Source organism: Rhizobium sp. NPDC092011 (genome assembly GCF_044756305.1).
Classification (GTDB): domain Bacteria; phylum Pseudomonadota; class Alphaproteobacteria; order Rhizobiales; family Rhizobiaceae; genus Rhizobium.
Window position 1 is genome coordinate 57,672 of the sequence record NZ_JBIVSO010000010.1, and the last position, 56,387, is coordinate 114,058.

52 protein-coding genes and 1 pseudogene (2 of these 53 cut by a window edge) are annotated in these 56,387 nt (G+C 58.5%); 39 read left to right on the forward strand and 14 right to left on the reverse strand.

Features of this window, described 5'->3' with window-relative positions; genetic code table 11:
- The 6 genes from yjfF to ACIQJ2_RS28705 all read left to right on the forward strand — a co-directional run.
- Positions 1-616, forward strand: partial view of a galactofuranose ABC transporter, permease protein YjfF gene (gene yjfF, locus ACIQJ2_RS28680; RefSeq protein ID WP_400672302.1) — the 3' portion only. Its footprint begins 353 nt before the window's first position; the window shows 616 of its 969 coding nt (coding positions 354-969); the start codon falls outside the window, past its left edge; its stop codon occupies positions 614-616.
- Between the two features lie 16 nt (positions 617-632).
- Positions 633-1,373, forward strand: coding sequence for a FadR/GntR family transcriptional regulator (locus ACIQJ2_RS28685; protein WP_400672304.1), 741 nt, complete (start codon positions 633-635; stop codon positions 1,371-1,373).
- A gap of 503 nt (positions 1,374-1,876) precedes the next feature.
- Positions 1,877-2,731: an ABC transporter substrate-binding protein gene (locus ACIQJ2_RS28690; protein ID WP_400672306.1), complete on the forward strand. Its 855-nt coding sequence runs from the start codon at positions 1,877-1,879 to the stop codon at positions 2,729-2,731.
- 190 nt (positions 2,732-2,921) lie between these two features.
- On the forward strand, positions 2,922-4,055 hold the full coding sequence (locus ACIQJ2_RS28695) for an amino acid ABC transporter permease (RefSeq protein ID WP_199143376.1): 1,134 nt from the start codon (positions 2,922-2,924) through the stop codon (positions 4,053-4,055).
- 22 nt (positions 4,056-4,077) lie between these two features.
- Positions 4,078-4,821, forward strand: coding sequence for an amino acid ABC transporter ATP-binding protein (locus tag ACIQJ2_RS28700; protein ID WP_400672309.1), 744 nt, complete (start codon positions 4,078-4,080; stop codon positions 4,819-4,821).
- Positions 4,822-5,176: 355 nt separating this feature from the next.
- Positions 5,177-6,481 (forward strand): amidase, encoded by a 1,305-nt coding sequence (locus tag ACIQJ2_RS28705; RefSeq protein WP_400672662.1) that lies wholly within the window; start codon positions 5,177-5,179, stop codon positions 6,479-6,481.
- Positions 6,482-6,774: 293 nt separating this feature from the next.
- Here ACIQJ2_RS28705 and ACIQJ2_RS28710 read toward each other — a convergent pair whose 3' ends face one another.
- The gene (locus ACIQJ2_RS28710; RefSeq protein ID WP_400672312.1) at positions 6,775-7,290 is read right to left on the reverse strand and encodes an SMI1/KNR4 family protein; all 516 of its coding nucleotides are present in this window, start codon (positions 7,288-7,290) and stop codon (positions 6,775-6,777) included.
- 344 nt (positions 7,291-7,634) lie between these two features.
- On the opposite strand from ACIQJ2_RS28710, the gene ACIQJ2_RS28715 reads away from it, so the two are divergent.
- The 11 genes from ACIQJ2_RS28715 (at position 7,635) to ACIQJ2_RS28765 (ending at position 17,542) form a co-directional block, all read left to right on the forward strand.
- Entirely contained in the window at positions 7,635-8,759 is a 1,125-nt protein-coding gene (locus tag ACIQJ2_RS28715; protein ID WP_199143380.1) for a cupin domain-containing protein, read from the forward strand.
- 13 nt (positions 8,760-8,772) lie between these two features.
- Positions 8,773-9,684, forward strand: a complete 912-nt coding sequence (locus ACIQJ2_RS28720) for a fumarylacetoacetate hydrolase family protein (RefSeq protein ID WP_400672314.1) — start codon at positions 8,773-8,775, stop codon at positions 9,682-9,684.
- A gap of 60 nt (positions 9,685-9,744) precedes the next feature.
- On the forward strand, positions 9,745-10,935 hold the full coding sequence (locus ACIQJ2_RS28725; protein ID WP_400672317.1) for an ABC transporter substrate-binding protein: 1,191 nt from the start codon (positions 9,745-9,747) through the stop codon (positions 10,933-10,935).
- Positions 10,936-11,028: 93 nt separating this feature from the next.
- Positions 11,029-11,943 (forward strand): branched-chain amino acid ABC transporter permease, encoded by a 915-nt coding sequence (locus ACIQJ2_RS28730; RefSeq protein ID WP_400672319.1) that lies wholly within the window; start codon positions 11,029-11,031, stop codon positions 11,941-11,943.
- 3 nt (positions 11,944-11,946) lie between these two features.
- The gene (locus ACIQJ2_RS28735) at positions 11,947-12,915 is read left to right on the forward strand and encodes a branched-chain amino acid ABC transporter permease (RefSeq protein ID WP_400672321.1); all 969 of its coding nucleotides are present in this window, start codon (positions 11,947-11,949) and stop codon (positions 12,913-12,915) included.
- Positions 12,908-13,666, forward strand: a complete 759-nt coding sequence (locus tag ACIQJ2_RS28740) for an ABC transporter ATP-binding protein (RefSeq protein WP_400672323.1) — start codon at positions 12,908-12,910, stop codon at positions 13,664-13,666. Before ACIQJ2_RS28735 ends, ACIQJ2_RS28740 begins: the two co-directional genes overlap by 8 nt.
- Complete coding sequence (locus tag ACIQJ2_RS28745; RefSeq protein ID WP_400672326.1) at positions 13,666-14,352, forward strand: ABC transporter ATP-binding protein; 687 nt, start codon at positions 13,666-13,668, stop codon at positions 14,350-14,352. The genes ACIQJ2_RS28740 and ACIQJ2_RS28745 overlap by 1 nt, the downstream gene beginning before the upstream one ends.
- Positions 14,353-14,354: 2 nt before the next feature.
- On the forward strand, positions 14,355-15,236 hold the full coding sequence (locus ACIQJ2_RS28750) for an alpha/beta hydrolase (RefSeq protein ID WP_400672328.1): 882 nt from the start codon (positions 14,355-14,357) through the stop codon (positions 15,234-15,236).
- Positions 15,236-16,183 carry a carbon-nitrogen hydrolase family protein gene (locus ACIQJ2_RS28755; RefSeq protein ID WP_400672331.1) on the forward strand — a complete coding sequence of 316 codons (948 nt, stop codon included), beginning with the start codon at positions 15,236-15,238 and terminating at the stop codon, positions 16,181-16,183. Before ACIQJ2_RS28750 ends, ACIQJ2_RS28755 begins: the two co-directional genes overlap by 1 nt.
- Positions 16,184-16,187: 4 nt before the next feature.
- Positions 16,188-16,844, forward strand: coding sequence for a flavin reductase family protein (locus ACIQJ2_RS28760; protein WP_400672334.1), 657 nt, complete (start codon positions 16,188-16,190; stop codon positions 16,842-16,844).
- A 32-nt stretch (positions 16,845-16,876) separates the two neighbouring features.
- Entirely contained in the window at positions 16,877-17,542 is a 666-nt protein-coding gene (locus tag ACIQJ2_RS28765; protein ID WP_400672336.1) for a GntR family transcriptional regulator, read from the forward strand.
- A gap of 759 nt (positions 17,543-18,301) precedes the next feature.
- Here ACIQJ2_RS28765 and serA read toward each other — a convergent pair.
- A complete protein-coding gene (serA, locus tag ACIQJ2_RS28770) occupies positions 18,302-19,540 on the reverse strand; it encodes a phosphoglycerate dehydrogenase (RefSeq protein WP_199143403.1) in 1,239 nt (412 codons plus the stop codon).
- Between the two features lie 431 nt (positions 19,541-19,971).
- Here serA and ACIQJ2_RS28775 point away from each other — a divergent pair, with 431 nt between their 5' ends.
- A complete protein-coding gene (locus ACIQJ2_RS28775; protein WP_400672338.1) occupies positions 19,972-20,877 on the forward strand; it encodes a heparin lyase I family protein in 906 nt (301 codons plus the stop codon).
- A 154-nt stretch (positions 20,878-21,031) separates the two neighbouring features.
- Here the strand turns inward: ACIQJ2_RS28775 and ACIQJ2_RS28780 are convergent, their stop codons facing one another.
- Positions 21,032-21,571 carry a L,D-transpeptidase gene (locus ACIQJ2_RS28780; protein ID WP_199143563.1) on the reverse strand — a complete coding sequence of 180 codons (540 nt, stop codon included), beginning with the start codon at positions 21,569-21,571 and terminating at the stop codon, positions 21,032-21,034.
- Between the two features lie 629 nt (positions 21,572-22,200).
- Between ACIQJ2_RS28780 and ACIQJ2_RS28785 the strand changes: the two genes are divergently transcribed.
- On the forward strand, positions 22,201-22,620 hold the full coding sequence (locus ACIQJ2_RS28785) for a lysozyme inhibitor LprI family protein (RefSeq protein WP_400672340.1): 420 nt from the start codon (positions 22,201-22,203) through the stop codon (positions 22,618-22,620).
- 102 nt (positions 22,621-22,722) lie between these two features.
- Here the strand turns inward: ACIQJ2_RS28785 and ACIQJ2_RS28790 are convergent, their stop codons facing one another.
- Positions 22,723-23,817: a lysozyme inhibitor LprI family protein gene (locus ACIQJ2_RS28790; protein WP_400672343.1), complete on the reverse strand. Its 1,095-nt coding sequence runs from the start codon at positions 23,815-23,817 to the stop codon at positions 22,723-22,725.
- Positions 23,818-24,314: 497 nt separating this feature from the next.
- Between ACIQJ2_RS28790 and ACIQJ2_RS28795 the strand changes: the two genes are divergently transcribed.
- Positions 24,315-25,394 (forward strand): DUF4424 domain-containing protein, encoded by a 1,080-nt coding sequence (locus ACIQJ2_RS28795; RefSeq protein WP_400672345.1) that lies wholly within the window; start codon positions 24,315-24,317, stop codon positions 25,392-25,394.
- Between the two features lie 57 nt (positions 25,395-25,451).
- Positions 25,452-27,314 (forward strand): DUF4344 domain-containing metallopeptidase, encoded by a 1,863-nt coding sequence (locus tag ACIQJ2_RS28800; protein WP_400672348.1) that lies wholly within the window; start codon positions 25,452-25,454, stop codon positions 27,312-27,314.
- Between the two features lie 99 nt (positions 27,315-27,413).
- Here the strand turns inward: ACIQJ2_RS28800 and ACIQJ2_RS28805 are convergent, their stop codons facing one another.
- The 4 genes and pseudogenes from ACIQJ2_RS28805 to ACIQJ2_RS28820 form a co-directional block, all read right to left on the reverse strand.
- Positions 27,414-28,286 (reverse strand): hypothetical protein, encoded by an 873-nt coding sequence (locus ACIQJ2_RS28805; protein WP_400672350.1) that lies wholly within the window; start codon positions 28,284-28,286, stop codon positions 27,414-27,416.
- 124 nt (positions 28,287-28,410) lie between these two features.
- A complete protein-coding gene (locus ACIQJ2_RS28810) occupies positions 28,411-29,439 on the reverse strand; it encodes a helix-turn-helix transcriptional regulator (RefSeq protein ID WP_400672351.1) in 1,029 nt (342 codons plus the stop codon).
- Between the two features lie 620 nt (positions 29,440-30,059).
- The gene (locus ACIQJ2_RS28815; RefSeq protein WP_400672664.1) at positions 30,060-30,683 is read right to left on the reverse strand and encodes an isochorismatase family protein; all 624 of its coding nucleotides are present in this window, start codon (positions 30,681-30,683) and stop codon (positions 30,060-30,062) included.
- A 45-nt stretch (positions 30,684-30,728) separates the two neighbouring features.
- Positions 30,729-30,797, reverse strand: a pseudogene (locus ACIQJ2_RS28820) (twin-arginine translocation signal domain-containing protein); the annotation flags it as partial.
- Between the two features lie 150 nt (positions 30,798-30,947).
- On the opposite strand from ACIQJ2_RS28820, the gene ACIQJ2_RS28825 reads away from it, so the two are divergent.
- The 5 genes from ACIQJ2_RS28825 to ACIQJ2_RS28845 all read left to right on the forward strand — a co-directional run bounded on the left by ACIQJ2_RS28825 (position 30,948) and on the right by ACIQJ2_RS28845 (position 34,895).
- Positions 30,948-31,208 carry a LysR family transcriptional regulator gene (locus ACIQJ2_RS28825; protein WP_400672353.1) on the forward strand — a complete coding sequence of 87 codons (261 nt, stop codon included), beginning with the start codon at positions 30,948-30,950 and terminating at the stop codon, positions 31,206-31,208.
- Positions 31,160-31,858 (forward strand): LysR substrate-binding domain-containing protein, encoded by a 699-nt coding sequence (locus tag ACIQJ2_RS28830; protein WP_400672355.1) that lies wholly within the window; start codon positions 31,160-31,162, stop codon positions 31,856-31,858. Before ACIQJ2_RS28825 ends, ACIQJ2_RS28830 begins: the two co-directional genes overlap by 49 nt.
- A gap of 1,142 nt (positions 31,859-33,000) precedes the next feature.
- Positions 33,001-33,141, forward strand: coding sequence for a hypothetical protein (locus ACIQJ2_RS28835; protein WP_199143432.1), 141 nt, complete (start codon positions 33,001-33,003; stop codon positions 33,139-33,141).
- Between the two features lie 507 nt (positions 33,142-33,648).
- Positions 33,649-33,849 (forward strand): DUF4167 domain-containing protein, encoded by a 201-nt coding sequence (locus tag ACIQJ2_RS28840; protein ID WP_400672357.1) that lies wholly within the window; start codon positions 33,649-33,651, stop codon positions 33,847-33,849.
- Positions 33,850-33,854: 5 nt separating this feature from the next.
- Positions 33,855-34,895: a fatty acid desaturase gene (locus ACIQJ2_RS28845; RefSeq protein ID WP_400672666.1), complete on the forward strand. Its 1,041-nt coding sequence runs from the start codon at positions 33,855-33,857 to the stop codon at positions 34,893-34,895.
- 173 nt (positions 34,896-35,068) lie between these two features.
- Here the strand turns inward: ACIQJ2_RS28845 and ACIQJ2_RS28850 are convergent, their stop codons facing one another.
- Positions 35,069-35,209 (reverse strand): hypothetical protein, encoded by a 141-nt coding sequence (locus tag ACIQJ2_RS28850; protein ID WP_199143436.1) that lies wholly within the window; start codon positions 35,207-35,209, stop codon positions 35,069-35,071.
- 394 nt (positions 35,210-35,603) lie between these two features.
- Positions 35,604-36,491 carry a LysR family transcriptional regulator gene (locus ACIQJ2_RS28855; protein ID WP_400672361.1) on the reverse strand — a complete coding sequence of 296 codons (888 nt, stop codon included), beginning with the start codon at positions 36,489-36,491 and terminating at the stop codon, positions 35,604-35,606.
- 99 nt (positions 36,492-36,590) lie between these two features.
- On the opposite strand from ACIQJ2_RS28855, the gene ACIQJ2_RS28860 reads away from it, so the two are divergent.
- From ACIQJ2_RS28860 to ACIQJ2_RS28890, 7 genes are all read left to right on the forward strand, one after another.
- Positions 36,591-37,580 carry an aldo/keto reductase gene (locus ACIQJ2_RS28860; protein WP_400672364.1) on the forward strand — a complete coding sequence of 330 codons (990 nt, stop codon included), beginning with the start codon at positions 36,591-36,593 and terminating at the stop codon, positions 37,578-37,580.
- Positions 37,581-37,638: 58 nt separating this feature from the next.
- Positions 37,639-38,628, forward strand: a complete 990-nt coding sequence (locus ACIQJ2_RS28865; RefSeq protein ID WP_400672367.1) for an aldo/keto reductase — start codon at positions 37,639-37,641, stop codon at positions 38,626-38,628.
- Positions 38,629-39,117: 489 nt separating this feature from the next.
- Positions 39,118-40,647 carry an ABC transporter substrate-binding protein gene (locus tag ACIQJ2_RS28870; RefSeq protein ID WP_400672370.1) on the forward strand — a complete coding sequence of 510 codons (1,530 nt, stop codon included), beginning with the start codon at positions 39,118-39,120 and terminating at the stop codon, positions 40,645-40,647.
- Positions 40,648-40,721: 74 nt separating this feature from the next.
- Positions 40,722-41,663: an ABC transporter permease gene (locus ACIQJ2_RS28875; protein WP_400672373.1), complete on the forward strand. Its 942-nt coding sequence runs from the start codon at positions 40,722-40,724 to the stop codon at positions 41,661-41,663.
- Positions 41,663-42,547, forward strand: coding sequence for an ABC transporter permease (locus ACIQJ2_RS28880; protein ID WP_400672375.1), 885 nt, complete (start codon positions 41,663-41,665; stop codon positions 42,545-42,547). Before ACIQJ2_RS28875 ends, ACIQJ2_RS28880 begins: the two co-directional genes overlap by 1 nt.
- Positions 42,548-42,551: 4 nt before the next feature.
- Positions 42,552-43,763 (forward strand): amidohydrolase/deacetylase family metallohydrolase, encoded by a 1,212-nt coding sequence (locus ACIQJ2_RS28885; RefSeq protein WP_400672378.1) that lies wholly within the window; start codon positions 42,552-42,554, stop codon positions 43,761-43,763.
- A 42-nt stretch (positions 43,764-43,805) separates the two neighbouring features.
- Positions 43,806-44,321, forward strand: coding sequence for a RidA family protein (locus ACIQJ2_RS28890; protein WP_199143452.1), 516 nt, complete (start codon positions 43,806-43,808; stop codon positions 44,319-44,321).
- A 69-nt stretch (positions 44,322-44,390) separates the two neighbouring features.
- On the opposite strand, the gene ACIQJ2_RS28895 is transcribed toward ACIQJ2_RS28890, so the two are convergent.
- Positions 44,391-45,206: an IclR family transcriptional regulator gene (locus tag ACIQJ2_RS28895; protein ID WP_400672381.1), complete on the reverse strand. Its 816-nt coding sequence runs from the start codon at positions 45,204-45,206 to the stop codon at positions 44,391-44,393.
- A 158-nt stretch (positions 45,207-45,364) separates the two neighbouring features.
- On the opposite strand from ACIQJ2_RS28895, the gene ACIQJ2_RS28900 reads away from it, so the two are divergent.
- Together ACIQJ2_RS28900 and ACIQJ2_RS28905 are read left to right on the forward strand one after the other, a co-directional pair.
- Complete coding sequence (locus ACIQJ2_RS28900) at positions 45,365-46,564, forward strand: aminotransferase class V-fold PLP-dependent enzyme (protein ID WP_400672383.1); 1,200 nt, start codon at positions 45,365-45,367, stop codon at positions 46,562-46,564.
- A gap of 78 nt (positions 46,565-46,642) precedes the next feature.
- On the forward strand, positions 46,643-48,463 hold the full coding sequence (locus tag ACIQJ2_RS28905) for an ABC transporter ATP-binding protein (RefSeq protein WP_400672386.1): 1,821 nt from the start codon (positions 46,643-46,645) through the stop codon (positions 48,461-48,463).
- A gap of 125 nt (positions 48,464-48,588) precedes the next feature.
- Here ACIQJ2_RS28905 and ACIQJ2_RS28910 read toward each other — a convergent pair whose 3' ends face one another.
- The gene (locus ACIQJ2_RS28910) at positions 48,589-49,527 is read right to left on the reverse strand and encodes an MBL fold metallo-hydrolase (protein ID WP_400672389.1); all 939 of its coding nucleotides are present in this window, start codon (positions 49,525-49,527) and stop codon (positions 48,589-48,591) included.
- 25 nt (positions 49,528-49,552) lie between these two features.
- The gene (locus ACIQJ2_RS28915) at positions 49,553-50,191 is read right to left on the reverse strand and encodes a DsbA family protein (protein ID WP_400672392.1); all 639 of its coding nucleotides are present in this window, start codon (positions 50,189-50,191) and stop codon (positions 49,553-49,555) included.
- A gap of 163 nt (positions 50,192-50,354) precedes the next feature.
- Here ACIQJ2_RS28915 and ACIQJ2_RS28920 point away from each other — a divergent pair, with 163 nt between their 5' ends.
- The 4 genes from ACIQJ2_RS28920 to ACIQJ2_RS28935 all read left to right on the forward strand — a co-directional run bounded on the left by ACIQJ2_RS28920 (position 50,355) and on the right by ACIQJ2_RS28935 (position 56,034).
- Entirely contained in the window at positions 50,355-51,266 is a 912-nt protein-coding gene (locus tag ACIQJ2_RS28920; protein ID WP_400672395.1) for a LysR family transcriptional regulator, read from the forward strand.
- Positions 51,267-51,375: 109 nt separating this feature from the next.
- Entirely contained in the window at positions 51,376-54,201 is a 2,826-nt protein-coding gene (locus ACIQJ2_RS28925) for a xanthine dehydrogenase family protein molybdopterin-binding subunit (RefSeq protein WP_400672397.1), read from the forward strand.
- On the forward strand, positions 54,198-54,743 hold the full coding sequence (locus ACIQJ2_RS28930) for a (2Fe-2S)-binding protein (RefSeq protein ID WP_199143474.1): 546 nt from the start codon (positions 54,198-54,200) through the stop codon (positions 54,741-54,743). Before ACIQJ2_RS28925 ends, ACIQJ2_RS28930 begins: the two co-directional genes overlap by 4 nt.
- 7 nt (positions 54,744-54,750) lie before the next feature.
- On the forward strand, positions 54,751-56,034 hold the full coding sequence (locus ACIQJ2_RS28935) for a cytochrome c (protein ID WP_400672399.1): 1,284 nt from the start codon (positions 54,751-54,753) through the stop codon (positions 56,032-56,034).
- 170 nt (positions 56,035-56,204) lie between these two features.
- On the opposite strand, the gene ACIQJ2_RS28940 is transcribed toward ACIQJ2_RS28935, so the two are convergent.
- Positions 56,205-56,387: the 3' portion of a hypothetical protein gene (locus ACIQJ2_RS28940; RefSeq protein ID WP_199143478.1), read on the reverse strand. It continues 192 nt past the right edge of the window; only the last 183 of its 375 coding nucleotides appear in the window; its start codon lies beyond the right edge, outside the window — the gene reads right to left on this strand; it ends in the stop codon at positions 56,205-56,207.

Consider the following 56,387-nt stretch of genomic DNA (forward strand, 5'->3'; position numbering starts at 1 on the left):
CGTCACGCTGGCCGGAATGTTTCTGGCGCGCGGCATTGCCTTCGTACTGTCGATCGACAGCATTCCGATCGAGCATGACTTCTATACGCAGCTCAACGATCTCTATTGGCTGATGCCCGGCGGCGGCCGGCTGACATTGATTGGCGGCATCATGCTTCTGGTCTTTGCAGGCGGCATTGTTCTGGCACATCGGACGCGCTTCGGTGCGAATGTCTATGCGCTGGGCGGTGGCGCGCAGACGGCACAGCTCATGGGAGTGCCCGTCGGCCTAACGACGATCCAGATCTACGCCTTGTCCGGCTTTCTCGCCGGACTGTCCGGAATTGTTTTTTCCGTCTATACATCCGCAGGATACTCGCTTGCCACCGTCGGCGTCGAGCTTGATGCCATCGCTGCCGTGGTCATAGGCGGAACCTTGCTTACGGGAGGAGCGGGGTTCGTCGGAGGCACACTTGTCGGCATTCTGATACAGGGCCTTATTCAAACCTACATTACCTTCGATGGAACGCTTTCCAGTTGGTGGACGAAAATAGTGATCGGCTTCTTGTTGTTTGCCTTCATCGTGATGCAGAAAGGCCTCCTGCTGCTCTCCCGCCTCAACCGGCAATATGTCTGAGGGAAGGGCAGAGCGCTTGCATAGCCGATTTCTTGGTATCCGCAAAAACGAGCGACCGTCGCGAACGAGCCATGCTCACGTCGTTGACGATCTTGGCAAGGCGATCGTCTCCGGTGCCTTTCCGGTCGGCACCATCCTTCCCGGCGATAACGAGCTTGTGGAGCGCTACAAAGTGTCTCGCACCGTTTTGCGCGAGAGCATGAAGACACTCGCGGCGAAAGGGTTGGTCGTGCCCCGCGCCCGCGTGGGCACTCGGGTTACCGATAGAATCTATTGGAACATGTTCGACAATGAGATCCTTAATTGGCACTTCGAAAGCGGAGTGAACAAGGAGTTCCTTCTCCATCTCTACGACATACGCATGGCATTCGAGCCGCTCGCGGCCCGCCTGGTGGCGGAGCGCGCCAGCTCCGAGGACATCGATATCTTGCGCCGGCTCGCAGCCTCCATGTCGGCCCCGCACCACACGTCGGACAGTCTTGCCGTCGCGGACCTGCATTTTCATCTGGCAATCTCCGAAGCTTCGCAGAACCCATTCGTGCGGTCGCTCGGCGGCCTCATCGAAGCGGCGTTGGTCGGCATGTTCCGTATTAGCGCGCCAGCCTCCAGCAATGATTTTGCCACTCTTGCCGACACACATATGGCGATTGTCGATGCCATTGCGGCGCGGGACTGCCTCGCCGCACAGAAGGCTATGGAGTTTGTGATCATCGATGGGCGTCAACAAGTCCTGAATGGTTTCGCCGCTCTTTCATAGGTCTGGCGCCCATCTCAAATCTCGCGGTAGTCCATCGCTGCAACTAGGTCAGGGCCTGTTCGCTCGTTCAGTTGAAGGGTGACAAGAGGCGATTGCAGATTGGCTTGCGATGCGCCGATTGTCAGACATAGGCGTTGCCACTTGCCGTCATCTCGGGGCGCTCGCCCAATGGAAAGCGGACACCAGGTCGGCTCCCTGAACCAGGTGCCATATCCGAGGCGCCCCTCGAAAACCTGACCTGACATCACCTTATGGATGTGCAGAACCTGATCCTTCGCAGGCGTGATCGATCCATGCACAGCAACAGCCGTACGTCGGCAAATATGCGTCACGGCCAACTTCCCATGTCTAAACATATCGTAAACGGCGCTTGTGTTTACAAAATCTCTGAGTCACAAATGTCTTGTGAGGATCGTGAGCGCTGTAGGACGGGTAAACCCGTTTCTTCATGGCGGCAGCGAGATAATCATAAATGATAAAATATAAAGGAGGAGAACCTGGATATGAAAACTCAAGTGGGAAAGTATTCTATTGCCGGAAGCCTGATCGGTTGCGCATTGCTGCTTGGCACAGCAATTCCTGCCATGGCCGAAACGATCGGCAATTGCGAAGTTACAGGCAAGAAGGGCTCTGATCCGATCAAGCCGGCGGTCGCGGGACAGCTGACTGTCCAGACCACGCTGCCGGCACCAGCTTGGTGGAATGGCGATTCACCGGATGCAATGAAGGATGGTTACGAATATTGCATGGCCATCAACATGGCCTATCGCGCCGGCCTCGACAAGGTGAAGGTCGTCAACGTGTCGTTTGACGCGCTTGTCGCCGCGCAGACCAAGGATTTCGACATTGCGCTGGCTGAAATCTCCATCACTGACAAGCGCAAGAAGGTGGTCGATTTCTCGACGCCCTATTTCGACTCCGATATCGGCGTCGCGGTCAAGAAAGGCACAAAATACAGCGCCGACACGGTGAAGGACATGCGCTTCGGCGTGATGCAGGGCACGACCGGCGCGAATTTCGTCGATCAGAAGCTGAAGCCGAAAGAGGTCAAGGTCTTCTCTGACACGGGCGTTTTGTCCACGGCCCTGATGTCCAACCAGATCGATGCCGCCTTGCACGACACCTCGATCATGCTCGGGGTTGCCACCAATTCGCACGGTATGATCGGCGTGCCTTATCAGTATACGACGGGCGAGTCCTATGGCGCACTCTATCCGAAGGGATCGCCGAATGAGACCGTCTTCAACAAGATGATTGAAGACATGAAGAAGGACGGTACCCTTGCCGGCCTCTCCAAGAAGTATCTGGCCGATGCCTGGGGTGCAGACCCGGCCCAGATCCCCTATCTCAAGCCTTGATCTGGTTGTCGCACCGGATTGCCGTCTCTGGCGATCCGGTGCAGCCGTTCCCGCAATCGCCTCGTCTTGCCGGGATTATTCCGGTGACGGAGGATTGAGGAACGACATCTTCGTCCAGATTTGTTCTGACGCATTTTCCATCGAGGAATTGAATTCATTCCGGAAAATGCCTTGAAGACAGAGGCATGCGATGTCCGAAAATACCCCTAGACCGGGGACCAAGCCACTGCTTGGTCTTTATGAAGGCGCGCGCAGCTGGAGTGCCAGCGCACCGCCGAAAGACACGACGAATTGGGCCGCGACCGCCTTGATCGTGAGCATCTTCGTCCTGCTTGCAAGCTGGAAAACCCTGCGCGACATTTATGGAGCGCTCACGGAACTCGGTGAGGGCGGCGGTGTCTCGGCCGCCTTATTGGTTCTGTGCGGTCTTGTCATATTGTTGCTGCTACGACCGGCGACGAAATCGTGGCGCGCATCCGTCACGGCCAAGAATGCCCTTGCCGGCAATGATCTGATCGCCGCGCGAATAGCCGCGGCAACATCGCGCGAGGCGGCCTTTTCGACGCTCGGCTACGGGGCAGTGATCATCCTCCTGCTCGTCGGCGCGCAATTCCTGATGGCCAACGACCTTGCCGTCAGTCGCACCTTCGTGCAACTGCCGTTGATTTTCAGTTCCTTCAGTCTGGTGCTGAAAGCCTTCTGGATTAACATCTACATCTTCGTACTCGCGGAAGTGCTGGTGCTGGTCTGGGGGCTGATCGTTGCGATCGCCCGGCTGATGCCGGGAGAGGCGGGCCGCCCGGTGCGCATGATCGCAACCATCTACACCGATATGTTCCGCGGCATGCCGGCGATCATCAATATCTATCTCATCGGCTTTGGCATCCCGCTGACGGGCCTGCCCTACCTGAAAGATCTGGCGCCGGAATCCTATGCCATCATAGCGCTCACGCTCACTTATGGCGCCTATGTTGCCGAGGTCTATCGAGCCGGCATCGACAGTATTCACCGTAGCCAGGTTGCTGCAGCTCGATCCCTCGGCCTGTCCTACATGCAGACCATGCGGTATGTCGTGCTGCCCCAGGCGGTGCGACGCATCATACCGCCGTTGCTCAACGACTTCATCGGTCTGCAGAAGGATACGGCGCTCGTCAATGTTATCGGATCGATCGATGCATTCAATCAAGCACGCATCATCGGCGCCAACAATTTCAATCTGTCGCCGGTAACGACGGTGGCGTTGCTGTTCATCCTGATCACTATCCCGCAAGCCCGCTTCGTGGACCGGCTGCTCGAGCGTGAGCAGCGCCGTACACAGTCATAGCTGATCCGGAAAGGTACGACCGATGGCGATGATCGAAATTCGCAACCTAACGAAATCCTATGGCGCGGTGAAGATACTCGACGGGCTGAACCTCGAGGTCGACGAGCATCAGGTCGTATGCCTGATCGGGCCTTCCGGCTGCGGCAAGTCTACCTTGCTGCGCTGCCTCAACGGGCTGGAGCAAATCCAGGATGGCGAGATCCGCATCCATGGCGACCGCATGTCCGGCCCCGGTGTTGACGTCAACGCGCTCCGGCGCGATGTCGGTATCGTATTCCAGAGCTACAATCTGTTTCCGCATATGAGCGTGGTCGAGAATGTCATGCTCGCGCCGACCAAGGTCTTGGGGCAGAAACGTGGGGAGGCCGAAGCGCGCGCCCTGTCACTGCTGAAGCGTATCGGCCTCGAACATCGGGCAACCGCCTATCCCGATCAGCTCTCTGGTGGCCAGCAACAGCGCGTCGCCATCGTGCGCGCTCTGGCGATGGGACCGTCGGTGCTGCTTCTGGACGAAATTACCTCGGCGCTCGATCCGGAACTGGTGTCCGAGGTGCTGAACATTGTGCGCGATCTTGCGGCCGAGGGGATGACCATGTTGCTCGCTACCCATGAAATGGGATTTGCACGCGAAGTGGCGACCAAGGTCTGCTTCCTTTATGGTGGCAAGGTTCATGAGGAGGCCCCCCCCTCTCAGATCTTCGGAGATCCGAAAGAGGAGCGCACGCGCAGTTTCCTGCAAAGCATTATCGAGGCAGGACGGCTCTAGAAAACTCGGTTTTGAACCGCGGGTCCGGTCAAGCTTGGGGCGATGGCTGTCCATCGCCCGGCGGAATTTGTTGTTCCCTCAGTCCTATCGCGTTGGGAGAACCGAATGAAGATCGCTATGGGTACTGAATAATCAGCTCAAAGCGCGTCGCGATCTCTAAGATTCGCTTGACGCGCTTTAGCTTTTTGATTTCACGCATGTCGTAGTCGCAAAACCGCTGCACACTTTTGCGCGACATGCTCTAGACCGCACATGCCATCCAATTGTAAGGCAGGCCGGTCGTTCAACCGGCGACCGAGCTGGAGCGTATCCTTTCTGCGGGAGTGGCAATTCTATGATTGATGACCAGAAAGCAATGACGACCTCGCGGAGCCGGCTAGATCGGATTTTGGCTGTGCTGGAGGATCGGCGGGATGTGGAGCATACTTTCCTAAAGATATATCGCCAGGAGGCGCGCGCCGCCGCCGACGCTTCGGATCGCCGTCGTCAGTCAAATACGCTGTTAGGCCCCCTCGACGGTGTGATCATATCGATCAAGGATATCTTTGACGTAGCCGGCGAGCCCACGCTGGCCGGGTCGGTTATCCGACGCGATGCCAAGCCTGCCCAACAGGATGCCCTGGTGGTCCGGCGCCTGCGCGAAGCCGGCGCCATTATCCTCGGGAAAACCAACCTCGACGAATTCTGCTTTACCACGACCGGGGTCAATCCACACTATGGCACTCCAGCCAATGCGTGCAATCCGGAGCTTATTCCGGGAGGGTCCTCGTCCGGGGCGGCCGTGTCCGTAGTCGAAGGCACCAGCGATATAGCGATAGGTTCAGACACAGGCGGCTCTGTTCGCATCCCCGCGGCATTGAATGGTGTTGTCGGTTTCAAACCCACGGCTCGACGCATTCCAGGCGATGGTGCCTTTCCCTTGTCGCCGTCGCTCGATTCGATCGGCCCTATTGCACGTTCAGTTGCCGAGTGCGCGCTCGCCGACGCAATCATGGCGGAGGGAATTGCCAATGGGATGGCTGAACTTCCCTTGGCAGGCATCCAACTGGGTGTGCCAAAGGGATATTTGCTGAGCGATGTTCACGACGAAATCGCAGCGGCCATGGAAAATGCTTTGGACCTGTTGCGAAAGAATGGCGCGCTGGTTTTTGAGTGCGATATCGAAGACCTCCTGGAACGGATGCGTGCGGCGACCGGCGAGGCGTCCATTGCCTCTATCGAGGCGGCAGAAATTCATGCGGATTGGCTCCAGGCCGGTATCGGGCCAGTTAATCCCCGCGTCTCCGAACCATTGAGACGTCGACTGAAGTTTCCGGCATGGGCCTACTTGCGGATGATGCGTACGCGCAGCCAATTGATGGCCGAGATGGATGACCGCCTGAAATGCATAGATGCACTGGTGATGCCAACGGCTCCTATCTTTGCGCCCCGTATCGACCATATCATTGCTGACGTAGCGTTTGCGGAACAAACGGAGGCTCTCCTGCTGAGAAACGCGCAGATTGCTAATCAGTTCGACTTGACCGCTATCTCGCTTCCCTTGCCGCAACTTTCTCTGCCTGCGGGACTGACGTTGATGGCGCGCAACGGATCGGACCGGCGGCTCCTGGGTTGGGCAGCGGGTGTGGAACGGCTGTTGGCTGGGATCGGGGCTCGTTGAGCAAAATCGGAAGATGACGGTTGTCGCGAGGGTGGGGAAGAGGACCGTCGGAGGATAGCGTCGAGCTAGTTGCGCGAATAAGCGGCGATGATCTCGGCGGGATGGCGATGGCGTCTGACATAGGCATGCGTGACTTGGGCATGCGTGATCTTGGTCACAACAACTGGATTGCCAAGCCGATCCCAACAAGGTCGGCGAGGCAGTGCACCATCAGCTCGGATAAATCCATTCCCGCTTGTCGTTCGTTAGAACAGCAGGCACTTCAGATAAGCAGAAGAATCCGCCTATGCGCTCTAAGGGGTGTTTGCCAGCCAGGCCTCAAAGCTATCTTCCAAGCGTTTCGTTTCACCGGAATCATGCATATAGACCGAAACCGCAAAATCATCTGATGCGTCCATGAACAGCATGTCGCCATCGTCCTCGGCGATCGCGACAAGAAACTGTGTACGCTCAAGGAGTGATTTTTGAATTTCACCTTTGTAGGCGTTGATCTCCGCATATGATTTCAACACTTCCCACGCCAACCGATCTTTCGTCGCGCCATCGATGATCGAGATTTCGTCCAGCCTTTTCTCGCTCCAGCAGAACCATGGAGTGCCTGTAGACTCCGAGAATTCATCCTTGAATTCGTTGTAATTCACATAGCAGAAATCATCGAAGGCATTCAGGAATCGTTTATATGAATCCGGCAGCGCCTTCCCGATTTTGCGTTCTATCTGCTCGACAAACATTCCCTTACTCTTTCTTTCCGATGGCAATTTTGCTGCAGGATGAGTATCGGCGGCCCGTGGGGTCGCGATCAGGCACATACTTTATTCCCTATCACAAAAGTGAATTCCAGTCGGCTGCCCGACCCCGGGGCAATCGGTTTCTCAACGCTACACAGGCTGGCCAAAATCGCAGCTTGGGGTCGATTGGGCCAAGTCTCTGTTGCGGCGCCATATGTGAAAATGTGAAATCGAGAACCGGCTGGCTTTATAGCACCTCAAAAAGGTCTTCCCGCTTCCATCGGCGCCGGCGTTCGCTGAGCATGAGGGCGCCCGCCCTTCCGAAGAGAGGTCCTTGGGCGCTCCTTGAAAAATTATCGCAAGTCGCTTCTATTTTATAAAAAGATATGTATTGTCGAAAATGAACATGTCTGGGAGGATTTGTCATGACCAAAGCCCGCGAAAACCATCGCGAAGACGCGGCTGGCCGCGCCAATGTGGAAGATACCCCCGAGCTACTGGCCTATTACGAGGAGCTGGAGCGGCATAAGGCCGGCGCCTTGTGGACGGTCGCCAACAAGATCGAGCCGTGGCAGCCGAAGTCAGCTTCCGTGCCGGTGCTCTGGCGTTACGCCGATCTTCGCGACCACGTCCTGCGGTCCGTCGATCTGGTGACGCCGGAGAAGGCGGGTCGGCGAGTGATCTATCTCAGCAATCCGGGCCGTCAGGATGTGGCCGCTGCTGTCGGCTGGCTCTATTCAGGCTTGCAGGTGATGCATCCGGGCGAGGCGGCATCCGCGCATGCGCATTCCGCATCGGCGCTACGCTTCATCATGGAGGGTTCGGGAGCCTATACGATCGTCGATGGCCACAAGATGACGCTTGGGGCCAACGATTTCGTTCTGACGCCAAACGGTACCTGGCACGAGCATGGTATCGCCGAGGACGGTACGCCCTGCATCTGGCAGGACGGCCTGGACATCCCGCTGGTCAATGCGCTCGAGGCCAATTTCTACGCTGTTCATGACGAATTGCGCCAAGCTGTCGGCCATCCCGTCGATGACATGACCGCGACCTGGGGTAATCCCGGTCTGCGGCCGGCGGAGAGCAAATGGGGGCATGCCTATTCACCTCTGTTTAAGTACGAATGGGCGCCGACCTATGAAGCGTTGAGCCGCTATGCATCGGTGACCGATGGCTCGCCGTTCGACGGCGTTTTCATGAACTATGTAAATCCGCTTACCGGCGGCCCGGTCATGCAGACCATCGGCGCTTCCATGCAGATGCTGCGCCCCGGTGAGAAGACCAAGGCGCATCGTCATACCGGCAGCGTTCTCTATCAATGCGCCAAGGGCAGCGGCTATTCGATTATCAACGGCGAGCGCTTCGATTGGAAGGAGCGCGATATTTTCTGCGTGCCGTCCTGGGCATGGCACGAACATGCAAACAGCGCGGATCGCGAAGACGCGTGCCTGTTTGCCTTCAACGACATGCCGGTCATGCATTCGCTCGGGCTCTATCGCGAACAGGCTTTCGCGGACAACGATGGCCATCAGCCGATCAACGGCTAAGGAAAGGTATATTATGCGTCTTGTAACCTATCGAAACGGGGTCGAAGCCGGGGCGCGGCTTGGGGTCATGTCCGGTGATCTCGTTGTCGACGTCGCATGGCTGGGGGAAGCTTTCGGTGTGGACCTGCCCGACACGATGCTCGGCCTGATTGACCTTGGCCCCGTCGGACCGGAACGGCTGCGCGATTTGCTGCGCGAGTGCGGTGAGCGGTTTCCCGCGGGAACGGCCCTTCCATTGGCGAATGTCAAACTGCTGGCGCCGATACCGCGCCCACGCAAGAACATCTTCGGCATCGGTCTGAACTATGTGGAGCACGTAGCGGAATCGGCGAAGTCACTGGATACCTCCAAGGAATTGCCGAAGCAACCTGTCATCTTCTCCAAGCCGCCGACCACGGTAATCGGCCCCGGTGACGCGATCGAGCACAATGCTCGCATCACGCAGCAGCTCGATTGGGAGGTCGAACTGGCTGTCGTCATCGGGACGACCGCAAAGCGCGTGACCGAGAAAGACGCCCTTGGCCACGTCTTCGGCTACAGCGTGATGATTGACGTCAGCGCGCGCGACAATCGCCGCGCCGGGCAATGGATCTTCTCCAAGGGGCAGGATACCTATGCGCCCTTCGGTCCCTGCATCGTCACGGCCGATGAGATTTCCGACCCGCATGATCTCGATCTCTGGCTCACGGTCAATGGCGTCGAGAAGCAGCGTTCGAACACCCGCTTCATGCTTTTCAACGTGCCGACACTGATTGCCGACATCAGCTCGGGCATCACGCTCGAGCCGGGTGACATCATCGCCACCGGAACACCAGATGGCGTGGGCGCCGGCCGTACGCCTCAGGAGTGGATGTGGCCCGGCGACGTCGTCGAAGCCACGGTGCAAGGAATCGGCACGATCAGACATCCTGTGGTCGCGATCTGATAGCGCACGAATTCAAGATCGAAGCCTCTCGGCTTCATTCAACAAAAAGGGGAGCTTAACATGTCACTGAAATGGACAAGGCGCAGCCTTATGGGAGTTGTCGCAGCCGGCGCCGTTGTGGCTGCGTTTCCGGTCCTGGCGCAGGACCCGCAGCCCGTCACCATCGGGCTGATTACCACGCTGTCCACGCCGGCCGGTTACATCGGCGAGGATATCCGGGATGCCTTCAATCTCGCTCTCAAGGAAGAAGGAGGCAAACTCGGGGGCGTGCCGGTCACGCTGAAGATCGAGGACGATGCGCTGAAGCCTGCCAACGGCAAGCAGATCGTCGACAAGATGCTGGGGGAAAACATCAAGCTCTATACGGGCGTCAACTTCTCCAACGTGCTGGCGGCGGTCCTTCCGAGCGTATTGACCGCGAAAGCGTTTTACGTGAGCAACAATCCCGGCCCGTCGACGTTCGCCGGCGAAAAGTGCAGTCCGAATTACTTCGTCGCGTCTTATCAGAACGACGCGTTTCATGAGGCCGCCGGCCTGGCGGCCAACGAACTCGGCTTCAAGAAGATGGTCATTCTTGCGCCGAACTATCAGGCAGGACGCGATGCCCTCGAGGGCTTCAAGCGTACCTACAAGGGAGAGGTCGTCGGCGAGATCTATACCAAGCTCGACCAGACGGATTTTTCCGTCGAGCTTGCGCGCGTCAAGTCGCTTGCACCTGACGCCATCTACCAGTTCCATCCCGGCGGCGCGGGCATCAATTTCGCCAAGCAATACGCCAATTCCGGCATGGCTGCCTCGATCCCGATGGTCATTCCGAGCTTCTCCATGGATGCGCGCATGATCCAGGCGACGGGCAATGCCGCCGATGGAGTCTACGCCTCCGCCCTCTGGACGACGGAGACCGATAACCCCGCCTCCAAGGCTTTTGTCGAGGCCTTCCGTAAGGATTATGGCCGCGACCCAACGATCTATGCGGCACAGGCCTATGATACCGCCCATCTGATCGGCACCGGCCTGAAGGCGGTGGGCGGCGATCTTTCCAAGGAAGATGATTTCCGCAACGCGTTGCGAAAGGCCGATTTCACGGCGATCCGCGGCGCGTTCAAGATGGGACCCAATCAACATCCGATTCAAGACTACTATCTGACGAAATTCGAAAAGAACGCCGATGGCAAGATCGTCCAGAAGATCGTCCGGAAGGTCGCATCGGACTACGGCGACGCCTACGCGGCCAAATGTGCGATGAAATAGCGGTATTCGCTCAGAGATCCCACCTAGGAAGCAGCTGTTGCCGCTCCTGGGCGGGGTCATTGCCTCGCGAATTTTCAGAATGAGGAAAGCGGGATGCTGCTATTCATCGAACAGGTGCTCAATGGCCTGCAATATGGGGCCATGCTTTTCATGCTGGCATCCGGACTGACGCTGATTTTTGGTATCATGGGCGTCATCAACCTGACCCATGGCGCATTCTACATGGTCGGAGCCTATTGCGCCGCCTTCGCCATACTGGGAAGCGGCAGCTTCCTGGTGGGGATGGTGGCCGCCGTTCTGGGCGCGGGTCTTTACGCCATGGCGATCGAGCTTTCGGTCGTGCAATGGCTCTACAAGCGTGATCATCTCTATCAGGTGCTTGCGACGCTCGGGCTCATTCTGTTTACCAATGAAGCCGTCAGCATGATCTTCGGGCGCCAGCCGCCCTTTGTGGATATACCCTCCGCCCTGCAGGGCGCCGTTTCGATCCTGCCGGGGTTGGAATATCCCGTCATGCGTCTCGCATTCATCGTCGTCGGAGCGCTTGTGGCAATCGGATTGTGGTTGCTGGTCAACAAGACGCGTATCGGCATGCTGATCCGCGCCGGCGCGGACGACCGGGAGATGGTGGATGCGCTTGGGGTCAATGTTCGCCGTCTCTATACGATCCTGTTTGGTCTCGGCGGCGCGCTTTGCGGCCTGGCCGGAGTGATGGCCGCGCCGCTTCTGGCGATCGAGATCGGCATGGGCGAACGCGTTCTGATCACGACCTTCGTCGTCATCGTCATCGGCGGTGTCGGGTCGATCAGGGGAGCACTGGTCGGAGCGCTTCTGGTCGGGATGGTCGACAGCATGGGACGCGCCTACCTTCCACAACTGATGCAGTTGCTGCTGCCGCCTTCAACAGCCGATACATTAAGCGCCGGGCTCGTTTCCGCCAGTGTCTACGTTTTGATGGCCGTGGTGCTTTTGTTTCGCCCGCTGGGCCTGCTGGCGGCGAGAGGCTGACCGATGCGTTCGACAAGAATTGCAATCATCCTCATCGGCCTTGTCGCCTTTGCGATCGTTCCGCTTCTATCAGCATTTACGGGCAATGCTTCCATCGAAGGTCTGGCTACACGCATCGTCATCTACGCGATTGCTGCCGTCAGCCTTGATCTGATCATGGGTTATGGTGCGCTCGTCAGCTTCGGGCATGCCATGTTCTTCGCCGTCGGAGGCTATGCCGTCGGTATCATCGCCTACCATACCAGCAATGGAGAGCCGCTTCTCGGTTGGCAAGGCACGAATACTGCCCTCATCGTCTGGCCGATTGGGCTGCTTGCCTGCATCGCACTTGCGACGATCGTCGGCTGGCTTGCGCTCAAGACCGCGGGCGTGCAGTTCATCATGATCACGCTGGCCTTCGCGCAAATGGTATTCTTCATCCTTGTCTCGCTGGCCACATATGGCGGCGACGATGGCCTGCTGATCGACACACGCAACGCCTTGCCGCTGATCGACATCACGAACGGATCAAGCTTTTATTATCTATGTCTGTTTCTGCTGGTTCTCTGGACGATGTTCTGCATGATGATCGTCAATTCCCGCTTCGGCCTGATCTTCCAGGCGCTGCGTCAGAGTGAACGACGGGCCGTTAATCTGGGCGTCCGCCCCTTGAATTTCCAGCTAACGGCTTTCGTCATTTCCGCCTTCGGCACCGGCCTGGCGGGCATTCTCTGGGCCAATTACGCGCTGTTCGTCACCCCTGACATGGCAGCCTGGTCGAAATCAGGCGAGTTCATGGCAATCGTCGTGCTTGGTGGTTTAGGTACTTTGATCGGCCCGATTGCCGGTGCCGCCGTCTTCATCATCCTGGAACAGATTCTGTCCGGCTGGACTGAGCATTGGATGATCATCATGGGCCCGATCCTGACCTTGATTGCCCTGTTCGGACGACATGGCATGTTAGGGCGCTTGTTGGGGAAACACCATGGCTGACACGAAGGCATCCGTCCTGGTTCTTGAGAACCTTCAAAAGAGATTCGGTGCCTTGGTCGCGACCAACGGCGTCGATCTGGATGTGCGGCAAGGAGAGCTTCACGCCTTGATCGGTCCGAACGGTGCCGGAAAATCCACACTGATCGCCCAGATTTGCGGTGAAATCGTCCCTGATGCCGGCCGCATTCTGTTCGACGGGCAAGATATCACCGGTCTGCCAGCCTATCGGCGCGCGCGCATGGGAATGGGGCGTTCCTTCCAGCTCACGCAACTATGTGTCGACTTCACGGCAATGGAAAACGTTCTGCTGTCATTGGAGGCCAAGGGCGGCGGCTCGGCGGATATTTTCAGGAATCCCCGGCGCAATGCCGCCAATCTGCAGATTGCCAAAACCTGGCTTGAGCGGGCAGGCCTCGGCGATCAGGGAGAGCGTATCGTATCCAATCTGGCGCATGGCCAGAGGCGGCAGCTCGAAATTGCCGTCGCTCTTGCGCGCAATCCCCGGCTGCTCCTGCTCGACGAGCCGATGGCCGGCATGGGGGCAGAGGAATCCGCCTCGCTGACAGCTCTGCTGCGGGACCTCAAACGCGACTATCCCATCCTCCTTATCGAGCACGATATGGATGCCGTTTTCGCGCTAGCCGACAGGATCAGTGTCCTTGTCTACGGCAAGGTCATTTTTACCGGGACAGCAAGCGAGATCCGCGCTCATCCGGAAGTCCGGGCCGCATATCTGGGGGAGGAAGCCTGATGCTGACGCTCGACAAACTTGAGGCAGGATACGGTCAGGCGCGCGTCTTGTTCGGCATGTCCATAGAGGCCAAGGCGGGAGAGGTCATCTCGCTGATAGGCCGCAACGGAATGGGCAAATCGACCACCGTCAAGTCGATCATGGGCATGATCAAACCGACGGCCGGAACGATCCGCTTCGCAGATACGATCGTCAATCGCTTGCCGCCAAATGCCATTGCGCGGCTTGGCATCGGACTGGTGCCGGAGGGGCGCCGCGTCTTTCCATCCCTGAGTGTCGAGGAAAATCTCATCGCGACCTCACGTCCCGGGGCATGGACGCTGCAACGCGTCGTCCAGCTTTTTCCGCGGCTGGAGGAACGCAAGCGGCAACTGGCTCGAACTCTTTCGGGCGGAGAGCAGCAGATGCTTGCAATCGGTCGGGCTCTGCTCACCAATCCGAAGCTGCTCATCCTTGATGAGGCGACGGAGGGGCTCGCGCCGGTCATTCGTTCCGAAATCTGGCGTTGCCTGCATGAGCTTAAAAATATCGGCCAGACCGTTCTGGTCATCGACAAGAACCTGTCCGAGATGGCCACTCTGGTGGATCGCCACAATATCGTCGACAAAGGGCGCGTGGTGTGGACGGGAAGTCCTGCCGAGCTCGCGGCCGACCAGGACCTGTCACACCGCTATCTGGGGATTTGACGATGGCTGAATTCTTCTATCAGGGCTATGACGCCGCAGCTTTGGATATCCAATACAATGCGCGCGCAAGCGTTGCCTCCTTCGACGACGAATATGCAAGGCTTGTAGACGTCAGCAAGGCGGTGAGGCGGGATTTCAAGTACCAGGCCGGGATCGTCTACGACGAAGATAGCGGTGAGACGCTTGATCTCTATCCGGCCGGCAAGGACGCGCCGCTGTTTGTCTGGATTCATGGCGGTTATTGGCGTGGCGGCAATGCTGCAGATAATGCCTTTGCGGTTCCCGGCTTGCATGTGCATGGCTTCAATGTCGCCGTGATCGACTATACGCTTGCGCCCGCCGTCACCCTCGATGAGATCGTCCGGCAGATCCGCACCGCGATCTCATTCCTGCATCGTAACCGGGACCGGTTCAACATCGGGGCGGGGCCCTTCGTCGTTGGCGGGACGTCGGCGGGCGGCCATCTGACGGCCATGCTACTGTCGAATGACTGGCAGCGGGTCTACGACGTGCCCGACGATATCGTTGGCGTCGCGCTCGATCTGTCCGGTTTGCACGACCTTACGCCTTTGCCGCACACGCATATCAACGGATGGATGAATTTCGACGCGGCAATGGTCGCCCGCAATAGCCCGATATTCCTGATGCCGAAGACCTCTTCCGCGCATCTCATTGCTTCCGTCGGCGGCCTGGAGACGCCAGAGTTTCGCAGACAGACAGCTGCCTATGCCGAGGCATGGCAGCAGACAGGACATTCGGTCACGGTGGTCGATATGCCTGACCTTAATCATTTCAACCTGCCGCTGACCCTGCAGGAGGCGGATGGGAAGCTCATCGGCGCGGTTCTGGACGCCGCCACCAGCACCGGTATGTGGAGCCGTTGATGACGACATCGTGGAAGGCCGCCGTTGCCCAGTTTGGGTCCATTCCCGACGACCCGGTTGCCGCTGCGCAAAAGGCGGCCGGAATCATTCACGAGGCAGCCGGCGAAGGTGCGCGGCTAATCGTCTTCCCTGAAGCCTTCCTTGGCGGCTATCCGAAGGGTGCCTCGTTCGGCTGTCCGGTTGGCGAGCGCAAGTCCGAAGGGCGCCAAGCCTACATGCTCTATCACAGGGCAGCGATCGACCTTGAGGGGCCGGAGGTCGAAACAATATGCGACGCGACGGCGAAGACCGGAGCTTTCGTTGTGATTGGATGTATCGAGCGCGATGGGGGCACTTTATATTGCACGGCGCTGTTCTTTGATGGCGAGCGGGGCCTCATTGGCAAACATCGCAAGCTGATGCCGACGGCGGGCGAGCGGTTGATCTGGGGTTTTGGCGATGGTTCGACGATGCCCGTCTTCGATACGCCGCTCGGCAGGGTAGGCGCTGTCATCTGCTGGGAAAACTATATGCCGATGCTGCGGATGCATATGTATTCGCAGGGAATCAGCATCTATTGCGCGCCGACGGCCGACGATCGGGACAGCTGGGTTCCGTCGATGCGGCATATCGCACTGGAAGGGCGTTGTTATGTGTTGACCGCCTGCCAATACATCACGCGTGACGCCTATCCCGCCGACCACGAATCCTTGCTCGGCAATGCGCCTGAAACAGTCATGATGCGCGGCGGCAGCGCAATCATAGACCCGCTGGGTCGTGTGCTTGCCGGCCCGCACTTCGGAGGCGAAGCCATCCTATATGCGCAGATCGATCCCGACGAAGTGCTGCGCGGCAAGTTCGATTTCGACGTCGTCGGCCATTACGGTCGCCCCGACATATTCGAGCTGACCGTCGACGACAGACCGAAGAATGCGGTCAGGCCGCTATCACGGTTCGAAAAGGGTTAAGACCATGCGTTTCGATATGAACAAGCTTAACGGACAGGAGCGCTACAAGATCCTCGCTTCGTCGATCGTCCCGCGCCCGATCGCTTGGATTACCAGTATCTCCGCGGACGGCGTTCGAAACGCGGCGCCTTTCAGCTTTTTCAACATGATGGGCAATTCGCCCCCGACCGTCGCCATCGGATTGATGCCGCAGGCCGGTCGTCTGAAGGATACGGCTGCGAACATTCTGGCCACCGGCGAATTCGTCATCAACCTGGTCGATGAGCCGAACGCGCAAGCCATGAACCTCACCTGCATCGATGCTCCCGCAGACATCGACGAAATCGAACTCGCGGGACTTTCCGTGGCGCCGTCCGAGACCGTGGCACCCCCGCGCATATTAACCGCGCCGGTCTCGATGGAATGTCGCATGCTAAGCTCGGTCGTGACCGGCCCGCTCCAGACTATCGTGATCGGGCAGGTGACCATGGTGCATATCCGTGACGAGTTCGTGCTTGACGCCGAGCGCTGCTATGTCGATACGCCGCGGCTCGGGCTGGTCGCTCGCACGCATGGAAGCGGTGGTTATCTGCGCTCGGGAGACTATTTCCAGATCGATAGGCCGACGTGGAAGGAGTATATAGAAAGCAAGGCCGACCGCGCCAAGCAATCGCCCGCCTGAATTTGAAAGAGTAAGGACTGTTCCGTACCGCGATGACCCTAGCTGAATCTGCCTATTTCAATCTACGTAACGACATATTGCACGGGCGGCTCATCCCCGGCCAGCCGCTTCGCCTGGAGTTTCTGAAAACACAGTATGGCCTGAGTTTTTCTCCGTTGCGCGAAGCGTTGAACAGGCTTCATGCGGAGAGGCTGGTGGTCAACGACCCGCCGCGCGGGTTTACCGTTGCACCGGTCTCGCCCTCGGAAATGCAGGATGTCATGAATGTTCGAATCCTGGTCGAAAGTCAGGCGTTGCGCCAGTCGGTAGAACTTGGCGGCGACGATTGGGAGACGGAGGTCGTGGCGGCGTTTCATAAGCTCGACCTGCAATCGGGTCGGATGAAGGATGCTGGTGGGACGGCTGACGGCGATGCGCTGATGCAATTTGAGCTTCGCCATCATGAGTTCCATCGAGCGCTGCTGTCGGCGTGCGGCTCGCCGCGCCTGCTTGCTTTGTTTGCGCAGCTCTATGCCGAAACGCAGCGCTACCGTCTGCCGAGCTTCAGAAATGTGGACCATTCGCGCTCGGCGCGTGATCTGTCTGCGGAGCATAGTGGCATCATGGAGGCCGCCCTGGCGCGGCAGGCGGATAAGGCCGTCGACCTGCTGCGTGAACACTACAATCGAACCGTCACCTATATTGTCAGCGCGACCTGACGGCATTTATGCTTCTGGCTGGAGTTTGCCTTGGTAATTGCGGATTTCCGCGACTTGCTTGTTTCAAGGGCACCACTTGTCCCGACGAGGCGAAATCCAGTATTGAGACGTCTCTCGCCTCACGGTCGCAAGGCCGGACAACCATAATGAGGGCTGTCTGTTGCTGGCCGCCGTATTGGATGTTCGCCCCCAGGCTCTGATGGGGCATTCTTGTTTTTCGATGCAGAGGATGGACTATGGGTCAGATTCTTCATGGGAGCGCCACGAGGGCAGTTGTCCTGGGCATTCTGCTCGCTTGTCCCGCGGTTTTGCTTGTTTCCTGCTCGACGGCTGGCGGAACGAGTGGTCAATCAAGTGCGTTAACCGCGAGCAAATCGACAGATCCCGCCAGTGCCAAAGAAAAAGCGGCCGAGCGTCGGCGATGGGCAGAGAGAGTTCAGCGCGATAATGATCTAGCGCCAATCGGATCGACGCCGGGCTATTATGGCTCTTTCGGTCCCCGTTTCAGTTGGTGAGCGATAGAGTTGCAGATCGGTCCTGTCTGGACCCGATTGGCCTATAATGCCTTCTCCGTTCCCGATCTATTTCACCATAGGCGTTCGTTCGGGCGGATAGGCTTGGGTTTGACATCCGCCTTGTCTGGGACGGAACCCGTTGCGTTTTTCCTGAGTTGTCTTGCCCCGCAAGCTTGTAAGTTGCGCGCAGCACTCGTCCAGCGCGCAACCGATGACCTTCCGGAAAGCTGATTTCCCGCTCGCGTCAGTACAGCAATCGCGCCCGTATCGTTCCCGGGATCTGACGAAGCGCATCGAGTATTTCGTCCGCAATCTGGCCGGCACCTTCGGCTTCGATGACCACATAGCCCGTATCGCCATAGGTCTGCAGGAACTCGCCGACGATATTCAGCGAGCGGGACGAAAAGATCTCGTTGAGATTGATGAGGATGCCGGGGCGGTTTTCGTGGACGTGGATGAAGCGAGTGCCATTCGGCCGCGGCGGCAGCTGAACCTGAGGAAAGTTGACCGCGCCGAGTGTCGAGCCGACGTCGGAATATTCCACGAGCTTTCTGGCGACTTCCCTTCCGATACGCTCCTGCGCTTCTTCGGTCGATCCGCCAATATGCGGGGTGAGAATGACATTGTCCAAGCCCTGCAGCGATGTCTCGAAACGCTCACTATTCGATGCCGGCTCCTTCGGGAACACGTCCACGGCCGCGCCTGCGAGATGGCCATCCTTCAAAACCTTCGCAAGCGCTTCCAGATCTACGACGGTTCCGCGGGAATTGTTGATGAAGAGAGCGCCCTTCTTCATCCGGCGCAGCTCAGCTTCGGTGATCATGTTTTGCGTCGCGCTGGTTTCGGGAACATGCATGGTCACGAAGTCGGAGATCTCCAGCAGCTCTCCGAGCGTCGCCATCGATTCCGAATTGCCGTGGCGAAGCTTGTCCGAGGGATCGAAATAACGGACGATCATTCCCATGCTTTCCGCGAGCACGCTGAGTTGCGAGCCGATGTTGCCGTAGCCGACAATACCAAGCGTTTTGCCGCGCACTTCACGACTGCCCACGGCGGATTTGTCCCATCCGCCCAGATGTGCAGACGCCGAACGCGGCAAGATCCGCCTCGTCAGCATGATGATCTCACCAATCACAAGCTCGGCAACGGAGCGCGTGTTCGAATAGGGGGCGTTGAATACCGGAATCCCGCGGCGCCGCGCCGCATCCAGATCGACCTGATTGGTTCCAACGGAAAAGCAGCCCACTGCCATGAGCTTGCGGGCAGCACTGAAAATCTCTTCGGTCAGCTCAGTACGCGAACGAATGCCGATAATGTGCGCATCGGCAATACGTTCCTTGAGATCCTTGTCGTCCAGAGCCTTCGGCAGATGGGTGACGTTGGCGTAGCCGGACGATGAGAAATAGTCCACCGCAGTCTGGCTGATGCCCTCAAGCAGAAGGACGGAAATCCGATCGCGCGGAAGGGAAAGTTGTCGGGTCATTGAATTGCTTTCGCTTCTAGAATTCAACCAGGCTCGATGTCGCTCGTGCGCAGACGCCCACGGACATTGCAAGATCTTTTGCGACCATCCGACGGATAGCGCAAGAACAAACTCAGCTTCGATTGCGATCACGCTCAGTGGCGATTTCACGATCTTGCCGACATGTCTGCTCCTTGCCGAGTGGTTGCCTCGGTCGCCCCGGGGGACACAACGGGCATTGCGTCGCCAAAACAGGGTGCGCGTCAACTGCACAGGCTTAATCCATCATGGTCGATAGAGACCTTGATGCCGCAGGCAATTGAAACATCCTTGACTAGCATTCGTTCGCCGCTAGAGCTGCGTTTGAGGCTTTGCGACCATATTCTCGGTCGGGAAAGCTGGCTGGACCACCGCTTCTCAGACCCTTCGCTCTCTTCCAGGAAAGACTGACGATGACGATCCCGAGAACTCTGCAGCTTGCCTTCCTTCTGTCATGCCTTGGTCTCTTGAACGGATCATCCGCGGCAGCACAAAATGCCGCACCCGCATCGCCCGGCAGCTTTGCCGATCTATGCACCGCCAGCAGCGAACATCCGTCAAAGCTCTGGAAGATCAGCAGCAGGCTGGATCCTGCTCTATGGGGAACGCGTATCGCCTGCGATCTGTCATCGCCTTCCCGGCCGATCCTGCGTATTACCGTGCATCCCGGAGATGCTTCAGACCAGAGCGTGGGCGATGCGCCGACCGAACGTGTGGAAATCCAGGTCAAGAGGGAGATCGTCAAATTCGACAGGCCGATCTGGTATCATTTCGCCTTCCGGCTGGAAGCCCCCTGGCAGGGGATCGGCAATCGCACGGTCATCCACCAGGTGAAGCAGAACATTCCGACGGAAGACACGAAGCCGCTGGGATCGTGTCAGTCAGCCAACCCGCTCTTTAAAATTGAAGCTATACCGTCCGCCACGGGGGCAGACTTCGTTGCCAAGGTGAGGGGAACAGCGGACTGTAACGCCGGACGCTCGAAGACCGTTTGCGGTCCCTGGCATCTGAATGTGGGTGACTGGAACGATGTGAACGTGATGCTGAAGCCCAGCCTGCAGGAGGGAGAAAGCGCCTTGCAGGTCTACCTCAACGGCCGTGCCTGCGATATCGCCTACACGGGGCGTCTCGGCTATGTCGATCACGGCATGCGGGATCAGAACGGTCGCCCGTTCATCGACACTCAACCGCGTTTCGGGATCTATAGGGACGCTTTGCCGGATGTCGTGCAATCGATTGATTTTGCAGATATTCAGTTCTGGCCGACCGACCCTTCCGGCGATCCCACCTGGGCGAAGCAAACGACATTCTCCAAGTGAGGCTCTCCAAGTGATCGTCGCGGGTCGCTTGATTGCGCCGAAGCAGACGAAATCTGCCGGTTGGAGGTGAACGGCAGGAGGTCTCAGCGCCTGCCGTCGTTTCCGTTTCCAGCCTTGCTAGAGTGTTCCAGCCTCCGGCAACGGGGAATTGCAATCAGAGCACGACGACCTTCGTCCCGACGCCGACGCGGCCATAGAGATCCATCACATCCGGATTTGCCATGCGGATGCAGCCGGAGGATACCGCCTTGCCGATCGAGTTCGGTTCGTTGGTGCCGTGGATTCGGTAGAGAGTGGAGCCAAGATAGAGCGCGCGTGCGCCCAGCGGATTGTTGAGGCCACCCTCCATGCGGTCAGGCAATTCCGGACGGCGGGCGATCATCTCCTTGGGCGGCGTCCAACTCGGCCACTCTGCCTTGCGGCTGATCGTTTGCGTTCCCTTCCATGAGAAACCCTGCTTGCCGACGCCGATGCCGTATTTGAGCGCCGTTCCATCGTTGAGCACGAGATAGAGGCGTCTTTCCTTGGTGGAGATGACGATCGTGCCGGGGTCGTAGCCGGAGAAGGCGACGACGCTGCGGGGAATTGGTGATCGCGCCAGGCTTGCCTGTCTGTCATCCTTGATGCCAGGGCTGAACTGCGGCGAGGCGGCACGCGGGTCGATCGAGGCCTGTCGCTGCGGACGGCGATCCAACGGGAAGTCCTCGTCTTCGTCGTCATAATAATCATAGCCGCGATCGCGATAGGAATAGTCGTCACGATAGCGCCGATCATCGCGATAGCGTGGTGGCGGTTCGCGCCAATCGCGTCGAATGACATAGCCGCCATCCGGATCGTCGCCATAGTCAGGCAGATATCCCCATTCCTGGGCATGCACGGAGACGCTTGTCAAAAGCACTGCCAGAGCAGGGAAAAGGACCAATCGTATAGTCTTCATCTCACAAACCATATTTCCCGAAGAACGCGCGGGATTGCGCCCCGCGCAGGCGGGGTATGCGAATAATCGACAATTCCGGAAACGGGGGCGTAATTGTGGCAATGGGGGCGAAAACCGACATTTTCCAACAGGTGCCTACATCGATGTCTTTGCCTCCTTGCTGTGTCGGCAAATTAGCCGGATGCGCCTCTCGCGCGACACCAAGCCTTTGGGGTGCGCTCCAAAGGCGGATCAGTTCTCAGTGGAAATCGGCAACCGGACTTCCCGAATTCGACAACGAAGGCAATTGGGCCCTTGAGGCGGGCGATGCGAGCTGGTTTGATCGCAGCCTCACCGGCGCTGCCTATTCATTTGCGCAATGAGAAACCTTACTGGGTGACGATCATATGAATATTTATAGATCATCCTTATTCACGATCGGTGTCGGTTACGCGCGCGCCGCTGGGTTTGGGGGTGGCGTCGTGCTGACAACCGGTCTACTGCTGATGCCAACGATCGCCATGGGTGCCGGCTTTGATTGCAAATACGCCAAGAGCCATGTCGAGAAGCTGATCTGTGCGGATCCCGACCTTTCCAAGCTGGACGAGCAGATGAACGTGCTCTTCGACAAGATCCAGAGTGAAACAGCCGGGCATGATGGGGAGACCGGAAAAGTCATCGATCCCGTTGGCAAGGAGCAAACCACCTGGCGAACGACCGTGCGGGACAAATGCAAGGATACCGCCTGCCTGAAATCCGCCTATTCGACCCGTTTGTCGGATATGCGGAAAAACTGGGCGCAGGCTTTGGAACCGGCCGATCAATGATCGTCTGCCGATCTCTAGCAATAGGGTAGGATCGGCGCGCTTTGTCGACGCGATCCGCCACGGAGAGCAGGTGGCGGACTGACGGTGGAGACGATAGGCTGCCTATCGGGAAAGCCGGGTTTCCAGTTCCGAGGCTCGCTTTGCAGTGGCCTGGACCGCGCAATCATCGGAGATGATCAATTCAGCCGTGCCACCGGTTTTGTCAACTTCACACTCTTTGTCACGTTGGCCGATCCAGGCTCGTTGCTCATCCCGCAATTGCACCGCAGCGGCTTTGCCCAGCTTTGCCCGGAGCTTTTGGTAAGCCGCATTCAGGCGGTCATCCTGGTATTTATATTCGGCGTCAGCGCAATTCCGCATGGCGACGGTAACGCCATCGGACTGATCCGCGCAGGTCCCATAGGAGGGGCGGATCCCATTGGGATCCGGTTGCGTTCCGCTTGCAGATGGCTTCGAAGCCTTTGCCTGGGTCTGATTGGCCAGGGCCTTTTCATCCACCCGCCGATAGACACGGGAAAAGCTGACATTTATCCCACCGCACATGCGGTTGTCGCGAACGACGAGATACCGTCCTAGCTGGCTCATCTTTACCTGACATAGGCCCGGCACTGATTTGTCCTGATAGGGAAGCAGCTTTTCACTCTTCTTCTCATCGTCGGCCTCATAGCCGAACTGGGCGTGAGGCTGTGCACCGTCGATGAGGGCGGCAAACTGACCGCCTTGGCTACCATTGCCGAACTGGAGGTCGGCCTTCGCATCGATGCGGATCCTGCCATTCCGAGGCTTTGCGGTGATCGTCGTTTCGCTGTCACCCCAGCGTCCGACCCAGTCAGCGGCACGCGATTTCGGAGCCAATCGAATGAGCGGCAGCCAGCCCGCAGTTTCGTCATCATCGGGGCTCTTTGCCGGGCTATGATATTCGGCACACGCTCTGTCGCCATCGAACCTGCTAACGATCACTTGATCGCCTGCCAGCAGAAAGGCGCCCTTCTTGCAAAACACGGAGCGCTCCGGGCATTGAAATTCGACCTTGTCGCCCGGCAGGACTTCATAGAGCCGTGCGGCCAGCGGATCGTCATCTATAGCATCGAAGCCGAAGCAATCCTTTTTCGCTTCAGCGGCGTTAACGAGAATGGGAATGGACACCGCGAGACTCGTAAGCGTGAGGCAGCGAAGAGCGCCAAACCAGAAACGCATGCTATGTTCCTTCCAATAGACCGGCTTTCGAAGCCGGCAGTTCCCCGACCGGGCGGCGGGTCTTCTTCCGCTCACCCGCAGAAGTCGAATTTCACAACCTTGAGAAATGCTCCCATACGGCGAGCCGGGGTGAAGACGACCTCATGCAATGACAGTTCCAGTGGAAGCTCTAGGCCAGTCAGGAATTGCTGACCAGAACCTTCCACACGCTTTGGTGAATATAGACGCATGTGCACTTTTGACGGACACAACGATATCGGCGGCGCGCAAGGAGTCTGATAAGCGTCGTCGGCTTGAGCCTTCGGCAAAGCAAGCACCGTGCCGAGAGGCTTTGGTGCGGCCCGAAGGTTGCTGACGGATCCAGCGTCGGCGTGGCTTCCTGAGGAACCGGCATTGGGTGGCCCCATCGCCGTGGGTGCCATCGGACGCAAGTCTATGGCGGAGACGAAATGGGAGGGTATGAGCCTGTACATCCGGCGACTTGACGGACTTCAACCATGATTGAAAGACGTGGCCTGCTCTCCTGCCTTTTCGAGAAAGAATTTATGATGCGTATTCAGTTGCTGGCCTCTATCAGCCTGTTGATTTTGTCGACGCCCGCCCTTGCCGATGACAGCTCGGCCACACTCGGGACCGGGGGGCTCGTCCTTCAGAAGACGGACAAGATCGCCCTTGTCTCGGAGGACTTGTACCTGTCGCCCACCGCTGTCCGCATTTTATATCGCTTCCGCAATCTGACGAATGCCGACTACGCGACAACCATCGCTTTTCCGATGCCAGACTTCCCCGGTGGAGGTTCGAATTCCACCACTGTCGTTCCCGATCCGGCAAGCGACAATTTCATGAAGTTCCAGACCATCGTCGACGGAAAGCCCATCGCGTCGCAACTCGAACAGCGCGCCTTCATAACCGAGGACGGGAAACCGGACATCGAAGTCACTGAAAAGCTACGGTCACTTCACATTCCTCTGGTCCCGACCGTCGAAGCCACGCAGGCTGCGATCGGCCGATTGACGAACGATGAGCGCAAAAGCCTGGCAGACGGAAACATCATCGACCCCGGCGAGGAAAGCGACTATGCGGGCCAGCCGGCGACACTCTATCCGCTATGGACCTTGCGCTCCAAATATTGGCGAAATCAGATCTTTCCTGGCGGCAAGGAGATCACGGTCGAGCAGAGCTACGTGCCCGTCGTGGGCGGCTTGTCCAGCCTGTCGATCGGCTCTCCCGACATCGATCCGGACAGCCTGAAAGCCTATCAGCAAAAATTCTGCACGGACGCGAGCTTTCTTAAAGCCGCACGCGCGCTCTACAAAAAAGCAGGCGATGACAATGCAAGGACATTGCAATCCTTCGAGCAATATTTGTCCTACGTCATCATGTCCGGCGGCAACTGGGCTGGACCGATCGGCAGCTACAAGCTGATTGTCGATAAGGCTGATCCGAAGACCTTGGTTTCCTTTTGCGGCAACGGCGTGAAGAAAATCAGCCCGACGCAGTTCGAAATGAATATCAAGAACTACACGCCCGATCGCGATATCGACGTCCTGCTTCTGCGCACAACATCGGTTCAATAGCCCCTTGCCGATCGCAGGATCCCCCGAACTCGATCGCTTGCCACTACCGGAGCCCCTATGAACTTCACTCTCAGACCTTATTCCAGCAAACTATTCCTGGCGATGGCTCTCCTGCTCCCTATTGCCGCGCCGGTCTGGGTTCAGCCGGCGATGGCACAAAGTTCGAGCGGTGCCGGTGCCGCCAACTCGGATTCCATCGAGGGAAGTCTCAACATCTGGGAGCGGCGGCTCACGCAGGAGGGACTTATCCTGCTTGGCTATTATAATGGCTTTGCCGACGGCAACTTCGGTCCGAGCGGCCGAAACGCCATCGCCAGCTACCAGCGCGACCATAATCGGCCCGCCACCGGCAAACTTTCGGCCCAGGATGCGTTGGAATTGGGGAGCGCAGCGCTCGATGTGCGCAAGCAGTTGCAATGGCGCTCGCTCGACAACTCGCTTGCGGGAATGACGATCTCCTATCCTGCCGGCCTGCTGACGCAGCGAAAAGAAAACACGCTTGGCGGCGAAAATCTGCAGACCGAGGACGGAGTGATTTCGCTGAAGACGGCGCGCTTTGCCAATAGCGGCTCCGCGGAGCTCGAAAAGCTCTTTCAGAATCTTTTGAATGAGCAAGGCAGCACCATCACCTACCAGCTCAAGCGCCCGAACTGGTTCATCGTCTCCGGCACCGCTGGAGACCGTAAATTCTATTCGCGTTTTGAGCGGAGAGGCAATGAGATCCGCGGCTATGATCTCAGCTGGAATGGCGACAAGAACAGCAAGCTCATCGAAAACATCTCGGTATTGATCTCCAACGGTTTCTATCCTTTCGGGGAAAATCCGTCCGATGGCGATCCAAGCTATCCGACATTGATGAAGCTTGCCGATGCGGCGGGTGCCGGCAGTCAGGGCGCTTCCGCAAATGGAAATGGCCCTGCCGATACTCAGGCTCAACCCCGGCAAAACGATGGTTCGACCGGCGCCGAAACAGCGCAGGCCGGTGGCGACAAGGACGGGGTTACGGAACAGAAGGACGGCGCGCTTCCGCCACCCACAGACGGTTCACTTGTGACTTCGGACGGCAAGGGACTGCGTTTCGTCTATCATTATTTTCCGCCCGAAGACCCCAAGTTCAATTACGCCTACCAATGGGCCGTCGACACGCATCTCATTCTAAATATTCCCGAGATCGATGGTCTGGACGGCCTTTTCGTCACACCCCGCCCGCTCCATTACGTCACGAGGCAATGCAACACGATCAATGCATTCTACGACAAAAAGAACGGCGCGGTCTTTCTCTGTTACGAGATGATCGACAGCCTGTTGCAAATGGGGCAGGCACTTTCGAAAGGCGCGTCGGACCCCAAGGCGCTGACGATCGAATTCGTTCAGGATAACCTGCGCTTCATCCTGCTCCACGAATCCGGACATGCCCTGATCGATTTGCTCGATCTGCCCGCAGTCGGCCGTGAAGAGGATTCCGTCGACCAACTCGCCGCCGTATTGCTATTGTCCCATGTCGACGACAGGGAGAACAAAAACGATATTACGCGCGTTCTTCAACTGGCGTCCATCTGGTTCAAGATCAACAGCCAATCCTCGGGCTCACCGGACGTGGCGTCGTTTGCCGACGAACATTCGCTAGATGCACAGCGCTATTTCAATCTGCTCTGCATGGTCTATGGCCTCGATCCGGAAAGCAACGGCTCGATCGTCGAAAACGGCATGCTGCCTAAGGAACGGGCTGCGCGCTGCCCCGATGAAGCCTCGAAGATCAATCGTTCCTGGGCGCGGCTGATCCTTCCGCACTTTTCGCCCAGATTCCAGCCGAAGTCGGACGATGCCGGTGCAAACCAGCAAACAACGACGACCCAGCAGCCGGCAGCAAGCGGTAATCCACTCGAATGGGACAGGAAGTCGAACCCATTCGCCAAGTGAAAATGTCCATGACCTCTCCGCCTGTTGCGCTCTCACCGCAAGTGAGATGCTGCAGCCGGTGGTTCTCCGATGGATGAAGGTTTAAGCGAGCGGTTGGCCCTATTCGGACTTATGCCATTTCGACCGCTCGCAGACGGCATCATAACCCGACACTGTCGGCGTTCCGTCTCCAAAGCTAGTGACGCCGAGTTCCATGTCGCCCTTGTGGTAATAATAGCTGCAATAGGCGAAACCCGTTCCGGAGCAATCGGTCGTTTCCACGATGCCCATCTTGCGGATGCTGTCGCCGAAGGGGTCCGGATATGATGGGGCCGGGCTCTGAAACGGCTCCCATCCCTTGGCAATGACCGCTTGGCGGGCTTCGGTGATGGGTTTGCCGTAGAGGTTCGGTACGACCGCCTTGCCGTCACAAACCTGTTCCTCGCCGGCAAGCGGCTTTACGTCAACATTTCGACCCCCGCCGAGCCAGATTTCACCCACCGGCATCTGAACGAGGTCGCCGTCAAGAATGCGCAGATGATCCTTGAACGCGACGATCGTGCCGATCGACAGCTTGCTCTTCTTGTCGGCATAGATGAGAGCCAGCAACTTCGAACCATCAAAGAGCGCCACATTCCCTTGGCTGATATCGCAGGACGAGCCAGTTGCCTGCTCAAATTCTCCGGCAAAGCTGACGGCCTCATAGGGCCCCAATCTCGCCTCACCGGTCACGCCCCACCCAAGAGCAGCGGCGATCTTGCCGCCTTCGCCCTTCGGTTGCGGCACCACGCCGCATGGTGCATCAGATACTGGTTGCGGCGCCTTCGGCAGCGTCTGGAGCCGGGCGATCTTCAGTCCGGGTACGTCGGATTTCAGCGCAATATCCGATGTCGCGCCGGCAGGCGATGCGGTTGAACTGGTGGCGAGGATCGAGGCGAACGCCAGCAAAATGCGGCCGGTTGATCTTGGGAAGGGGCAGATCGAGGCAAACATGAAGGGATTGGACTCGCGAGTGTTGAGAATTTATGATCCGGCCAGTGGCTGGGAACCTTGAGGAGCAGGGTCGGCGACGCAATACGCTGGCAATTTAGCGGTCCGACATGTCGAATGGCAAGGTTCAACCCGAGCGGCGGTCGATGCCATCCTCGCGCAGTTGAGCAAAAGCCGGCGTGACACCCGAAGGCGGTTGAAGCATGTTTTTCAGCGTCTCGCCCGGTGTGTGCCCGAACTCTGTCTTGAACAGGCGATAGAAATACTTTTCATTCGAGAATCCATGGCGCCAGGCAAGTTCCGCTATGTGGGGCCGTGGCCTCTTCGGGTCCGCCAGCAATTGGTAAGCCCGGTGAAGGCGTTTGCGCTGTATCTGCCGCATGACACCGCCATTGCCCTCGAACAGTTGATAGAGCTTGGCGCGAGAAACTCCGACATCACGGCAAATCCTGTCGGGCGTCAGATCCGTCTCGAGCAGATGCGTGTCGAGATATCGCAGGACGCGACCAAGCAAAAGCTCGCGCATGGGGCCGGCCGTCTCCTGCATCGCATCGGAGGCGGAGGAAACAACGGCCGTTAGCAGTTGCAACGTGGATTGCACCACATAGGGGATCTCCTGTTCCTTCAGCATGGGGAGATTGCGAAACAGTGAGATGAGGTGATCAGTCAGGAGACCGGCAACGCCGGCTGTCAGTGTATGCCCGTGCAGGAGCGCTGTCTGGCTGGGCAGCAAATCTCTCGGAACGGCGAGCGAAATGACATTGTTGCCCTCGACGATACAGTCATTGACCTGAGCTCCATCCAGGAGGAACAGGTCGCCCGCTGATTTGACCGATACCGGCTCTGTCGATCGGAAAAGGTAACGCCCGTCGAGAACCAGCGTGAACCGGAAAAAATCATGACTATCGGCTCGGATATGCCGGTTCGTTGTCGGAGCTTCGCAACCTGGTGCCTCTACGCCGCCGGGCCATTCTCGACCCGACAGGATGAGCGGACCAAGCTCCGCTCCGATCGCTTCCACATCGAATGATACGAGTTCGGGATTCCACACGCGACAGTCGCAATGATTGTCTTTGACCCAGAAGCGGAGCCGGTCATTTTCGGGAAGATCGCCTGTTGAAAAATCGTAGACAGAGCTGGAAGATGTTTGCGCCATTATCCTATGCATTCCTCGGCCCCCCGGCCTCAGAGGATAAATATGTCAACCATCGCCTGTGGCAATAGGCTACTGTTGAACGTAATGCGCGTTAGATTCAGCCTTCAGCCCATTCCCGCAAGTTCCTTCCGGATCGGAAATACCGGATCGGCGCCTTCAGGCCGCGAGCCATAGTTGTTGGTATCGGCAGAAGTGAGTTGGGACTATACGAGTGGCTCGAACCGGAGAGTGGGGCTCGTCTTTCGGTAGAGGTTGATGGGAACGGTTGCAATGTCGACCATATCGAGGTTGACAGGCATGCGGCTTCATTTCCCTCCAGTTGACCGGCACAGCGGGAGGATGCTGCGATTCACCATGCATGTTCGCGTATAATGCTATGGGTCAGCGGCTGGTGTGTTCGCGGTTTGAGGAACGAGCTTGCTTTGGCAATGTTTCTTGAGGCCCCGATCGTGTCCACCATCATCACATGGGCTGGAATGTACGGGCGGCGACGGATGTGGATGGTCACGTCCGTCGCTTGCGTAGCAAATTTTTCATGCGCCGGACTTCACCAGTCGGATCGTTCGGCAGGTCAACAGATGTCGACCGGCGCCTGATCGGCGATGATGTGTTGCGTCCCGTTACTTGGAACGGGCCTGCGCGATCTGGCCGACGAGCTTCGCCCAAGGCATGTCCAGGGCCTCGTAGACGGCTCCGGCCTCGGGCCGCCCGTTATCCTTCAGGATCTCGACCATCAAGGTTGCGTAGTCGGAGAGGTTGACGCCGGCCTGCAACATGCGAAGGAGGCCGGCCTCATGCTTTGTGTCGCTGAAAGTCCCCGATGCATCAACAGCCACGTAGGCGTCATATCCCTTGCCGATCGCTGTCATGGCTGGGAATGCGGCACATACTTCGAGCGAGATCCCGGCAAAGATCAGCTTCTTGCGGCCCGTCGCGTCGATGGCCGCTGCCACCGCTGGATCGTCGAAGGCATTGACTGATGAACGGTCGATGATGGCGATACCCGGTAACGCCTCGACCAATTCCGGAAAAGTTGGACCCCACATGCTGTCGCGGGCTGTTGTCGTCACGACGATCGGAAGCTTGAGTACCTTGGCCGCCTTTGCGAGAGCAACGACATTGTGCTTCAGTTCGCCCGTCGAATAGTCGCGCACACCGGTCATCAGGCCGATCTGGTGGTCGACAAGAACCAACGCGGCATTGTCGGATGTCAATGGTTCATAAAGATGAGTTTGCTCGCCCATTTCATTCTCCTGTGATCGGCGTGGATGAAGCGTGGCGGCAAGCGAAGGGAGGGAACCAAGAATGGCCGTTGCTGCCCCGATTGTCGCGACTTGGAGGAACTGACGCCGTTCCATGATGCCTCCGGATGGTTCCGGGATCGCCCCTTTGGCGCATCCAGGGTCGCAACTGGTGGCGACGGATGGAATTTAGGGCTTGGCGCCTCGGCTAAGAAGTCGCTATTTTCTAGACTTAATGTCCAACTGGCTGGACGATGGGGAGCCCAGATGCTTGATCTCAACGACTTCTTCTATTTCGTGCAGGTGGTCGATCGAGGCGGCTTTACAGCCGCTGGCCGAACGCTTCGCATGCCGAAATCGACCTTGAGCCATCGGATTCAGCAGCTTGAGGCGGAACTCGGCGTTCGATTGCTCAATCGCACGTCGCGGCGCTTTGGAATGACCGATGCCGGCAAGAGTTCTACCGGCACGCCGTCGGGATGCTTCAACAGGCGGAGCAGGCGGAAACGGCGATCCGCCACCGGTTGACCGAACCGACCGGCACGGTGCGTTTCACCGCGGGTCTGGCGACGACCCAGTTTGCAATGCGCGACATGGTTGCTGATTTCCTGGTCCGGTTCCCAAAGGTGAATGTCATCGGTCACGCGACCGATCAGACCGTCGATATTGTCGGCGAGAATTTCGACGTGGCGATCCGTGCCCATTCCATGCCGTTGCCGGACTCGACCTTGGTGCAGCGAATGCTGGCTCCTGCGCCCTGGTATCTGTTCGCCGGCACCGGCTACCTCGAAGCAAACGGTAACGTTGGGACACCGCAGGACCTCGCCAAGCACCCGTCACTCTTCATGATGCGTACCGGCGTTTCTCCGGCCTGGCGCCTGCGTCATTCCAGCGAAGGCAAGGATGAGGTGATCATGCCGCTTACGCCGCGACTTTTGAGCGATGACATGGTCGGTCTCAAGCAGGCGGCGATTGCGGGTCTCGGGGTGGTCGCACTTCCGGGCTATATTTGCCGTGATGAAGTGAGATCAGGGCAACTGTGCCGCGTTCTCCCAAATTGGCTGGCCGGAGACTCGATGCTGACTGCGCTAATCCCCTACCGACAGGGCTTGTTGCCTTCCGTTCGTGCCTTTCTTGATCATCTGGCCGAGGAGTTTCCCAAGGTTGTGGTGATGTAATGCGTCCGTCGGGATCGACCCGGCAATAGCCCCGCAGAAGCCGCGGATTATCAGAAATGCCACGCAGGCGACCGCGCCCGCGCACAGCAAGCCTGCATCTGACGAGCCAATTTATTTTTGATTTCCGGCGCAGGGAGAAACCTTCAAAATAAATAAATTGCTAATATTTGACAATTTGCAAGTGATTACCAAAAAACGTGCTATGATGACCTGTTCTTAGAAAATAATTACAAAAAGGAACAGAGATGAAAAATTATTTTATTTCTCTAAAGGGGCAGCGATTTGCGCTGCTTCTGGTGGAGACATCGGTTTTGCTTGCGGTGACGGCAGCTGTTCTCGTTGTTGGCCTTCCGGCGCTTCATTTGGGAGCGCTATCATGAGCAAGACTCGGAAACGGTTCATATGCCCCATCAATGAGAAGACCGAAACAGTGTTTCGGACTGTCAGGACTGGTGATGTCGCGGCACGACTTGAAAAGTCCGGGCTATTGAAAGCCCTGCGGATTGAACGCGACCGGCCTCCATGCCGGCCGACCCGGCATTGAGAACGGATAGAGGCACGGCCTTATGTGCTAAACGCGACGGCCAGTCTTCTTTGTTCGTGCTAGAGAGCGGCTCCCATGTAGCATGGCCATCGCATGGATACTTGAGGTGATCCCAATAGGTCACGTTCAATAGCAGGTCTGTGCCCTTGGCATCAATTTTCTGGTCCGCAGGCCCACGGCGCTTCACAGGATGTGACCGCAAGCCGTGCCAGCGGGTGAAGAAACACCCTCCATCGGGAAAGCTTCAGAAGCGAGCTCTGTAAACACGTGATAACGCTTGCGGATATGGCGATTGGGGCGCAGACTATTGTTGTGAATGCTATGCTAGTGATGTGTCGTCTCTGAGTTGGCGAGGCTGATCCCAATGAAAGGGTATGGGATGTCTCGGAAATTCTATTCCCTTATGCGCTGTAGGAAATCCGCTCTGGACGCGGGTGCCTTGGTAGCCGGAAAATCAGTCGTGGTGTCGGTGCTTCCGCTGCCGCGAACATGTTCTGAATGGCTTCATTTCAACGTTCACACACCTGATTGAGGCCTCATCTGAAATGGGCCTACGTCGCACCCACAATCATCGTCGAGACAAATTGAGGAGAGACCCATGGCAAAAGGCCAGATGCGTAGTAATCGCGAAGTGCGAAAACCCAAGAAGGACAAGGTCGCAGCGGCAGCACCGCAGTTGGAGGGATCGCAGGTCAAGCTTGCAGGGAATGCCACGTTAGCTGCCGGCAAAAAGAAGTAGCCCTTCATTCGGCTGCCTTTGCTTTTGCCGTCGGGCGGAGGATCTCGATCTGAGCCGGGTGGGAGGCTCCACCTGCGCCCGAGGCTTCGGGAAGCGTTGACGGTCAAGCAGGCGCTCGCTACGCAAGAGCGGGCGAAGATATCGGTCGGTGCATGCCATAGCGCGGAGTGCACCGACCGAAACTCTTGTGTCGCTGATGGTGAGGAATCCGGTGTGGCTATCTGGGCGGCGTTTCCGAGCATTCCATTTAGGAGCATAGAAAGTTCGCATGGATACCCGAGTGCGTCCATCTATATGCCGCTGAACAATCGTAGAATCGTGTCTGTACAACACGAAACGGCCGCATTGGCATGATATCTCTACAACCATGTCGTGATGGCGCACTTGAGACGGCGATATCCATAGCAGAAGCAACCTCAGTCGCGTCAGCAAATCCCCATATAATTGTTTAAGGAGCAAGCCGGAAAAGGCTTGGATCGTCCGTTGGTTTCAACACAACGACCACACATGTCTACCCACAAGGTCACCCTCGAGACCACCACATCAAAGTCTGCCTTCATGAACCTGAAACGAAGGTACGAGCATTTTCAGCTATTGGCGCATGAAAGTGCTCGGGCTGGCGATCGCATCGAGGCCGAAAACATGTTTCAACACGCGGAGCACTACTATCGCGCCGCAGCCATACAGAAAGCCGGCGACCGCCGTTGATCGCAATGACCATTTCCAGATCTCCAAACCAACCAGACGCGGCGGCATGGCTGAAAATTCTGTCGAAATATCGCACACCCAGTCCGGGCCGCAGTGCTTTTGAACTCGCGGTCACGGCCATTCCCTTTATTGTGTTCTGGACACTCACCTGGGTTGCCGTGCATTACGGGTTCTGGTGGGGACTTGTCCTTATTGTTCCGGCCGCTGCATTTCTGTTGCGTCTGTTCATGATTCAGCACGATTGCGGCCACGGTTCGTTCTTTGCACATCGGCGTTTTGACGACTGGACCGGACGCGTTCTTGGTATCCTGACGTTGACGCCCTATGATTATTGGCGCCGCACACATGCCGCTCATCATGCCTCTGCCGGAAACTTGAGCGAGCGCGGCCTCGGCGACATAACGACTTTGACCGTGAGAGAATACCATGCTCGCTCGAAATGGGGGCGAATTGGCTATCGTCTCTATAGGCATCCGCTGGTGATGTTCGGGATTGGACCAATATGGCTTTTTCTTTTCCAGCAACGTCTCCCGGTCGGGATGATGCGGGACGGTTTGCTTCCATGGGCATCGGCGATGTCGACCAATCTGGCGGTTGCCGTGATCATGTCACTTCTTATCTGGGCAATTGGCGCCACGACCTTTTTCATGATTCATCTGCCTATCGTCTTGTTGGCTGGAGCCGTTGGCATCTGGCTGTTCTATGTCCAGCATCAATTCGAGGAAACGCACTGGTCGACGAAGCCCGAATGGCAGTTTCCGAACGCCGCATTGCACGGTGCCTCCCACTATGATTTGCCACCTGTTTTACGTTGGGTGACCGGAAATATCGGTATTCATCATGTGCATCATCTCTGCAGTCGTATTCCCTACTACCGCCTGCCGGAAGTCCTGCGAAACCATCCGGAACTTGGTGGCATAGGCCGGATCACATTGCGTCAGAGTCTGCAATGCGTAAAGCTCGTCCTTTGGGACGAAAACGGCCGGAAGCTGGTTTCATTCCGCGAGGCAGCGAAAATCGCGAGAGCGCCGTCGCCTATCGTGTGACAGCCAAACTGCCTCCGGGTACTCGGGCTCTTCATGCCATCGGGCGCGGGAAGGGGAGGGTGCCAAAAGGGTGTCTTTTCCCTGCCGCGCCTTCACCATGCAACGGCGCACGAGGGCTGCCTGCCGGCCTTGGTTGGAGGTTCACATCTCCGGCAAGATGCCATGGCATCCGACTATTTCGCGATATCGTTCGCCGTGGCGGGATTCGCCGGCGGGGAACGCCTGTGCGTGCCGCTTAGCCCATAGAGAATGGAAAATAACAGGCCCACGATCATGGCGATGACCATTGCTCTCCTGCCAAATCGCGATTCCATGCTGGCTCTCCTCTCAACGCTTTATCTTGCCGTTCGCATTGCGGGCTTCCAAACGTCAGCGATGCCCTTGGGGAAGTTTCGAACAATCGCAATTCAAGGACTGGCAGAAACGTTCTCGGGAAGCGGAGTTGTCCAATTGCTTATGTCGGCCCTGTCCTTCCTGCAAAGTATAGTCGAGTCCACCAGTCCACGCCCGCATTTTTCTGCACTGCCGGCGTTGTTCCATCTGTCAACGAGTAGCTTACCGCCGTGCTGCCGTGCATGCCCTTCTCCGGGCGCAATGACGATGGTGCCGGTGCGCGGCACGATCTTTCGGCGTCGTTTATGGCGCTTTGGCCTATGGTTCTGCGCAGGTCGTTATCGCAAAACCGCTGCAAGTTTTGCGCGACACACATTAGCTTCGTAACGCACCAACAAATGCGGCAAATGCCGGAGACGCTTGCCGTCTGCTCGGATAGTAAAGGTGGTATCCTTCGAAAGAAGGGCACCATTCGTCCAGAACCCGGATCAGTTCTCCGGCGGCGATATAGGGTTGGGCGACATCTTCCATGATCAATGCAAGTCCCAGTCCGCTCGAGGCTCCTTTCAGGGCGTGGCTGGTGCTGTTGACAACAAGCTGGCCGTCGACGCGCACATTTTGAGCGACTTTGTCCTTCTCAAATTCCCAGATCAGCAGGCCGCCATAGGTTGGCATTCTCAGATTGATACATGCGTGCTCGATCAAATCGTTTGGAACAGACGGCCTGGCGCGCTTGGCGAAATAGGCCGGTGAGCCGACGACGGACATTCGCAGGTTCGGACCGATGCGAACGGCGATCATATCTCGGGCAAGTCTCTCGCCGAGCCGAACACCGGCATCGAATCCTTCGGCAACGATATCCGTCAAACCGTGATCTATGGCCAACTCCACCTTGACGTCGGGATAGGTCTCCAGGAAGCCGGGTAGCTTCGGCCAGACGGCGGTCCGTGCCGCGTGTTCGCCAAGGCTGATCCTTATGGTCCCGGCAGGCTTGTCCCTGAAGGCGCTGAGAGCATCGAGTTCGGCAGCAATATGTTCGAGATCGGGGGCGATGGCGCTCGCCAGGCGCGCTCCCGCTTCCGTCGGCGCCACGCTTCTCGTCGTGCGCGCGAGAAGCCGCACGCCAAGTCTGGCCTCAAGATTGCGGATGACCTGACTGAGGAAGGGCTGCGAGATGCCGAGGCTGGCAGCGGCTTTCGTAAAGCTACCCTCCCGCACGACCGTCAGGAAGGCAAGGAGATCATTGAGGTCGGGCTTGGCCATTCATAACTCATAGCAATAGGTACTAGTATTATTTAGCGGATAATCGAATGAAGCGAAAGGCGATAGAAAGAGCTGCCACACACAACATGGGAGCGGCCAATGCAAACGCGCAAACTCGGAAGAAGCGGTCTGGAAGTCTCGGCACTTGGTCTCGGCTGCATGGGCATCAGCCAGTCCTATGGGCAGCCGATGGAGAAGGGCAGTGCAATCCAGTTTCTCCGTGACGCCCACGAGGCCGGTATTACCTTCTTTGACACAGCCGAGGCTTATGGCCCGTTCACGAATGAGGAAGTACTGGGAGACGCTCTGCGGCCCATCCGCAATCAGGTTGTGATCGCCACGAAGTTTGGCATCCACATCGATAAGGACGGCGGGAAGGGCGGCGTCAACAGCCGTCCGAGCCATATCCGGGCCGTGGCCGAGGCATCGCTGAAGCGATTGCGGACAGATCATATCGATATTCTCTATCAGCATCGCATCGATCCGGCTGTGCCCATCGAAGACGTCGCCGGCACAGTGAAGGAGCTTATCGCCGAGGGCAAAATTCTCCATTTCGGTATGTCCGAGGCCGGGGAAGAGAGCATTCGCCGAGCCCATGCGGTTCAGCCGGTCGCGGTTCTGCAAAGCGAGTATTCGCTCTGGTGGCGCGAGCCCGAACAGACAATTCTTCCCCTTCTGGAAGAGTTGGGCATCGGCTTCGTGCCGTTTAGCCCGCTTGGTCGCGGCTTTCTCACGGGCACGATCAACGGTAGCACCGAGTTCGATAGTACCGATTTCCGCAATACGATCCCGCGTTTTGCCCCGGAAGCGCGTGCCGCCAACCAGGCTGTCATCGACATCATTGCCGGTATCGCCGCTGAGAAGGAAGCGACCATTCCGCAGATTGCGCTTGCCTGGTTGCTGGCGCGCAAGCCCTGGATCGTTCCTATCCCCGGTACGACCAAACTTTATCGTGTGAAGGAGAACATCCGTGCCGCTGAAGTCGACCTCTCACCCGATGACATAACGCAAATCGATCAGGCGCTGGCCGGCATCTCCATTCACGGCGAGCGCTATGCCGCCAAACAGACAGCCTGGGTCAATCGTTGAGCAAAAACTCCAAAGCAATTCCATTCCACTGAGCGGTCGCGGACCCAGGACGAAGACTATGAAAACGCGAATGATTGGAAGCCTCGAGCTTTCCGCACTTGGCCTCGGTTGCATGAGCATGAGCTCAGGCTATGGGCCGCCGGCTGACAGAGGCGCGATGATCAAGCTCATCCGGCTTGCCCACGAGCGCGGCGTTACGCTCTTCGATACTGCCGAGGCATATGGCCCGTTCGACAACGAGGAGCTGCTCGGCGAGGCCGTCGCGTCAATCCGGGGCGAGGTCGTCATAGCAACCAAATTCGGCTTCAATATCAACCTTGATACCGGAGAGCGTCAGGCCGGAACCAATAGCCGGCCCGACCACATTAAGGCGGTCGCGGACGCGAGCCTCCGGCGCCTGAAAACGGAACACATCGATCTGTTTTACCAGCACAGGGTGGATCCCGCCGTGCCGATCGAGGATGTGGCAGGGGCGATCAAGGACCTCGTTGCAGCCGGCAAGGTAAGACATTTTGGCCTGTCCGAAGCGGGTATAGACACTATTCGCCGTGCCCACGCTGTTCATCCCGTGACGGCTGTGCAGAGCGAATATTCGCTGTTTTGGCGCGGCCCTGAAAGCGAGCTTCTCCCGGCGCTTGAAGACTTGGGAATCGGGTTTGTTCCGTTCAGCCCGCTCGGCGCAGGTTTTCTGACGGGCAAGATCGACGAGAACACAAGGTTCGAGCCCACGGATTTTCGCAGCCTCGTGCCGCGTTTCTCTCCGGCCGCCCGCAAGGCGAACATGAAGCTCGTCGAGATCATCAAGGCCATTGCCGACCGCAAGGCCGCAACGCCGGCACAGGTCGCTCTTGCGTGGCTGCTTGCGCAGAAGCCCTGCATCGTGCCGATCCCCGGCACGACCAAGCTTCATCGCTTGGACGAAAATCTGGGTGCGGTCGACGTGGTTCTGTTGAGCGAAGACCTCACGGACATCGCTAACGGCCTGTCGGAATTCCAAGTCCAGGGAGAGCGATTGCCGGAGGCGGCGCTCAAAATGACTGGGCTTTGAGCGGCCGTCCGGGCACACAGCGCATGGTTGAAAAAGGCGGGTGTGGACGCCGGTGACCGCGATGCGCCATCCTGCGCTCCGCGGATCGCCGGCTTTCCGCACATCATGATCACTGTCGAAACTGCAGCGTGATTGACGATAAATGGCAGTCGTTTCAGCGATTTCCGCCGCGATCGCCGGACACCTCTTCTCACGGACGTCCCCAGTCTCGCCTGGATCAGGCGGTCAAACTGTCCTCTTGTCGCCAGCGGCGGCAATGCTGCAATCGAATTCCACACATATTCAGCACGCCGCTGTCGGAGACGCTCCAAAAGCTTCGCGTGGCCCGAAACTGATGCCGCGTAGCCTACAATTGCCGCTGCCCAGTGTCGCTGCGACCGGCTCTCGTCCTCTCGCCTTCCTTTTCAGCTCTTGACACAGCTCCTCTTCAATCTATCATTCCACTATTAAATCTTCTATTCCATAATTGAATAATAAGGGGAGAAGGGAATGAAACATCTGAAGCTTGCAATGCTCGTTTCCGCGGCTCTGATTGCATCATCGCCATTCGCTTTCGCACAACAGAAGGGCGGCGTGATTACAGTTGCCACTGTCGGCGAACCGCCGACGCTGGATCCAATGGTTTCGACGGCCGATCTCGTCGGCATCGTCAGCCAGCATATTTTCGAAACGCTTTATACCTTCGACGCAAACTGGAAGCCCACGCCGCTTCTGGCATCGGCGCTGCCAGATATCAGCGGAGACGGGAAGATCTATGTGATCAAGCTCCGCCAAGGCGTGAAGTTCCATGACGGTACGGACATGACGGCGAAGGACGTGGTTGCGTCGCTGGAGCGCTGGACCAAGGTGGCCTCGCGCGGCAAGCAGACCGCCACGATGATCCAAAAGATCGAGGCGGTCGACCCGCTGACGGTCAAGATCACGCTTTCTGCGCCCTATGCGCCGCTCGTCTCGCTGCTCGCTTTCAACAATTCGGCAGCCATCATCCTGCCTGCTGCCAAGCAGGCGGAACCGTTGACCGAATTCATCGGCACTGGGCCCTATAAGCTGAAGGAGCGCAAGCCGGATCAATATATTCAGCTCGAGCGTTTTGACGGCTATCAGTCTCCTTCGGGCGACAGCAACGGCTACGGCGGCGCGCGCCACCAATATCTGGACGAGATTCGTTTCGTGCCGGTGCCGGATGCCAATACCCGTATCGAGGCCGCCATTTCCGGCCAATATGACTATGTCGATTCCATTCCGGTCGAATCCTATGATCGCATCAAGGGATCGGATGCGTCCGAACCAGTTATGCTGAAGCCGTTTGGAATGGCGGTTTTTGTTCTCAATTCCGGCGAGGGCATCACCAAGAACAAGGCGCTTCGCCAGGCTGTGCAGGCAGCGCTCGGTGATGAGGACATGATGACCGCGGCCTTCGGATCCACCGATTTCTATGCGGCGGACGGAGCGCTCTATCCGAAGGGCTTTGCCTGGAACACACAGGATGGCGTCGAAGGACACTACAACATCGCCGATCCCGCAAAAGCAGGCGAATTGTTGAAGCAGGCAGGTTACAAGGGCGAGCCCTTGCGCATTCTCACCAGCCGTCAATATGAGTTTCACTACAAGATGGCCCAGGTTGCCGCCGAGTATCTGAAGGCTGCCGGTTTCACGGTCGATCTTCAGGTAGTGGATTGGGCCACTCTGACCCAACGCCGCGGCGATCCCAAGCTCTGGGATATCTACATCACCCACTCGCCATTCCTGCCGGAGCCGTCGCTGATCGGCATGCTGTCGACCAGCGCGCCGGGTCGTTGGGACACGCCGGATCGAGCAAAGGCGGTGAACGCCTTCAATGCGGAATCCGATCCGCAGAAACGTATCGCTCTATGGGCCGATGTGCAGAAGGTGATCATGGACGAAGTGCCGTTCATAAAGGTTGGCGATTTCAACGCCGTTTCCGCCAAATCCAAGAAGCTGGACGGCGTAACGCCGGCGCCATGGCCCTACTTCTGGAATGCATCGGTAAAGAAATAGCACGCCCGATTCGGCCGGGTCAGCCCGGCCGGAGTTCGCGTTCCCCTGTTGAAACGCCGGAACTGTCGTAGATCATGATACGCTACATAATTCAAAGATTGATCGGCATGATCGTCGTGATGTTTCTGGTCGTCACGATCGTTTTCATCATCGTTCGCGTCACTCCGGGCGATCCGGCCGCCGTGATGCTGGGGCCGGATGCCACGCCGGCCGACATTGCCGCTCTTCGGGCCCAGCTGGGCCTCGATCAGCCACTCGTCCTGCAATATGTCTATTATCTCGGCAATCTGCTGAAGGGTGATCTCGGCCAGTCGATTTTCCTCAACCAGCCAGTGCTGAGCGCGCTCGGCGATCGGGCAGAACCGACATTCTTCCTGACGCTGTTCTCGATCATCATCGCCTGTGCCGTCGCCTTGCCGGTTGGTATCTATGCGGCCTATAGACGCGGCTCGCTGGTCGACCAGGCTGCGACCACGCTTGCAATGTTCGCCGCGAGCATTCCGAGCTTCTGGCTCGGCCTGTTGCTGATCCAGTTTTTCGCGGTCCGCCAGGGTTGGTTTCCGGTGTCGGGCTATGGTGGGCCGGATGCGAGTTTTCTCGACCGCATGTGGCATCTGAGCCTGCCGGCAATTGCCCTTGGCCTCGTTTCCTCCGCACTCATCTTGCGTTTCACCCGTGCATCGATGCTGGATGTTCTTGGTGACGATTACGTGCGCACGGCGCGCGCCAAGGGGCTCGATGAGCGGCGCGTCGTCCTCAAGCACGCATTGAAAAACGCCTTGATCCCGATCCTTACAGTCATCGGGCTTACCATGGCCGTGCTGATTTCGGGTGCCGTGGTCACGGAGACCGTGTTCGGTCTGCCTGGTGTCGGCAATCTGGTGGTGTCGGCGGTGTTGCGGCGCGATTATCCTGTCATTCAAGGGGCGCTTCTCGTTATCGCGGCGCTTTATGTGTTAATCAATTTTGCCATCGATATGCTCTACTTGCTGGTCGATCCGAGGGTGCGCTACTGATGACCGATACCGCCATCGAATCCTCCGGTCCCGTCAAGCAGCAGAGCGAGCGCGTCAAGTTTCTGCGCCGGCTCTTGAAGCGCAAAACCGTTGCCGTTGGTCTTGCAATCCTCGCCGTCTTCGTGCTGCTTGCCATTCTGGCGCCGTGGATTGCGCCCTACAATCCCTATAAGCTCTCAATCGTCAATCGTCTCAAACCGCCATCGGGCCTCTATTGGTTCGGCACCGACGAGTTCGGGCGCGATGTCTTTTCCCGCACCATCTATGCCGGGCGTCTGTCGCTGCTTGTCGGTGCCGCCGTCGTTACGCTCACATCGGTCATCGGCGTGACCATGGGCTTGCTTGCCGGCTTCTTTCCAAAGCTCGATGCGCCCGTCGCCCGGCTGATCGACGCAATGATGGCCTTTCCGGATATTCTGCTCGCAATTGCACTTGTCGCCGCGCTCGGGCCGTCGCTGGCGACCGTGATCGTGGCACTGTCCATCGTCTATGCGCCGCGCCTTGCCCGAGTGGTGCGTGCCTCGACGCTGGTGATCCGCGAGTTGCCCTATGTCGAGGCCGCCGTTTCCATGGGTATCTCGACGTCGCACATCCTGACACGCCACGTGCTGCGCAACCTGGTGTCACCGATTATCGTCCAGGCAACCTTCCTGTTTGCGAGCGCGATGTTGGCGGAGGCGGGTCTGTCCTTCCTGGGCCTTGGCGTCAGCCCGGACATTCCCACCTGGGGCACCATGATCGCTAGCGGCCGCCAATATGTCGGGCAGGCCGACTGGATGACGCTGTTTCCCGGTGCCGCCATCGTGCTCTCCGTGTTGTCGCTGCAAATGGTAGGCGACGGTTTCCGCGATCTTCTCGATCCTCGCCTGAAAAAGGATATATGATCTCATGCCGGCGCATGCCTCATCCAATGCCTCGCTGCTTATCGTCAATGTCAAACCCGTGGCGTTCGGCGCTGGTGGTCCGGCCGGACCTCTCGACATTCTTGTCGGCCCGGACGGCACGATTGCTACGGTCGGCACAAATCTCTCCCGGGATGGCGTCGGTGAGGTGATCGACGGCAAAGGCGCCTGGATTTCGCCCGGCTGGGCCGACCTTCATGCGCATGTCTGGCATGGCGGCACGGATATTTCCGTGCGCCCCAACGTGTGCGGCGTGCAGCGCGGCGTGACCACCATCGTCGATGCCGGCTCGGCGGGCGAGGCCAATTTCCACGGTTTCCGCGAATATATCATCGAGCAATCGCGGGAGCGCATTAAGGCCTTCCTCAATCTCGGTTCCATCGGCCTCGTTGCCTGCAACCGCGTCAGCGAATTGAGCGACATCCGCTCCATCGATCTCGACCGCATCGTCGCCTGCTATGAAGCCAATCGCGAGCATATTGTCGGCATCAAGGTGCGGGCGAGCCATGTTATCACCGGCTCATGGGGCGTCACGCCGGTCAAGGTCGGCAAGAAGATCGCAAAAATCCTGAAGATCCCGATGATGGTGCATGTCGGCGAGCCGCCAGCGCTCTATGACGAAGTGCTCGAAATTCTCGGCCCGGGCGATATCGTCACCCATTGCTTCAACGGCAAGGTCGGCAGCAGCATCATCGAAGACGAGGACCTGTTCCAACTGGCCGAACGCTGCGCGAAAGACGGTATTCGCCTGGATATCGGCCATGGCGGGGCGTCTTTCTCGTTCAAGGTCGCTGAAATCGCCATCGAGCGCGGTCTGTTGCCATTCTCTATTTCGACCGATGTGCATCTGCGCAGCATGAACCAGTCGGTCTGGGATCTCGGCACAACCATGTCGAAGCTGCTGAGTGTCGGTATGCCGTTCGAAAAGGTTGTGGAAGCGGTCACGCATGCCCCAGCAGAGGTGATCCGTCTGCCCATGAACGATTTGCTGAAACCTGGGGCGCGTAGCGAGTTCACGATCTTCGACCTTGTCGATTCCGAACTGTCGGTGATGGATTCGCTCGGTCACAGGGCAACGCTTTCCCGGCTTTTCGAGCCGCGTTACGCCGTCATCGGCGGCGATGTCTTCCCGGCGAACCGTTACCAGCCCGATGCGGTCGGCTGCGCCGACCACAACCATGGCCACGTTTGCCGCTGATCCTATCGAGAAAGACGGCGGCTGCAGATCAAGCGCCGCAGAATGACAGGAGTTCCCGTGTCGACCCGTATTGCAAATTCAACGACCGCTCGAGAGATCGATCCGTACAAACGTCTGGAAGCACTCGGCATTCGTCTTCCGGACGCGCCGCCGCCGATCGCCAATTTCGTGACACATGTGCAAGAGGGCAATGTACTCTATCTGTCTGGCCAGGGGCCTCTTGGAACTGACGGCGCCTTGCACAAGGGCAAGGTCGGGAGCTCGGTCTCGATCGAGGAGGCTTACGGGCATGCACGTTTGACGGGGATCAATCTTCTCGCAGTCATGCATCAGGCCTTGGGCGACCTCAACCGGGTGAAACGCATCGTCAAGCTGCTTGGCATGGTCAACGCCGAACCGGACTTCGGGGACCATCCGCGCGTGATCAACGGCTGCTCGGATCTTTTCGTCGAGGTCTTCGGCCCGACCGGCCATCATGCGCGCTCAGCCATCGGGGTCGGCTCGCTTCCCAACAATATTTCCGTCGAGATCGAAGCCATCGTCGCCCTGCACGAGTAGGGCGGCCCCAGGAAACATGCAGACGGGTTTTCCGTCCGCCGCCACGGAACGGCAACGAAACAGGAGGGGTCAATGATTGCGCCAGCCCATCGCCTTCTCGATCCGCTCGGCGGATTGCCGGACGCTTTCGGTGTAATGCGCCGGATTTTCCGCGATTTTCTGTTCGGGCAGCACGATCGAGATGGTGGCGACGCAGACGCCCTTCTCGTTGCAGACGGGCGACGCGATGCAGGCGACCGCGTAGTCGGATTCTCCCGCCTGAATGGAAAGCCGCTGCGCGAAGGCGCGTTTGGCCGCGTCGGACAGGGTTTGCGGGTCGGTGTCCGCGCGACCGGTGGGCGAGGCGGTGGCGCTGCGCCGGAACAAGGCCAATCGCTCATCGTCGGGCAGATGGCCTACCAACAGGCGCCCCGATGCCGTCCAATTCAGGGGAACGCGGGTTCCGACCCGCGAGGTCACCTGAAAATGGCCGGGGCCATCGGCCATGGCGAGCACCTGCATATAGTCGCCGTCCAGCCCGCAAAGCTGGATCGTTTCGCCAATCTGGCGGCAAAGATCGTGCATCTCACCATTGGCGACGCTCAGGAAATCCAGCGAGCGCGCATAAGCGAGGCCATAGCGATAAAGCCGGTCGCCCAGCCAGAGATTGCCGTCGGATCCGCGCGACAGCAGGCCTTTTTCGACCATGTCTTCCACGATGACATAGACGGTGGAAAGCGGTGCGCCGATGGATTTGGCAATGACGTATGCGCCGCTCGGACGCCCGGTATCGTACAGGAAATCGAGCACCTGCAGGACGCGATCAATGCCGCTGACGCGCGAGCGGCGCGCTGCTTTCTCCGTGACGGACGCAGGTTCGGCTTCAAGAGCGGGTTCAGGGGGCATGAAATGGGCTCCATCGAAAATTCGTTTGCGACGCGGAATCCCGGCGGCGGGACGAGATTGACCGCTTGTTACATAAAACCGAAATAAATGCCAGATTTATGGAATAATCCGCCAGAAAATGAACGCCGAACCACGGGCGTATCGGTCGGGAGATGAAGATGACCAATGTGAATATTCGCAACATGCTCGGACTGCGGGAAGTCGTCAACGTTTCGGGCACGATGACGGGGCTTGGCGCCTCTATCGCGGTGCCTGAAGTGGCCGAGGCGATGAGCCGCATCCTGCCGCAATTCGTCGAGATCAACGACCTTCAGCGCAAGGCGAGTGCCGTGATCGCCAGGCTGACGGGAGCAGAAGCCGGCTTCGTCACAGCCTCGTGCTCTGCGGGTATCTCACTTGCGATCGCGGGCTCCATGACTGGGGACGATCTGGCTGCGATAGAACGCCTGCCGGATACCGCCGGGTTGAAGAACGAGGTCATCGTGCAGATGGGGCATGTGGTGAGCTACGGCGCGCCGGTCGATCAGGCGATCCGTATCGCTGGAGCGAAGCCCGTGCTGATTGGACAGGCGACCAGCGCTTACGATCATCATCTGGAAGGGGCGATCAACGAACGTACCGCGGCAGCCGTCTATGTCGTTTCGCATCATGTCGTCAGCTACGGCCTCCTGGGCTTGACCCGCTTCGCGGAGATCTGCCATGCGCGCAATGTTCCTGTCATCGTCGACGCTGCGTCGGAATATGATCTGCGCGGTTTTCTCAAAGCCGGTGCCGATGTGGTGCTCCATTCCGGCCACAAATTCCTCGGCGGTCCGACCAGCGGCATCGTGGCCGGCACCAAGGAAATGGTGCGCCACGCTTTCCTTCAGAACGCCGGCATAGGGCGCGGCATGAAGGTCGGCAAGGAAAGCATCTACGGCGTCATGGCGGCGCTCGAGGCATGGGAAAAGCGCGATCACGCCGCCATTCGCGCACGGGAAAAGTCCTATCTCGATCTCTGGCGTGATGCGCTCGACCGTTATGACGGGGTAAGCACCGTGATCGAGGCCGATCCTACCCATAATCCGCTTGATCGCCTGCGCGTGAGCGTCGACGCCAAGGTGGCGCACATCACCGCCTGGGATCTGGTCGATGCCTTGGCGCGGGGCAATCCGCCTGTCATCGCGCGAGACCATGAGGTGGAGCACAACTACTTCTATCTCGACCCCTGCAATCTACACCCCGGCCAGGAAGAGGTGGTCGCAAAACGCCTTGGCGACGAACTCGACAAGGCGCGCGCATCCAATGAGATCATCGCGACATCGCTTAGCGACCGCAACAGGCGCCGTTTTGACAGCCTTCGCAGCTGGCCAGACTGAAGTCCGTCTTCCCCAAGGCGGAATTAGCTTTGGGGCGAAGACAGCTCAACCACACGGAACGAGGCAGGAATAGAAACCATGACCCGGAATGACGCTGTTAAGCCTGTGCTCTCAGTGGAGAACCTCACCACATCCTTTCTGGTAGAGGGCGGCTGGAAACCGGTGGTGCGTAACATCTCCTTCACCGTCGATCCGGGCGAGACCGTTGCGGTCGTCGGGGAATCCGGCTCGGGCAAAAGCGTGACCTCGCTTTCCATCATGCGGCTTCTGCAGAAGGACACCAGCCGTATCGAGGGGCGGATCATGCTCAACGGGCGCGATATCCTGACGCTTGACGAGCCGATCATGCGGCAGGTGCGTGGCAGCGAAGTGTCGATGATCTTTCAGGAGCCGATGACTTCGCTCAATCCGCTCTTCACCATTGGCGAACAGATTTCCGAGGCGCTGATCTGCCACAAGCCGATGAGCCGAGAGGAAGCACGCGCCGAAACCATCCGCCTGCTGGAGCGCGTGCGCATCCCGTCCGCCGCGTCGCGTTTCGACGAATATCCGCATCGCTTTTCCGGCGGCATGCGCCAGCGCGTGATGATCGCCATGGCGCTTGCCGCGCGCCCCAAACTGTTGATCGCCGACGAGCCGACGACCGCGCTCGATGTGACGATCCAGGGGCAGATCCTCGACCTCATCAAGACTCTGCAGCAGGAAGAGGGCACCTCCGTCCTCTTCATCACCCATGATATGGGTGTGGTGGCCGAGATTGCCGATCGCACCGTGGTCATGTTCCGCGGCGATGCGGTGGAGAGTGGTCCAACCTCCGAAATATTCCACAATTCACGCCATCCCTACACGCGGGCGCTTTTGTCGGCAGTGCCCATGCTCGGCTCCATGAAGCCCTATTCTCATCCGCTGCGCTTTCCCGATCTCGATCCAAAGACGGGTCTGCCCGAGGAACCGGTCGTATCGCCGGATACGGTGGACCATGCTGCGCCGCCGGTGCTTGAGGTGAAGAATCTGGTCAAGCGCTTCGATATCCATGCCGGCCTGCTCGGCCGTCTGCAGGGGCGGGTGCATGCCATCGAGAATATAAATCTCACCCTGCAACCGGGTGAAACCCTGTCGCTTGTTGGGGAATCCGGCTGCGGCAAATCCACCACGGCCCGTGCCATCATGCGCCTGATCGCGCCGCAGGGAGGATCGGTCAAAGTCGATGGCGAGGAGGTGCTGCAACTCGATAGCAAGGCGCTGCGTCGAATGCGCCACAAGATGCAGATGATCTTTCAGGATCCGTTCGCCAGCCTCAATCCACGCATTCGGGTGGGCGAGGCCATCGCCGAGCCCTATCTCGAGCATCGTATGGGCACCAAGACCGAGGCCCGTGCAAAGGTGGCGGATCTTCTGCAGCGCGTCGGTTTGCAGCCCGATATGGCCGATCGTTTTCCGCATGAGTTTTCCGGCGGCCAGCGGCAGCGTATCTGTATCGCCCGCGCACTTGCCATGGACCCCAAGATCATCGTCGCGGACGAATCCGTCTCGGCGCTCGACGTTTCGATCAAGGCGCAGGTCATCAATCTGATGCTCGAGCTGCAGGCCAGCCTCAAGCTCGCCTATCTGTTCATAAGCCACGATATGGCCGTGGTGGAGCGTGTCAGCCATCGCGTGGCGGTCATGTATCTGGGCGAGATCGTCGAGATCGGCAAGCGGTCGGAGATATTCGAAAACCCGCAGCATCCCTATACGAAGAAACTGTTGTCGGCAGTGCCTATCCCCGATCCGGAACGTCGGCATCTGCGTCACATGATCGAGGTAGAGGAACTGAAAAGCCCGGTGCGACCCGTCGATTATGTGCCGCCTCAGCGAGATTACCGCCAGCTTAGCGACCATCATTTCGTGCAGGCGTGATGAAGAGCTCTCCAATGTGAGCTTTTTGTCCGCACACAGCATCATGCGGCCGGATTGAGCGCATCCGGCCGCATCGCGTCATCACAGCGACCTGGCGTGACGGTCGCTAAGCCGATATTAAGCCGCTATCCCCACTTCATCTCGCCCTTGACGACCTTGGCGCCCAGTTCGAGGGAACTGGCATCGGCGAGATTGGGGTATCGCTTGGTCATCGCGGCGATCAAAGCCGTGCTGTCCTTGGCCTTCTGTTCTTCCTCGTGGAAGGCGATCAGATAGTCGCGTGTGAACTTGACAGCGTCGAGGCCCTGTGGCGCGCCTTCGGTCTGATGGGCGGGAATGACGATCTTCGGCTTGCGGGCCGCTAGTTGGTCAAGCGCCTTGATCCATGCCTGACGTTTTTCAGGGGCGGCCTCGTCGGCGACCCAGACGTGAATGCCTGACGATACCAGCACCCCGCCGAAGACGGCTTTGAGGGACGGAACCCACAAATAGCGCCGATCGTGCATGTCGGGGACCTCGATGATTTCGATCTTCTCACCGTCGAGTTCGAGCGCCTTCAGATCCGACGCAGTCGGAATGACGACATCGGACAATTTCTGCGGACCGTTTTCCTTCAGTTGCGGTCCCCAGATGGCGAGCTTGCCTTCGACATTGGCGTGGATGGCCGCAACCGTGGCAGGCTTGGCGATGACTTTCGCTTCCGGGAAGGCTTCGACGATCGGGCGGAGACTGAAGTAGTAGTCGGGATCGTTGCAGCTCACATAGATGGTGCTCAAGTGCTTGCCCGTCGATTTGATGGCATCGGCGACGGCGCGCCCGTCGGAAAGCGTGAAGCCACCGTCGAGGAGGATTGCCTCCTTCTTTCCCGTGAGCAGCACGGGGGTGCGGCGAAAGCCTGTCTCGGGCGCCTGGAAATATTGCCAGTTGAGCTTGGAGCTTGCGGCCCAGGAGGCGGTCATGGGGACAATCGAGATGGCGCTTGCGGCCCAGGAGGCGGTCATGGGGACAATCGAGATGGCGCTTGCGGCGAGGGAAAGTCTCAGTGCGTCACGTCTGGTAAACATGGAAACTCCTTTATTGTTCTCAGGATCATGCAGCGTTCAGATGCGCCATGAGGTTGTCATAGCTGCTGAAGAGGGCACTGGCGTCCAGAAGGCGCTGATGGCCGCCTCTTTCGGTCACCAGGGCCGGAACTCCATTCGCGCCATGCCGGTGAAACAGATCCTGGCCCTGCGCGATGAGTTGCCGATTGCTGGCAAATAGCTGGTCGGAACCTTCGATCAACAGGCTGGCCGCCTCCGCGAAGCCTCCGGAGGAGAGTAGATCGGCGAGGACGGACAGGCTGGTGATGTCCAGCCCCGTCACATATCGGGCATGTTGGATGAGGCGCAGCGCGTCGAAGCGCTTATGATGATCCGCAACTCCGGCCGCCGTGATGGCAAGGGTGGCGGCGCTCGAGTCGAACAGCGTGCCTGATCGGTTCAAGACCTTCGAGCGGTAGTCCTCGGAAAATGGCTGGCCGCTCATGCGTTCGATGCGCTGATCGTTCGACCAGGCATAGGCTGCGAACGATGCATCCATCTCGCGTGCGCCGGATCCGGAAAACAGACCCGTCGGAAGCAGGCGAACATTAACGCCCGCCGACAGCAGACGCTCGATCATCGGGCTTGCGCCATAGCACCAGCCGCACAAGGGGTCGAAGAGATAGGTGGCTGACAATTCCGGCATGGATCATGTCCTCTGTTGAGAGCATGACGCGGAAAACTGTATGCGGCTTTCGGACGGCGTCATGCTCTACTTCCTTGATTGTAGAGCCTGATCATCTCAGCTCTTGCCGCGTAGATAAATATCGGTCAATCGTACAGACCGTATGAATTGATCAGACAATGACATGAGCGAACTCCTCAATCTCAACAGGCTTGTATTCTTCACCTCCGTCGTGGAGACGGGGTCGTTCACCGCCGCCGGCGAGCGACTTGGCGTTGCCAAGGCCGTGGTCAGCCACCAGGTGGCACGCCTGGAGGAGGAACTTGGCGTCTCCTTGCTGATGCGAACGACGCGGCGGTTGCACGCGACGGAAGAGGGTCGGGTGTTTTACGATCGTTGCGTGATCATTCTGCGGGAAGCGGAAGCCGCCTATGGAGAGATGTCCCTGCATGCGAGCGAACCGACCGGCACTCTGACGCTGACCGCACCATTGGACTACGGCGCTGCGGTTGTTGCGTCCGTAGTTGCCGAATATCGCGAACGCTTTGCGCAAATGCGCGTCGATCTCATATTCGATGACAGTGTGATAGATCTCGCCAGTGGCCAGGTGGATCTGGCAATCAGGGTCGGCTGGCTGAACGATATGAGCAACAAGGCGCAGCGCCTGGGCACGTTCCAGCAATATCTGGTGGCGACGCCGAAGCTTGCGGCACGCTTCCCCAAAGTCACGGAACCGTCCGACGTGTCTTCACTGCCCTGGATCGAGAATGCGGTGCTGCGCCAGCCGCTGCGCTGGGTTTTTTCGCAGGAAGGCCATCGATCCGAGATCGTCGAGATGCGGTCTGCGGTGCGCACGGACAAGACGCCGTCAGCCTATGCCTGCGTGAAGGCCGGCATCGGCGTTTCGGTCTTTCCGGACTATATGGTCGTGGACGACATCGCGGCCGGGCGCCTGCAGCGACTGGTTCCCGAGTGGACGTTGCCTGCAGGCGGAATCCACGCGGTCTTGCCCATCGCCCGCTTTCGTCCGGCCAAGGTGCGGCGGTTTATCGAGATGATGCAGGCCGCCGAAAGATGCCGGCGCAGTCAGGCCTGACTTTTCAATGAGTTTTCGGATTTGCTTAACAAGATTCTTGCGAAAAATGAGATCTGGTGATCTAACCTAGGGGTAGAGAACGCTCCAAGAGCACCATGGAGTCAGTGCCATGAACAGGTCCTTTTCTCGTCGGAATTTTTTGAAGGCAAGTGTGGCGGCAGGTGTTGCGATCAAGGTGACGTTCCTTGCTGCCAAGGCCGAGGCGCAATTGATCGAGACGCCGCCGCGACCCGGTCCCGATTGGCTGAACAAGGGAGGCAAGCCGAAATACCGCCTCGATGCCATCGCCAAGGTTACCGGTGAAAAGACCTTCTCACGCGACTATCGCGCTCGCGATCTCGATGGGTGGCCAAAGGAGCAATCGCATGCCTTCCTGCTACATGCGACGAAAACGGATCTGGCCTTTGCCGGTATCGACCTCAAGGTGCTGGGGGACGATCTGAAGCCAGATCGCATGGTGCTGCATGAAGATCTGATCGCTGACGGCATTGAGATCCCGGTCCCAGGCTTTTACGGCGACGTTTTCCTGGTGCCGAAGGGGCAGACGGCGCGCCTGCTCGGCCAGCCCCTGGCTTTGCTCGTCTATCACGACTTCGCCCGGTATGATGCGGCCAAGCGGCTGGTGCGCTTCGACGACAGCGTCGTGCGCTACGGCGGAAAGGCGGCGTCCACCACCCCCGGACCCTATGCCTCTGCACGTTATGTACGCATCGATGGCGGCGATCCCTCTGCGGAGGATCGCTATTCGTCCCTCAAGGACACCGTGATCCGAGCCGGTTTCAAGGGCGATGAGCCGCAATGGCCGGCAGCCGGTGACGGCGACGCCATGGCGCGCGGTATGGCTGCGGCGGCAGAAATCGAACGGGAAATCGCAGCTGCCGGCGATGACGTTCTGGTACTGAAGCGGCAGTTTTTCTCGCAGTCGACCGATGCCTCGGCCATGGAGGCCGACAATGGCAATGTCTGGTATGATGCGGCAAGCGGAATCCTGCATGCGATGATCGCGACACAGTCGCCTTATGAAGTCGCCGAAGTCGCCGCCCATATGGTCTCGAAGTCGAAATATCCCCTGAAGGAAGTCGATCTTCGGGTCGGTTATACGGTCGGCTACGGCACCAAGGATCACGCGATCTTCCCCTTCTACTGCGTGCTTGCGGGGCTCTATGGCGATGGCAAGCCGGTGCGCCTTGCCAATGATCGCTATGAGCAGTTCCAGATGGGGCTGAAGCGCCACGCCTTTTGGATGGACAATGTCCTGGTGGTCGACCGCAAGACCGGGCAGTTCCGCGCCATGACCGGCGTCTATAAGAACGATGGCGGTGGACGCGAGAACTTCTCGCCCTCCGTCGGCGCGGTCGGCGCGACGGCGGCACAGGCGATTTATTATCTGCCGAAAAGCGATTTTTCGGCGGCGACCGTTGCGTCGAGGGCTGTCGATGCCGGCTCGACCCGCGGCTACGGCACGCTCCAGACCATGTCGGCAACCGAGATGATGGTTGACGAGGTGGCCGAACTCATCGGCATGGACGTCATGGATCTGCGGCTGAAGAACGTCCTGCGCTCGGGCATGAAGAACCAGCAGGGTGCGATTCCGGCGGGTGCCATGCGTCATGAGGAGATTATTCGCAGAGCGCGCGAGCATCCGCTATGGAGCGAACGTCAGAAGAAGAAGGCCGCTTTCGAAGCGGCGAACCCTGGCAAGAAATATGGTGTCGGCTACGGTCACGTCCATAAGGATTACGGCACCGGTGCTGAGGCAGCGCTTGCCACGATCGAATTCGATGCCAAAGGGCGATTGAAGCTCGTCCATGTCGCCCATGAAATCGGCACGGGCGCGACGACGTCGCAGGCTATCATGGTGGCCGATATTCTCGGCGTAGCACCAGATGACACCGAATATGGCAAGGTGCGCTGGCCGCAGATGCCGCTCGAAACCACCGATCAGCCCTACACCACGTCGCAGGACGAAGAAGACCAGCGCATGCGCAACCCGCGCTGGACCCCGTCGTTCACATCGCCAATGAGCGCGTCCAACAGCGTTTACTATCTCGGCCACGCAACGCGGGAAGCGGCGCAAGCGCTGATCGATCTCTCCATCTGGCCGGCGGCGCGCGCGCTATGGTCGCGGGGTATCGGCGGCGGCCAGATAGCGCCGGAGGCGGTGCGGCGCCGCGATCTGCGGCTTGCGGGCGGAATGATCAATGCCGCGGGCCTGCAGCCGCTCTCCTTCGCGGAGGTCGCGGCCGAAGCCCATCGGCAGGGACTGGTCACCGGGGTGACGGTCCACACCTTCAATCGCTGGCAATGGGCGGAGGCGGAATTCGATCTCGGCGCGCTCGGGCAACACCGTTTCGCCATCGATGCCCTGGCCGTGCGCTATGGTGACGGCGCGCCGGCCGAGCGCAAGGCGCTCATGACACTGGATGGTTGGCAGTTCGTGGACCGCAAGGCCGTGACCTACCCGCCGGTCCAGCGCAACAATGCCGGCGTGACCTACTATACTCCCATGGCTACCCTTGCCGAGATCGTTGTTGACAGCGCGACCGGCAATGTCTCGCTGCTTTCGCATCATTCCATTATGGACTGCGGTCGGCAGATCGTGCCGGAGCTGGTCTCGGGACAGATCCAGGGTGGTCTTGCCATGGGGATCGGCCATGCTCTCAAGGAGTTTCTACCACTCTACGAAGACGGGCCGGGCGATGGCACCTGGAACTGGAACCGCTACGAGCTTCCAATGGCAAAGGATGTTGCCGTGTGGACGCAGACCTACGAGATCCTGCCGGCGCTGTCTGAAACCGACACGCCCAAGGGAATGGCGGAGGTGGTCATGATTGCCGTCGTACCCGCAATCGCCAACGCCGTCGCCCATGCCATCGGCAAGCGGTTCTACAGCTTGCCGATCACCTCGGAAAAGATCCTGGAGGCGCTGTCATGACCCTTTCGACAAAGCAATTGTCGCTCACCGTCAACGACAAGGCCGTTGGCCCGATCGACGTTCCCGAAGCGATGATGATGCAGGATTTCCTCTACGAGTACCTGAATCTGACGGGCTCGCGCATGGGCTGCGGCCAGGGCATCTGTCATGCCTGTACCGTCCTTCTGGAAAAGGACGATGGTGCGCTTGAGGAAATGCGGACCTGTATCGTCGGTGCCCACTGGTTTGCCGGCCGCAAGGTTCGAACCGTGGAAGGACACGCCAAGCGTGACGCCAATGGCACAATCATAGAACTGTCGCCGGTTCAGCAGGCCTTCATCGAGCATTTTTCGTTCCAGTGTGGTTATTGCACGCCGGGCTTCGTGACGGCGGCAAGCGTCCTCATGGACAAGTTGAAGCGCGAGCCGGTAAGGCGGGCTGAACTCGAACAGGCAATCACGGATACGCTCGGCACCCATATCTGTCGATGTACTGGCTATGTGCGCTATTTCGAGGCGGTGCGCGATCTCGCCCTCAATACCCCTGGTTTGGTGAAGGCGTAGCGCGATCATGATGAGAAAACTGCTTTGGATTATAGCAGCCGTCATCGTGGTGGGCGCTGCCGCTGCGGGGGGCATTTTCCTCGGCCTGTTTGAGAAAAGCGTGGTCGCGAAGGACGTCGACCAGCCTTTGACGGGCGATCAGATGAAGGATCTCGCCAAGCGCGGCGCCTATGTCGCCGTGGCTGCGGATTGCTATGCCTGTCACACGGCCAAAGGCGGGGCACCCTGGGCCGGCGGCCTGCCTTTCAAGACACCATTCGGCACGATCTATGCGACCAATATTTCGCCGGACAAGGACAATGGCATTGGCAACTGGACGCGCGCGGAATTCCATCGGGCCGTGCGCGATGGTGTCGGCAAGCACGGACATCTATATCCGGCGATGCCTTATGCATCCTACCGCAAGATGACACCGGAGGATGTCGATGCTGTTTATGCCTATCTGATGACACGCGAACCGATGAAGGTCGCAAACAAGAAGAACGAGCTGGGCTTTCCGTTCAGCATCCGGCAGGGTCTGACGTTCTGGAACCTCTTCAACCTGCATTCCGATTTCTCCACATCGGATCCTGCGCGCTCGGCCATCTGGAATCGCGGGCGCTATCTGGCGGACGCGCTTGCCCATTGCGGGGAATGCCACACGCCGCGCAACCTCCTGCAGGGCATGAAGCAGGATGCCTATCTCGAGGGGGCCGTGATCGAGGGAGCCAATGCTCCCGATATCACCAAGGGCGGCCTGACGCAGATGGGCTTCACGCCAGCCGTGCTGGCCTCATTCATGAAATCCGGCCTCTCTGCGCAGGGAGCGATGACGGGGCAGATGTTCGAGGTCGTGCATTTTTCGACGCAATACATGACGCCCGACGACCTCGGCGCCCTGTCAGCCTACCTCTTCGATCTCGACGATCCCTCGAAAGGACAAACGCCGGCGGTGCCGGTTCCCATCTCCGTCGCGCCGGAACTTACCGCCTCGGCAAAACCCACCTATCTCGCTCTTTGCTCAGGCTGTCATGGGGTGGAAGGGCAGGGCATCCCGCATGTGGTGGTGCCGCTCGCCACCAATGCGACGTTGCGATTGACCAGTGCGCGCAATCTCGTCCGCGCCGTGGTCGAGGGTATTCCTGCTCAGCAATTTCCCGGATTGGAGCGCATGCAGCCGATGCCTGGCTTTGGTCATCAACTTGACGACCGCCAGCTGGCGGATCTCGTGAATTGGATGCGCGAAAGCTGGGGCAACCAGGAATCCAAACTGACGCCCGACGACGTGAAACAGCTGCGTGAAGGCAAGTGAAATCGGCAGACTGTTAGCCAGCGGCCAGTCGATCGCCGGTTTCGAGGAGGCGGGATAAGGATCGGGCGTGGAGCGACTTGGAATCTCGAGCCTGTCAATCCGGACGATAGCCGATCGCAAAGGCTGGAGAATTTTTAAAGCGGCCGCCGGAATGCGCTGCCGCCCGATTCCTATCCCGAGACCTTGGTTTCGCTATTCAGACTACGTGCCTCCTTGGCCTGCCTGACGACATAGATGGCCTCGCCAACGATCTCGCGTCGCCGATGCCGGGCAACAATAATGGCGCGGGCTCGCTCAGCGTCCGTTGCGGCAATGTTGGTAGGCGGCACGGAGACTTCGTTCTCGATCATATC

Bases quoted from the DNA above. Each gene is read 5' to 3' on its own strand.
- ACIQJ2_RS28690 (WP_400672306.1), top strand. From the start codon at position 1,877: ATGAAAACTCAAGTGGGAAAGTATTCTATTGCCGGAAGCCTGATCGGT.
- ACIQJ2_RS28695 (WP_199143376.1), top strand. From the start codon at position 2,922: ATGTCCGAAAATACCCCTAGACCGGGGACCAAGCCACTGCTTGGTCTT.
- ACIQJ2_RS28700 (WP_400672309.1), top strand. From the start codon at position 4,078: ATGGCGATGATCGAAATTCGCAACCTAACGAAATCCTATGGCGCGGTG.
- ACIQJ2_RS28705 (WP_400672662.1), top strand. From the start codon at position 5,177: ATGACGACCTCGCGGAGCCGGCTAGATCGGATTTTGGCTGTGCTGGAG.
- ACIQJ2_RS28710 (WP_400672312.1), bottom strand. From the start codon at position 7,290: ATGTGCCTGATCGCGACCCCACGGGCCGCCGATACTCATCCTGCAGCA.
- ACIQJ2_RS28715 (WP_199143380.1), top strand. From the start codon at position 7,635: ATGACCAAAGCCCGCGAAAACCATCGCGAAGACGCGGCTGGCCGCGCC.
- ACIQJ2_RS28720 (WP_400672314.1), top strand. From the start codon at position 8,773: ATGCGTCTTGTAACCTATCGAAACGGGGTCGAAGCCGGGGCGCGGCTT.
- ACIQJ2_RS28725 (WP_400672317.1), top strand. From the start codon at position 9,745: ATGTCACTGAAATGGACAAGGCGCAGCCTTATGGGAGTTGTCGCAGCC.
- ACIQJ2_RS28730 (WP_400672319.1), top strand. From the start codon at position 11,029: ATGCTGCTATTCATCGAACAGGTGCTCAATGGCCTGCAATATGGGGCC.
- ACIQJ2_RS28735 (WP_400672321.1), top strand. From the start codon at position 11,947: ATGCGTTCGACAAGAATTGCAATCATCCTCATCGGCCTTGTCGCCTTT.
- ACIQJ2_RS28740 (WP_400672323.1), top strand. From the start codon at position 12,908: ATGGCTGACACGAAGGCATCCGTCCTGGTTCTTGAGAACCTTCAAAAG.
- ACIQJ2_RS28745 (WP_400672326.1), top strand. From the start codon at position 13,666: ATGCTGACGCTCGACAAACTTGAGGCAGGATACGGTCAGGCGCGCGTC.
- ACIQJ2_RS28750 (WP_400672328.1), top strand. From the start codon at position 14,355: ATGGCTGAATTCTTCTATCAGGGCTATGACGCCGCAGCTTTGGATATC.
- ACIQJ2_RS28755 (WP_400672331.1), top strand. From the start codon at position 15,236: ATGACGACATCGTGGAAGGCCGCCGTTGCCCAGTTTGGGTCCATTCCC.
- ACIQJ2_RS28760 (WP_400672334.1), top strand. From the start codon at position 16,188: ATGCGTTTCGATATGAACAAGCTTAACGGACAGGAGCGCTACAAGATC.
- ACIQJ2_RS28765 (WP_400672336.1), top strand. From the start codon at position 16,877: ATGACCCTAGCTGAATCTGCCTATTTCAATCTACGTAACGACATATTG.
- serA (WP_199143403.1), bottom strand. From the start codon at position 19,540: ATGACCCGACAACTTTCCCTTCCGCGCGATCGGATTTCCGTCCTTCTG.
- ACIQJ2_RS28775 (WP_400672338.1), top strand. From the start codon at position 19,972: ATGACGATCCCGAGAACTCTGCAGCTTGCCTTCCTTCTGTCATGCCTT.
- ACIQJ2_RS28785 (WP_400672340.1), top strand. From the start codon at position 22,201: ATGAATATTTATAGATCATCCTTATTCACGATCGGTGTCGGTTACGCG.
- ACIQJ2_RS28790 (WP_400672343.1), bottom strand. From the start codon at position 23,817: ATGCGTTTCTGGTTTGGCGCTCTTCGCTGCCTCACGCTTACGAGTCTC.
- ACIQJ2_RS28795 (WP_400672345.1), top strand. From the start codon at position 24,315: ATGATTGAAAGACGTGGCCTGCTCTCCTGCCTTTTCGAGAAAGAATTT.
- ACIQJ2_RS28800 (WP_400672348.1), top strand. From the start codon at position 25,452: ATGAACTTCACTCTCAGACCTTATTCCAGCAAACTATTCCTGGCGATG.
- ACIQJ2_RS28805 (WP_400672350.1), bottom strand. From the start codon at position 28,286: ATGTTTGCCTCGATCTGCCCCTTCCCAAGATCAACCGGCCGCATTTTG.
- ACIQJ2_RS28810 (WP_400672351.1), bottom strand. From the start codon at position 29,439: ATGGCGCAAACATCTTCCAGCTCTGTCTACGATTTTTCAACAGGCGAT.
- ACIQJ2_RS28815 (WP_400672664.1), bottom strand. From the start codon at position 30,683: ATGGGCGAGCAAACTCATCTTTATGAACCATTGACATCCGACAATGCC.
- ACIQJ2_RS28825 (WP_400672353.1), top strand. From the start codon at position 30,948: ATGCTTGATCTCAACGACTTCTTCTATTTCGTGCAGGTGGTCGATCGA.
- ACIQJ2_RS28830 (WP_400672355.1), top strand. From the start codon at position 31,160: ATGCTTCAACAGGCGGAGCAGGCGGAAACGGCGATCCGCCACCGGTTG.
- ACIQJ2_RS28835 (WP_199143432.1), top strand. From the start codon at position 33,001: ATGGCAAAAGGCCAGATGCGTAGTAATCGCGAAGTGCGAAAACCCAAG.
- ACIQJ2_RS28840 (WP_400672357.1), top strand. From the start codon at position 33,649: ATGTCTACCCACAAGGTCACCCTCGAGACCACCACATCAAAGTCTGCC.
- ACIQJ2_RS28845 (WP_400672666.1), top strand. From the start codon at position 33,855: ATGACCATTTCCAGATCTCCAAACCAACCAGACGCGGCGGCATGGCTG.
- ACIQJ2_RS28850 (WP_199143436.1), bottom strand. From the start codon at position 35,209: ATGGAATCGCGATTTGGCAGGAGAGCAATGGTCATCGCCATGATCGTG.
- ACIQJ2_RS28855 (WP_400672361.1), bottom strand. From the start codon at position 36,491: ATGGCCAAGCCCGACCTCAATGATCTCCTTGCCTTCCTGACGGTCGTG.
- ACIQJ2_RS28860 (WP_400672364.1), top strand. From the start codon at position 36,591: ATGCAAACGCGCAAACTCGGAAGAAGCGGTCTGGAAGTCTCGGCACTT.
- ACIQJ2_RS28865 (WP_400672367.1), top strand. From the start codon at position 37,639: ATGAAAACGCGAATGATTGGAAGCCTCGAGCTTTCCGCACTTGGCCTC.
- ACIQJ2_RS28870 (WP_400672370.1), top strand. From the start codon at position 39,118: ATGAAACATCTGAAGCTTGCAATGCTCGTTTCCGCGGCTCTGATTGCA.
- ACIQJ2_RS28875 (WP_400672373.1), top strand. From the start codon at position 40,722: ATGATACGCTACATAATTCAAAGATTGATCGGCATGATCGTCGTGATG.
- ACIQJ2_RS28880 (WP_400672375.1), top strand. From the start codon at position 41,663: ATGACCGATACCGCCATCGAATCCTCCGGTCCCGTCAAGCAGCAGAGC.
- ACIQJ2_RS28885 (WP_400672378.1), top strand. From the start codon at position 42,552: ATGCCGGCGCATGCCTCATCCAATGCCTCGCTGCTTATCGTCAATGTC.
- ACIQJ2_RS28890 (WP_199143452.1), top strand. From the start codon at position 43,806: ATGACAGGAGTTCCCGTGTCGACCCGTATTGCAAATTCAACGACCGCT.
- ACIQJ2_RS28895 (WP_400672381.1), bottom strand. From the start codon at position 45,206: ATGCCCCCTGAACCCGCTCTTGAAGCCGAACCTGCGTCCGTCACGGAG.
- ACIQJ2_RS28900 (WP_400672383.1), top strand. From the start codon at position 45,365: ATGACCAATGTGAATATTCGCAACATGCTCGGACTGCGGGAAGTCGTC.
- ACIQJ2_RS28905 (WP_400672386.1), top strand. From the start codon at position 46,643: ATGACCCGGAATGACGCTGTTAAGCCTGTGCTCTCAGTGGAGAACCTC.
- ACIQJ2_RS28910 (WP_400672389.1), bottom strand. From the start codon at position 49,527: ATGTTTACCAGACGTGACGCACTGAGACTTTCCCTCGCCGCAAGCGCC.
- ACIQJ2_RS28915 (WP_400672392.1), bottom strand. From the start codon at position 50,191: ATGCCGGAATTGTCAGCCACCTATCTCTTCGACCCCTTGTGCGGCTGG.
- ACIQJ2_RS28920 (WP_400672395.1), top strand. From the start codon at position 50,355: ATGAGCGAACTCCTCAATCTCAACAGGCTTGTATTCTTCACCTCCGTC.
- ACIQJ2_RS28925 (WP_400672397.1), top strand. From the start codon at position 51,376: ATGAACAGGTCCTTTTCTCGTCGGAATTTTTTGAAGGCAAGTGTGGCG.
- ACIQJ2_RS28930 (WP_199143474.1), top strand. From the start codon at position 54,198: ATGACCCTTTCGACAAAGCAATTGTCGCTCACCGTCAACGACAAGGCC.
- ACIQJ2_RS28935 (WP_400672399.1), top strand. From the start codon at position 54,751: ATGATGAGAAAACTGCTTTGGATTATAGCAGCCGTCATCGTGGTGGGC.